The 56120-nt window shown below is 43.6% G+C and carries 76 protein-coding genes and 2 other annotated features (1 of these 78 running past the window's edge); of the genes, 3 read left to right on the forward strand and 73 right to left on the reverse strand.

Annotated features, from left to right (window positions below; genetic code table 11):
- Positions 1-213: 213 nt before the first annotated feature.
- The 12 genes from E4U82_RS09780 to E4U82_RS09835 all read right to left on the reverse strand — a co-directional run bounded on the left by E4U82_RS09780 (position 214) and on the right by E4U82_RS09835 (position 5133).
- Positions 214-483 (reverse strand): hypothetical protein, encoded by a 270-nt coding sequence (locus E4U82_RS09780; RefSeq protein WP_411712019.1) that lies wholly within the window; start codon positions 481-483, stop codon positions 214-216.
- A gap of 422 nt (positions 484-905) precedes the next feature.
- The gene (locus tag E4U82_RS09785; protein WP_135110018.1) at positions 906-1391 is read right to left on the reverse strand and encodes an ArpU family phage packaging/lysis transcriptional regulator; all 486 of its coding nucleotides are present in this window, start codon (positions 1389-1391) and stop codon (positions 906-908) included.
- Entirely contained in the window at positions 1391-1615 is a 225-nt protein-coding gene (locus E4U82_RS09790) for a hypothetical protein (protein ID WP_135110019.1), read from the reverse strand. Before E4U82_RS09790 ends, E4U82_RS09785 begins: the two co-directional genes overlap by 1 nt.
- 2 nt (positions 1616-1617) lie before the next feature.
- Positions 1618-1875, reverse strand: a complete 258-nt coding sequence (locus E4U82_RS09795; RefSeq protein ID WP_135110020.1) for a hypothetical protein — start codon at positions 1873-1875, stop codon at positions 1618-1620.
- Positions 1868-2290: a hypothetical protein gene (locus tag E4U82_RS09800; RefSeq protein WP_135110021.1), complete on the reverse strand. Its 423-nt coding sequence runs from the start codon at positions 2288-2290 to the stop codon at positions 1868-1870. The genes E4U82_RS09795 and E4U82_RS09800 overlap by 8 nt, the downstream gene beginning before the upstream one ends.
- A 52-nt stretch (positions 2291-2342) precedes the next feature.
- A complete protein-coding gene (locus E4U82_RS09805; protein WP_135110022.1) occupies positions 2343-2570 on the reverse strand; it encodes a hypothetical protein in 228 nt (75 codons plus the stop codon).
- A 17-nt stretch (positions 2571-2587) separates the two neighbouring features.
- On the reverse strand, positions 2588-2785 hold the full coding sequence (locus E4U82_RS09810; protein WP_135110023.1) for a hypothetical protein: 198 nt from the start codon (positions 2783-2785) through the stop codon (positions 2588-2590).
- A gap of 89 nt (positions 2786-2874) precedes the next feature.
- The gene (locus E4U82_RS09815; RefSeq protein ID WP_135110024.1) at positions 2875-3057 is read right to left on the reverse strand and encodes a hypothetical protein; all 183 of its coding nucleotides are present in this window, start codon (positions 3055-3057) and stop codon (positions 2875-2877) included.
- A 1-nt stretch (position 3058) separates the two neighbouring features.
- Positions 3059-3838, reverse strand: a complete 780-nt coding sequence (locus E4U82_RS09820) for an ATP-binding protein (RefSeq protein ID WP_135110025.1) — start codon at positions 3836-3838, stop codon at positions 3059-3061.
- 12 nt (positions 3839-3850) lie between these two features.
- The gene (locus E4U82_RS09825; protein WP_245183552.1) at positions 3851-4645 is read right to left on the reverse strand and encodes a phage replisome organizer N-terminal domain-containing protein; all 795 of its coding nucleotides are present in this window, start codon (positions 4643-4645) and stop codon (positions 3851-3853) included.
- A gap of 13 nt (positions 4646-4658) precedes the next feature.
- Positions 4659-4868 carry a hypothetical protein gene (locus E4U82_RS09830; protein WP_010529026.1) on the reverse strand — a complete coding sequence of 70 codons (210 nt, stop codon included), beginning with the start codon at positions 4866-4868 and terminating at the stop codon, positions 4659-4661.
- Between the two features lie 28 nt (positions 4869-4896).
- Positions 4897-5133 carry a helix-turn-helix domain-containing protein gene (locus E4U82_RS09835; protein ID WP_135110027.1) on the reverse strand — a complete coding sequence of 79 codons (237 nt, stop codon included), beginning with the start codon at positions 5131-5133 and terminating at the stop codon, positions 4897-4899.
- A gap of 174 nt (positions 5134-5307) precedes the next feature.
- On the opposite strand from E4U82_RS09835, the gene E4U82_RS09840 reads away from it, so the two are divergent.
- The 3 genes from E4U82_RS09840 (at position 5308) to E4U82_RS09850 (ending at position 7393) form a co-directional block, all read left to right on the forward strand.
- Positions 5308-5778 carry a helix-turn-helix domain-containing protein gene (locus E4U82_RS09840; protein ID WP_135110028.1) on the forward strand — a complete coding sequence of 157 codons (471 nt, stop codon included), beginning with the start codon at positions 5308-5310 and terminating at the stop codon, positions 5776-5778.
- Between the two features lie 8 nt (positions 5779-5786).
- Complete coding sequence (locus E4U82_RS09845; RefSeq protein ID WP_135110029.1) at positions 5787-6236, forward strand: ImmA/IrrE family metallo-endopeptidase; 450 nt, start codon at positions 5787-5789, stop codon at positions 6234-6236.
- Between the two features lie 134 nt (positions 6237-6370).
- Complete coding sequence (locus tag E4U82_RS09850; RefSeq protein ID WP_135110030.1) at positions 6371-7393, forward strand: tyrosine-type recombinase/integrase; 1023 nt, start codon at positions 6371-6373, stop codon at positions 7391-7393.
- A gap of 148 nt (positions 7394-7541) precedes the next feature.
- Here the strand turns inward: E4U82_RS09850 and rpsI are convergent, their stop codons facing one another.
- From rpsI to E4U82_RS10155, 61 genes are all read right to left on the reverse strand, one after another.
- Positions 7542-7934, reverse strand: coding sequence for a 30S ribosomal protein S9 (gene rpsI, locus E4U82_RS09855; RefSeq protein WP_135110031.1), 393 nt, complete (start codon positions 7932-7934; stop codon positions 7542-7544).
- A gap of 20 nt (positions 7935-7954) precedes the next feature.
- Positions 7955-8392, reverse strand: a complete 438-nt coding sequence (gene rplM, locus E4U82_RS09860; protein ID WP_135110032.1) for a 50S ribosomal protein L13 — start codon at positions 8390-8392, stop codon at positions 7955-7957.
- 239 nt (positions 8393-8631) lie between these two features.
- Entirely contained in the window at positions 8632-9393 is a 762-nt protein-coding gene (gene truA / locus E4U82_RS09865) for a tRNA pseudouridine(38-40) synthase TruA (protein ID WP_135110033.1), read from the reverse strand.
- 15 nt (positions 9394-9408) lie between these two features.
- Positions 9409-10209 (reverse strand): energy-coupling factor transporter transmembrane component T family protein, encoded by an 801-nt coding sequence (locus tag E4U82_RS09870; protein ID WP_135110034.1) that lies wholly within the window; start codon positions 10207-10209, stop codon positions 9409-9411.
- Positions 10202-11074 carry an energy-coupling factor ABC transporter ATP-binding protein gene (locus E4U82_RS09875; RefSeq protein WP_135110035.1) on the reverse strand — a complete coding sequence of 291 codons (873 nt, stop codon included), beginning with the start codon at positions 11072-11074 and terminating at the stop codon, positions 10202-10204. Before E4U82_RS09875 ends, E4U82_RS09870 begins: the two co-directional genes overlap by 8 nt.
- Positions 11050-11889 carry an energy-coupling factor ABC transporter ATP-binding protein gene (locus tag E4U82_RS09880; protein ID WP_135110036.1) on the reverse strand — a complete coding sequence of 280 codons (840 nt, stop codon included), beginning with the start codon at positions 11887-11889 and terminating at the stop codon, positions 11050-11052. Before E4U82_RS09880 ends, E4U82_RS09875 begins: the two co-directional genes overlap by 25 nt.
- Positions 11890-12580: 691 nt before the next feature.
- The gene (gene rplQ, locus E4U82_RS09885) at positions 12581-12934 is read right to left on the reverse strand and encodes a 50S ribosomal protein L17 (protein ID WP_135110037.1); all 354 of its coding nucleotides are present in this window, start codon (positions 12932-12934) and stop codon (positions 12581-12583) included.
- Positions 12935-13005: 71 nt separating this feature from the next.
- Positions 13006-13950, reverse strand: a complete 945-nt coding sequence (locus E4U82_RS09890) for a DNA-directed RNA polymerase subunit alpha (protein ID WP_135110038.1) — start codon at positions 13948-13950, stop codon at positions 13006-13008.
- A gap of 222 nt (positions 13951-14172) precedes the next feature.
- Positions 14173-14565: a 30S ribosomal protein S11 gene (gene rpsK, locus E4U82_RS09895; protein WP_135110039.1), complete on the reverse strand. Its 393-nt coding sequence runs from the start codon at positions 14563-14565 to the stop codon at positions 14173-14175.
- 16 nt (positions 14566-14581) lie between these two features.
- Positions 14582-14947, reverse strand: a complete 366-nt coding sequence (rpsM, locus tag E4U82_RS09900) for a 30S ribosomal protein S13 (RefSeq protein WP_135110040.1) — start codon at positions 14945-14947, stop codon at positions 14582-14584.
- Positions 14948-14971: 24 nt separating this feature from the next.
- Positions 14972-15085, reverse strand: a complete 114-nt coding sequence (rpmJ, locus tag E4U82_RS09905) for a 50S ribosomal protein L36 (protein WP_080876116.1) — start codon at positions 15083-15085, stop codon at positions 14972-14974.
- Positions 15086-15121: 36 nt separating this feature from the next.
- Entirely contained in the window at positions 15122-15340 is a 219-nt protein-coding gene (gene infA / locus E4U82_RS09910; RefSeq protein ID WP_010529010.1) for a translation initiation factor IF-1, read from the reverse strand.
- Positions 15333-15653 (reverse strand): KOW domain-containing RNA-binding protein, encoded by a 321-nt coding sequence (locus tag E4U82_RS09915; protein ID WP_135110041.1) that lies wholly within the window; start codon positions 15651-15653, stop codon positions 15333-15335. Before E4U82_RS09915 ends, infA begins: the two co-directional genes overlap by 8 nt.
- A gap of 160 nt (positions 15654-15813) precedes the next feature.
- Positions 15814-16458 carry an adenylate kinase gene (locus E4U82_RS09920; protein ID WP_135110042.1) on the reverse strand — a complete coding sequence of 215 codons (645 nt, stop codon included), beginning with the start codon at positions 16456-16458 and terminating at the stop codon, positions 15814-15816.
- Between the two features lie 33 nt (positions 16459-16491).
- A complete protein-coding gene (secY, locus tag E4U82_RS09925) occupies positions 16492-17784 on the reverse strand; it encodes a preprotein translocase subunit SecY (protein WP_135110043.1) in 1293 nt (430 codons plus the stop codon).
- Positions 17784-18224, reverse strand: a complete 441-nt coding sequence (rplO, locus tag E4U82_RS09930) for a 50S ribosomal protein L15 (protein ID WP_135110044.1) — start codon at positions 18222-18224, stop codon at positions 17784-17786. The genes secY and rplO overlap by 1 nt, the downstream gene beginning before the upstream one ends.
- Positions 18225-18252: 28 nt before the next feature.
- The gene (rpmD, locus tag E4U82_RS09935; protein WP_135110045.1) at positions 18253-18438 is read right to left on the reverse strand and encodes a 50S ribosomal protein L30; all 186 of its coding nucleotides are present in this window, start codon (positions 18436-18438) and stop codon (positions 18253-18255) included.
- 13 nt (positions 18439-18451) lie between these two features.
- A complete protein-coding gene (gene rpsE / locus E4U82_RS09940) occupies positions 18452-18955 on the reverse strand; it encodes a 30S ribosomal protein S5 (RefSeq protein WP_135110046.1) in 504 nt (167 codons plus the stop codon).
- A 24-nt stretch (positions 18956-18979) separates the two neighbouring features.
- Positions 18980-19342 carry a 50S ribosomal protein L18 gene (rplR, locus tag E4U82_RS09945; protein ID WP_135110047.1) on the reverse strand — a complete coding sequence of 121 codons (363 nt, stop codon included), beginning with the start codon at positions 19340-19342 and terminating at the stop codon, positions 18980-18982.
- Between the two features lie 31 nt (positions 19343-19373).
- Positions 19374-19910 (reverse strand): 50S ribosomal protein L6, encoded by a 537-nt coding sequence (rplF, locus tag E4U82_RS09950; RefSeq protein ID WP_135110048.1) that lies wholly within the window; start codon positions 19908-19910, stop codon positions 19374-19376.
- Between the two features lie 30 nt (positions 19911-19940).
- Positions 19941-20339: a 30S ribosomal protein S8 gene (gene rpsH / locus E4U82_RS09955; protein WP_135110049.1), complete on the reverse strand. Its 399-nt coding sequence runs from the start codon at positions 20337-20339 to the stop codon at positions 19941-19943.
- Between the two features lie 30 nt (positions 20340-20369).
- The gene (locus E4U82_RS09960) at positions 20370-20555 is read right to left on the reverse strand and encodes a type Z 30S ribosomal protein S14 (protein WP_077324032.1); all 186 of its coding nucleotides are present in this window, start codon (positions 20553-20555) and stop codon (positions 20370-20372) included.
- Positions 20556-20572: 17 nt separating this feature from the next.
- Positions 20573-21112, reverse strand: a complete 540-nt coding sequence (rplE, locus tag E4U82_RS09965; protein ID WP_135110050.1) for a 50S ribosomal protein L5 — start codon at positions 21110-21112, stop codon at positions 20573-20575.
- 26 nt (positions 21113-21138) lie between these two features.
- Positions 21139-21450, reverse strand: coding sequence for a 50S ribosomal protein L24 (gene rplX / locus E4U82_RS09970; RefSeq protein ID WP_135110051.1), 312 nt, complete (start codon positions 21448-21450; stop codon positions 21139-21141).
- 41 nt (positions 21451-21491) lie between these two features.
- On the reverse strand, positions 21492-21860 hold the full coding sequence (gene rplN, locus E4U82_RS09975; RefSeq protein ID WP_135110052.1) for a 50S ribosomal protein L14: 369 nt from the start codon (positions 21858-21860) through the stop codon (positions 21492-21494).
- Positions 21861-21903: 43 nt separating this feature from the next.
- On the reverse strand, positions 21904-22167 hold the full coding sequence (rpsQ, locus tag E4U82_RS09980) for a 30S ribosomal protein S17 (protein ID WP_135110053.1): 264 nt from the start codon (positions 22165-22167) through the stop codon (positions 21904-21906).
- A 23-nt stretch (positions 22168-22190) separates the two neighbouring features.
- Positions 22191-22391 (reverse strand): 50S ribosomal protein L29, encoded by a 201-nt coding sequence (rpmC, locus tag E4U82_RS09985; protein ID WP_135110054.1) that lies wholly within the window; start codon positions 22389-22391, stop codon positions 22191-22193.
- On the reverse strand, positions 22381-22815 hold the full coding sequence (rplP, locus tag E4U82_RS09990) for a 50S ribosomal protein L16 (RefSeq protein WP_135110055.1): 435 nt from the start codon (positions 22813-22815) through the stop codon (positions 22381-22383). The genes rpmC and rplP overlap by 11 nt, the downstream gene beginning before the upstream one ends.
- 18 nt (positions 22816-22833) lie before the next feature.
- Positions 22834-23475 carry a 30S ribosomal protein S3 gene (rpsC, locus tag E4U82_RS09995; RefSeq protein WP_135110056.1) on the reverse strand — a complete coding sequence of 214 codons (642 nt, stop codon included), beginning with the start codon at positions 23473-23475 and terminating at the stop codon, positions 22834-22836.
- A 3-nt stretch (positions 23476-23478) separates the two neighbouring features.
- Entirely contained in the window at positions 23479-23820 is a 342-nt protein-coding gene (gene rplV / locus E4U82_RS10000) for a 50S ribosomal protein L22 (RefSeq protein WP_135110057.1), read from the reverse strand.
- Positions 23821-23838: 18 nt separating this feature from the next.
- The gene (gene rpsS, locus E4U82_RS10005; RefSeq protein WP_135110058.1) at positions 23839-24117 is read right to left on the reverse strand and encodes a 30S ribosomal protein S19; all 279 of its coding nucleotides are present in this window, start codon (positions 24115-24117) and stop codon (positions 23839-23841) included.
- A 57-nt stretch (positions 24118-24174) separates the two neighbouring features.
- Positions 24175-25005: a 50S ribosomal protein L2 gene (gene rplB, locus E4U82_RS10010; RefSeq protein ID WP_135110059.1), complete on the reverse strand. Its 831-nt coding sequence runs from the start codon at positions 25003-25005 to the stop codon at positions 24175-24177.
- A gap of 28 nt (positions 25006-25033) precedes the next feature.
- Positions 25034-25321: a 50S ribosomal protein L23 gene (rplW, locus tag E4U82_RS10015; RefSeq protein WP_135110060.1), complete on the reverse strand. Its 288-nt coding sequence runs from the start codon at positions 25319-25321 to the stop codon at positions 25034-25036.
- Entirely contained in the window at positions 25318-25944 is a 627-nt protein-coding gene (gene rplD, locus E4U82_RS10020; protein WP_135110061.1) for a 50S ribosomal protein L4, read from the reverse strand. Before rplD ends, rplW begins: the two co-directional genes overlap by 4 nt.
- A gap of 26 nt (positions 25945-25970) precedes the next feature.
- Entirely contained in the window at positions 25971-26600 is a 630-nt protein-coding gene (rplC, locus tag E4U82_RS10025) for a 50S ribosomal protein L3 (protein ID WP_135110062.1), read from the reverse strand.
- 28 nt (positions 26601-26628) lie between these two features.
- Complete coding sequence (gene rpsJ / locus E4U82_RS10030) at positions 26629-26937, reverse strand: 30S ribosomal protein S10 (RefSeq protein WP_135110063.1); 309 nt, start codon at positions 26935-26937, stop codon at positions 26629-26631.
- A gap of 678 nt (positions 26938-27615) precedes the next feature.
- On the reverse strand, positions 27616-28806 hold the full coding sequence (gene tuf, locus E4U82_RS10035) for an elongation factor Tu (protein ID WP_135110064.1): 1191 nt from the start codon (positions 28804-28806) through the stop codon (positions 27616-27618).
- Between the two features lie 121 nt (positions 28807-28927).
- Positions 28928-31006 carry an elongation factor G gene (fusA, locus tag E4U82_RS10040; protein ID WP_135110065.1) on the reverse strand — a complete coding sequence of 693 codons (2079 nt, stop codon included), beginning with the start codon at positions 31004-31006 and terminating at the stop codon, positions 28928-28930.
- Positions 31007-31256: 250 nt separating this feature from the next.
- Entirely contained in the window at positions 31257-31727 is a 471-nt protein-coding gene (gene rpsG / locus E4U82_RS10045) for a 30S ribosomal protein S7 (protein ID WP_135110066.1), read from the reverse strand.
- Positions 31728-32045: 318 nt separating this feature from the next.
- Entirely contained in the window at positions 32046-32465 is a 420-nt protein-coding gene (rpsL, locus tag E4U82_RS10050) for a 30S ribosomal protein S12 (protein ID WP_135110067.1), read from the reverse strand.
- Positions 32466-32602: 137 nt separating this feature from the next.
- Positions 32603-32854, reverse strand: a complete 252-nt coding sequence (locus E4U82_RS10055; protein ID WP_135110068.1) for a 50S ribosomal protein L7ae-like protein — start codon at positions 32852-32854, stop codon at positions 32603-32605.
- A gap of 122 nt (positions 32855-32976) precedes the next feature.
- Positions 32977-36573 (reverse strand): DNA-directed RNA polymerase subunit beta', encoded by a 3597-nt coding sequence (gene rpoC, locus E4U82_RS10060; RefSeq protein WP_425339518.1) that lies wholly within the window; start codon positions 36571-36573, stop codon positions 32977-32979.
- A gap of 90 nt (positions 36574-36663) precedes the next feature.
- Positions 36664-40200, reverse strand: coding sequence for a DNA-directed RNA polymerase subunit beta (gene rpoB, locus E4U82_RS10065; protein ID WP_135110070.1), 3537 nt, complete (start codon positions 40198-40200; stop codon positions 36664-36666).
- Between the two features lie 569 nt (positions 40201-40769).
- The gene (locus E4U82_RS10070) at positions 40770-41369 is read right to left on the reverse strand and encodes a class I SAM-dependent methyltransferase (protein WP_135110071.1); all 600 of its coding nucleotides are present in this window, start codon (positions 41367-41369) and stop codon (positions 40770-40772) included.
- A 131-nt stretch (positions 41370-41500) separates the two neighbouring features.
- Positions 41501-41866, reverse strand: coding sequence for a 50S ribosomal protein L7/L12 (rplL, locus tag E4U82_RS10075; RefSeq protein WP_135110072.1), 366 nt, complete (start codon positions 41864-41866; stop codon positions 41501-41503).
- Between the two features lie 49 nt (positions 41867-41915).
- Positions 41916-42422 (reverse strand): 50S ribosomal protein L10, encoded by a 507-nt coding sequence (rplJ, locus tag E4U82_RS10080; protein ID WP_135110073.1) that lies wholly within the window; start codon positions 42420-42422, stop codon positions 41916-41918.
- 256 nt (positions 42423-42678) lie between these two features.
- Positions 42679-42826: a sequence feature (ribosomal protein L10 leader region), on the reverse strand.
- 82 nt (positions 42827-42908) lie between these two features.
- A complete protein-coding gene (gene rplA / locus E4U82_RS10085) occupies positions 42909-43604 on the reverse strand; it encodes a 50S ribosomal protein L1 (protein ID WP_135110074.1) in 696 nt (231 codons plus the stop codon).
- A gap of 197 nt (positions 43605-43801) precedes the next feature.
- Positions 43802-44227 (reverse strand): 50S ribosomal protein L11, encoded by a 426-nt coding sequence (gene rplK / locus E4U82_RS10090; protein ID WP_167751377.1) that lies wholly within the window; start codon positions 44225-44227, stop codon positions 43802-43804.
- Between the two features lie 179 nt (positions 44228-44406).
- Complete coding sequence (gene nusG, locus E4U82_RS10095) at positions 44407-44940, reverse strand: transcription termination/antitermination protein NusG (RefSeq protein WP_135110090.1); 534 nt, start codon at positions 44938-44940, stop codon at positions 44407-44409.
- Positions 44941-45085: 145 nt separating this feature from the next.
- Entirely contained in the window at positions 45086-45256 is a 171-nt protein-coding gene (gene secE / locus E4U82_RS10100) for a preprotein translocase subunit SecE (protein WP_135110091.1), read from the reverse strand.
- Positions 45257-45299: 43 nt separating this feature from the next.
- Positions 45300-45449, reverse strand: coding sequence for a 50S ribosomal protein L33 (rpmG, locus tag E4U82_RS10105; RefSeq protein WP_135110076.1), 150 nt, complete (start codon positions 45447-45449; stop codon positions 45300-45302).
- 61 nt (positions 45450-45510) lie between these two features.
- On the reverse strand, positions 45511-46245 hold the full coding sequence (gene sigH, locus E4U82_RS10110) for an RNA polymerase sporulation sigma factor SigH (protein ID WP_425339517.1): 735 nt from the start codon (positions 46243-46245) through the stop codon (positions 45511-45513).
- Between the two features lie 128 nt (positions 46246-46373).
- The gene (locus tag E4U82_RS10115) at positions 46374-46883 is read right to left on the reverse strand and encodes an NYN domain-containing protein (protein WP_135110078.1); all 510 of its coding nucleotides are present in this window, start codon (positions 46881-46883) and stop codon (positions 46374-46376) included.
- On the reverse strand, positions 46883-47629 hold the full coding sequence (rlmB, locus tag E4U82_RS10120; protein WP_135110079.1) for a 23S rRNA (guanosine(2251)-2'-O)-methyltransferase RlmB: 747 nt from the start codon (positions 47627-47629) through the stop codon (positions 46883-46885). The genes E4U82_RS10115 and rlmB overlap by 1 nt, the downstream gene beginning before the upstream one ends.
- Before the next feature lies 1 nt (position 47630).
- Complete coding sequence (locus tag E4U82_RS10125; RefSeq protein WP_135110080.1) at positions 47631-48029, reverse strand: Mini-ribonuclease 3; 399 nt, start codon at positions 48027-48029, stop codon at positions 47631-47633.
- Entirely contained in the window at positions 48019-49431 is a 1413-nt protein-coding gene (cysS, locus tag E4U82_RS10130) for a cysteine--tRNA ligase (protein ID WP_135110081.1), read from the reverse strand. The genes E4U82_RS10125 and cysS overlap by 11 nt, the downstream gene beginning before the upstream one ends.
- Positions 49412-50080, reverse strand: a complete 669-nt coding sequence (gene epsC, locus E4U82_RS10135) for a serine O-acetyltransferase EpsC (protein WP_209300558.1) — start codon at positions 50078-50080, stop codon at positions 49412-49414. Before epsC ends, cysS begins: the two co-directional genes overlap by 20 nt.
- Before the next feature lie 569 nt (positions 50081-50649).
- Positions 50650-50868: a binding site (T-box leader), on the reverse strand.
- A 124-nt stretch (positions 50869-50992) separates the two neighbouring features.
- A complete protein-coding gene (gene gltX / locus E4U82_RS10140) occupies positions 50993-52462 on the reverse strand; it encodes a glutamate--tRNA ligase (RefSeq protein WP_135110082.1) in 1470 nt (489 codons plus the stop codon).
- A gap of 270 nt (positions 52463-52732) precedes the next feature.
- Entirely contained in the window at positions 52733-53830 is a 1098-nt protein-coding gene (locus E4U82_RS10145; protein ID WP_135110093.1) for a PIN/TRAM domain-containing protein, read from the reverse strand.
- A gap of 198 nt (positions 53831-54028) precedes the next feature.
- On the reverse strand, positions 54029-55402 hold the full coding sequence (radA, locus tag E4U82_RS10150; protein WP_135110083.1) for a DNA repair protein RadA: 1374 nt from the start codon (positions 55400-55402) through the stop codon (positions 54029-54031).
- A gap of 209 nt (positions 55403-55611) precedes the next feature.
- Positions 55612-56120: the 3' end of an ATP-dependent Clp protease ATP-binding subunit gene (locus E4U82_RS10155; protein WP_135110084.1), read on the reverse strand. 1924 nt of this gene lie beyond the right edge of the window; only the last 509 of its 2433 coding nucleotides appear in the window; its start codon lies off the right edge, out of view; it ends in the stop codon at positions 55612-55614.

Here is a 56120-nt window from a genome sequence, read left to right on the forward strand (position 1 = left end):
CAATTATTGATAACCAAATAAGAAAAATGCCAAAATCAGGATGAATTCTTATTAATGCATACATCATTGCAAATAAAAATGGTACTGGAAATATACTTAACAATAAAGACCAGTAGCTTAACCAAGAATATTGTTTCATTTTAATCACCTCTCAATATTTAACTTTCTGGTAGGCCACTATCCAGCTATCGCGCCCGCTTTTTGAATAATTTCTTATGGTTCGCTAATTCCTACTGCTCCGAGTAAAAGAAAATAAGCAAATACTAACACTGCGCTATTCAACAGAATTCCTATTATAACAAACCACATTTTTTTAGATATTATAGCAAAAATAATTCCAAGCATAGAAAGTATTGTAAACACGATTATTACCGAAATAAAATTTATATCAGGACCTCTTACTATAAAGAAAAAAATGATATTTATTAACACAGTTAATATTGACAACACGCCCAATATATTCTTTGCTTTTTTCTTATGCAAAATTACAACCCCCCCCTTTAGATCAAGAACCTTGTTCAACAAACTGGCCCGTTAATGGAAGAATCATCCATGGTTTTTTTACCAAAAAACACCCCTTTGAGATAATCATATCTCAAAGGGGAAAATCTTCGCAACTTCATTTTAAATTTATTTCTAAAATTGAATTATCATGGAGTAAATTTGTTTATCAGTTGGTTTATGTTAAATCCTTGTGCAAAAAATAAGAAAGAAAATGACAGATGGAATTCCCAGCACCGACAACCAAAATTCAGGTGAGTTGACCATGTTTAAATAAAAGTCAGTGTGCATAAACCACTGAAAGAGAGATAAAAACACAATACCACAGAAAACTGAAAAAGCAATAAACAAAACTATAAGCAGCATAGTGAATAACGTTTGCTTAACTGTATGAACAAAAGCAATCATTTAGAAGTTCCTCTTTCAGAAAAAACGCCATACAGTTTCCGCCCCAATATATCTAATGCTTCTCTTTTCATTTTGTAGTATTTCTTTCTTCCAACATATAATTGGGGATAAATAGCTTCATCACTATATCTTGATCCATCATTTCGTTTTCGCAAGTACTTTAATTCAATTAATTCTTGTTCAATTGGACTTAATGATTGAATGGCTGAGTGCAGTATCTCCAGCCACTCTGAAACTTGTATTGCTTTTAGGGCATACATTTCCGTTTTGCTTTTTTTGAAATTGCTTGAACCATGAGGCATATCCGATATGGAAGAAACAATGCTCGGCACTTGCGTTTCGGTTGCCATTGCTTTAATTTTAAAATACCGGTCTAACCAGTTTTTTTCCGCATGCTCTATATAAAATTGCTGTTCATCTTTTAAAATCTCTCCAATTTCCTCTTGCGTGAACAAATTCTCAACTTCCGAACTAAATTGCATCACCAATCCATCCTTTCCTGCATAATAGATATTGATTCAAACTCTGATTCCTTTCGTTCAGGAGGATGATATTTATCCAATGAACGCAATGCCCATGCTATCCGTTGAAAGTAATGTGAGGCATGATACAAATCATCTTGATCAACAGCTTCTAAAGCTTTAGCCAGATTCATGTCATAGTAATCCCATTCTTGTTTCATGTAAGCTTGAATAGTTTGAGACACGGTTACTTCCCCCTTAAAAAGTTATAATTCAAAGCATTATTGACACAATCATATAGTGCCTCTTTATTGGTATAGCTTTCATGGATGGACTTAGAGGCTATTTCGTACAATCCATGCTGATTCATTTGAACAGTTGCCTTTATTTCCGGGATAAATTGAGATTCTTCACGCTCCATTATACTGATGGCGATATACAATGGGTCATTCTCTTTGCCCAGGTAGTCATATACATGAAATTGTTGAATCATATGATCAGTCACGGTGCTCTTCCTCCCATTTGCGAACCCTCGCATCTGCGAATTCCCGTCCGGTCCAGGACGTTAATTCTTCCAGATAAAATGGTTCTTCACAACGTGGACAAGATGGCAGCATCTTTTTTCCTCGATATTTTTTCTCCAAATGCCGTATGGTCTTTAACCACGGTTTATAATTAATAATTTGCTTCCGTTGTTCAAGCATGTATTCCAACTGTTCATTCATTTGCTCCCAACGTGATGCCATATCGTACATAGCATCATAGGGATCAATAATGGCCCCGCAACTCGAGCACATGACTTTTCTATTTCGTGTATCAAGCATGTATTTTCTTTTTTGGCACTTACATATCTTTTCTATCCCACGATTGATTCGAATTTGATCCATATGAATAATCTTGTTAGGCAGTTGGTCAGTCATTTTACATTCACCCCATTCATTAAATATTACGTTCAAACAGCTTTTCATCTAATCAGCTTTGCCATGCCATAACTTCTTCCTCGCAGACTTCTTCACACGTAACGCCATATTCGTTTGCTAAATTCTTGATATTACCTTTTGAATAACCATTTGCTAAACACAATCGCTCGTAAAATCCGGCTCTCAGATTCGTGATTTTTAGCCAAAACAACCTTCTCCTCACGGCTTTCATATACTTCAAGTTACTTTTAGCGTCGCGAATAGACTGATTGATGTTCATTTTGATACCCCTATCATTCAGTAATTGTTTTCTGGATCCGGATTCATGAGATCATGCAGCAACTCACCTATAACTTTTTCTTCTTCACTATTTTTTCCATTCATTGCTTCCATCCGCAACCTGTATAAAGATAACGCTTCTCGAATAAGGTGTGCTTCCGAATAGCCTGCACGAACCACCAATGTCTTGTCACCACTTTTATTGATCACTTGCATCTAAATCCTCCTGATTAAGTTTAATTTCACATATCAGCTAATCATGGTATAATTGAAGATATCTTCTTGGTTTTCAGAAAGGTTGATATTTAGGCGTATCGTTGCTTTCTGTTTTCCAGTTCATGAAGATATTTTCTTGTTTCAGCTGCCGTTGGTACATATTTGTCACCAACGGAGCTTTTTTGTTCCATCCATTCCCGCCATTTCCTGTCGGTTTCCACTTGATTATCCTTCGGGTCAAACACCATCACGCTCTTCATACCATTCCACATCTCAAAAATTCCTCCTTCTGTAATCTGAACCATTCATAACGATAACGTTTGTATTGTCCATCATTCTTGAGAAGTTCCGTTCATTCACCCGTTCTTTGAGTTCATCACTGCTTAAATTGGTCGTATAAACGGTTGCTTTACCTGAGCGATCATCAAGTATCTCGAAAAGTTTAGACGTAGACCATTCTGTTTGCTGTTCCGCCCCAATATCATCCAGAACTAATAAGTCCACACGTTGAATAACGTTTAGCAACTCATCTTCTGTGACACCTTTTGTGTTATAGGTCCCCTTAACTTTAGTAAGCAGTTTGGGAAGGGATAGAAATAAGCATTCATACCTTCTTTTCATCAACGCTTTGGTCATCGAAAGCGAAAGATGACTTTTGCCTGTTCCATAATCACCCGTCAATAAAAGACTCTGTTTTCGATCAAATGAATGGCTATACGCCAATACCTTTTTTTTAGCCTGCTTTAAGTTCGTGTCATACGCATCAAAGTTATCGAAGGTTGCTTCTTTCAGCGATTCATTTATCAGTGAATAATAATTAAATTTTTCCATCAGCTTACGATGTTTTAGCTGACTGTAATTTTGTTCAGCTGCCTTTGCCAGTTTGATATCTTCACATCTGCATCCGTAATTGGCTATAACGTGCTCCCCTTCACGTGGTCCAGAAGGAATGATTAATTCTGTTTGTGACACGTGCTGATGGCAACCATCACACACAAACGTTTGAAGTACCTTTTGTTCTGGACTTTTTATATGCTGTTTAACACTTTCCATCAGAATGCCTCCCTAAAATCCATAATCATAACCATCATTCGCAGTAGCTTGCTTCTTATATTCTTTTTTGTTGTTTTCGATTTCTTCCAGCGTTAATAACGATTGATTTTCCCAGTTTCGGAGAATCCCCTCAACGTAATTCAACTGTCTTTTGTTATTGGCACATGCTATCTCCATAGCCTTGCGTATGATTTTTTCAGGTTGCTTAAAAGAAGAATCATCCAACCACGACAACAACTGGTTTTTTCCCTGAATATTATTTAACCCGAATCCGTTACCATCCCAAAATTGAATGATTACTGACGTTTGGTGTTGTTCTTTATCTGTATCTTTATTTTTCTCTAATTCTTCCTCTGTATCTGGTGGACATTTGTCCACCCCTTGTCCATCTAAAAAGTTCGCACTACTTTTTTGCTTACTTTTAGTTATTCTTTGTTGCTGTTTCTTAAAAGCTCCAACGCTTTGCATACCAATCATTTCCTCAACCTGCTTTAGATATATCTCTCCATTTTCTAAAATTTCCACTAGACCAATTTTTGTTAATAATTTCATAGCAACAACAACTGTGTCTGAGTTTGTTTTAGTTAGTTCAGCCAACTTTTTATGGTCATAGGGAATTAGCATTTGACCAACATTTCTTATTAAAATCCCATTGGATCTTAATGATTTTAGGCACAGTTTTAAATAAAATAAAGAATATTCCTTACCATTCGGCTGTTCCTCTAACCAATCTATAGCGTCTTCTTCAAAAAAATCCTCTTTTAACTGTAACCAATAAAATCTTTTATTCTTTTCGTAATTAGCCACAGAAGCACTCCTATCACCTATTTTTTTCATCTCCTAAGTACTCTTTTAATAACTTCGGCGAGATGTGATATGTCCATTTACTAGACATTTGGACCGCTATGCCAATCGGTAAAATATCTCTCTGTAAACCAATTCGAACAAATTGCTCGGATTTCCCTAATCTTTTTGCTGCCTCTGATACTTTTATATTCATTTTTTCTTTGTCATCATTGTCTGTGAACATAAAAATCCCTCCAATCGAAATAAATAGGTTATTTTAACAAATTATCACTACAAGAGAACACTTCATCAAAACTTAGATCATTAAAGCCTTGAAGAACACCTGTGACAAATTTACCCCCTGGATTCCTCTTACCATTCATAATTCGATTGACAGTACTTTGCGTAACTCCTACTTCTTCTGCAAATTGGCATTGAGAAATACCTTTGTTCTCCAAATATGTTTGTAGAAAATCTACATCAACTAATATGGCTTTTGTTCCATCCATAAATAAACCTTCCCTCCTTTTGCCTTTTGGTAATTGCCTTATGGTAATAAACTAACATTTACCTTACCTTTTGGCAATACTTTTTAATGTTTTTCTCTGAATAAATTTCCTTTTGGTAACAAATTTTAGTAAAATAAGAGTAAGAAAGGTATCAGTGTATTAGGAGCGAAAACGATGACCAATCAATTTGGAAAATACTTAAAAGAAAAAAGAGATGAAAAAGGCTTTACCATCAACCAACTATCTCTATATTCAGGTATTAGTGCTGCTCAGTTGTCTAGAATTGAAAATGGAAAAAGAGGAGTTCCGAAAGCTGAAAATATCCAGAAACTTGCAGAAGCATTGCTCGTACCTTACGATGAAATAATGCGGGTGGCTGGGTACTACAAACCAAATGACACCAAACAACAAGAGCAGGAGCTTCCTGAGCTGTCAGAGAAGGACGAGCGTGATATAGCTAAGGATTTAGAAAAAATGATAAAAAATTTATCTAATGACGATGCATACTCACAATTCGATGGAAGGGCGATAGATGAAATGGAAAAAGAAGATAGAGAATTATTAATTGCTTCGTTGGAAAATTCGCTGCGCATGGCCAAACGAATGGCGAAACAAAAGTTTACCCCCCATAAATATCGAAAGTAAGATATTCTGTGGCATATTTAATACCTAGAAATACAGCAATTAAGCTTATTAAAAAATATGGAACGAATTGTCCTTTTGAAATTGCAAGACAGAAGGGTATCACAATTTATTTCGAATCTCTGGGGGGTTCCTTCGGGTACTATGCTTGCTACAAAAGGATTCAATCAATTCATATTAATGATAGTATCAATGAAGCTCTGCAAAAATTTGTTTGTGCCCATGAATTAGGCCATTCAATACTACACAAAAATGAAAATACTCCTTTTTTAAAAAGGAATACATTTTTTTCAACAAACAAAATTGAGTTAGAAGCGAATAAATTTGCAGTCGAACTACTCATTCCAGATGAATTTATTTATGAATTTAGGGATACAAGAGTTACAATAAAAGAAGTGGCTCAGAAATTTGGGGTTCCAGAAGAGGTGTGTTACTTGAAAAAAATTGACCATATAGATTAAAACGTACAATGTTGTACTATTTTTTTATACCGAGAAACAGAACATATATTCTGTTTCAGTTATATTAGTAATTGAATTTAATGCCAATTGAAATTACATTAGTTACTACAACCACAATTAAGGATGGTATGATTATGAAAAACCCAAATGGCTACGGTTCAATCTTCAAATTATCTGGGAAACGAAGAAAACCATTTGCTGTAAGAATTACAACCGGTTGGGATAATAACGGAAGACAAAAGTTTGAATACCTCGGTTACTATACGTCAAGACAGGAAGCAATGATTGCATTAGCTGATTATAACAGTAACCCATATGACCTTTCTGCTGGTAAAATCACTTTTGCTGAAATTTTTGAAAGGTTCTCTAAAGAGAAGTTTCCTAAAGTTTCAAAGTCCAATGTGCTTGGATACACTGCATCATTTAAAAAAGCAGAAGCCCTTCATAACATGAAATTTGTTAATATCAAAAAGTCGCATCTACAATCAGTAATTGACAACTGCGAGAGATCACATGGTACGAAAAGGAAAATCAAAGTCTTGTTCAATCAATTATATAAATACGCAATGGAAAATGATTTAATTCAAAAGGATTATTCAAGATTTGTAGAACTACCGAAAAATGATTCCAAAAGCTCACGCAAGCCGTTTTCAATCGATGAAATTGATAAATTATGGAACAATGTCCATCGTTTGGATGATATCGATACCGTTCTCATCATGATCTATACTGGATTACGTCCTGGTGAGCTTGTGGAGGTAAAAAATAAAAACATCTATCTTGAAGAAAGATATTTCCGTGGTGGTTTTAAAACAGAAGCTGGAACAAATAGAGTGGTGCCTATTCATAAGAAAATACATTCGCTTTTTGATGCTCGAATGGATCCGAAAAACGAATACTTAATCGTAAATCATGAGGGAAATAAAATGAGTTACTATACGTATTACCACGAAAGATGGAAAAAAGTTATGGAACAGTTGGAAATGAATCATAAACCCCATGATTGTCGTCACACCTTTGCAACACTCATGGATAATGTTGATGCCAATAAATTGTCCATTAAGCGAATAATGGGACATGCATCTAAAGATATCACAGACAAAGTCTATACACATAAAGACATAGAACAGCTTCTCATAGCTATTGACAAGCTATGAGAAGAACTGTTTTTCTCTTTAAATTTTTGTATATTACTCGTATATTACTTGTATATTATGTGTGAATTTTTACCTATTTTTAAAGCAACGCATATATAGTAAATTCCCCCAACCATAGGTGGTTGGGGGATTTGTAAGTGTTGATTTCTTAACGTTTTGAGAACTGCGGTGAACGGCGGGCACTTTTGAGACCGTATTTTTTACGTTCGGTCATACGAGAATCACGAGTCAGATACCCTTCACGCTTAAGAATTGCGCGGTAGTCAGGATCAGCTTCCAGTAAAGCCCGGGCAACTCCATGACGGATAGCGCCGGCCTGGCCGGTAAATCCGCCACCATCTACATTAACCAGAACATCATAGGTTCCTTGTGTTTCTGTAGCTTTTAATGGCTGATTTAAAATAATACGTTGTGTTTCATATGGAAAATAGTCTTCTGCGTTACGTTTGTTAATGACAACACGGCCTGTACCTGGTACAAGGCGAACACGTGCAGTTGACTTTTTACGGCGTCCGGTGCCGTAATATTGTACTTGTGCCAAATTGAATGACCTCCTTTTAATTAACCGCGAAGTTCGTATGCTTCCGGCTTTTGTGCCTGGTGATTGTGCTCAGAGCCTTTGTATACGTGCAATTTTTTACCCATTTTACGTCCTAATGGTCCTTTAGGAAGCATGCCTTTGATTGTTTTCTCCAGCATTTGTTCAGGGTATTTTGAACGCATTTCATTTGCCGAGCGTGCTTTCAGTCCACCTGGGTGGTTTGAATGACGGTAGTACATTTTGTCAGTCAGTTTGTTACCAGTCAGTTCGATTTTATCAGCGTTAATAATGATCACATGGTCGCCGGTATCAGCGTGTGGTGTGTAAGTTGGTTTATGCTTTCCGCGCAGGATAGCCGCAACTTCACTTGACAGGCGCCCAAGACGCTTGCCTTCAGCATCCACAACAAGCCATTTGCGTTCGATATTATTTTCATTGGCCATGAAAGTTGTGCGCATGGTCATTCCCTCCAATTTCAAGCAATTCATTCAGTCGTACGTTTTTGATTATTATATTTCATCACAATTAGTTTCCGGGGCTAATCGTGGTTCAAATAAAAATGCCAAAACTTATCATATACCAGAATCATATGAATGTCAAGCTTCACGGACACTTTTTAGAACTACTAAGGAAGATTTCGAAGCTGTTTTTGCGCTTGATTTTTCATCATTTCCCGGGAAATGATGAAAAATGTCTGTTACCCGCTCGTGTCCGTTTCCTCATATCGCACATTCCATAAATATAGACCCTGCGGCGGCAAGGTGTCTCCAGCAAGCTGCCGATCTTTTCCATCAAATAATGAACGGACCTCATCCGGCTCTAGTCTCTCCCGTCCTACCTCGAGAAGTGTTCCGACAATGATCCGAACCATATTATACAGGAAGCCGTGCCCCCTCAGCACGAATTCAAGCAGGCTCCCGTGCTGATGACAGGAAACCTCCACTAACGTACGAACCTTACTTCCTTTGGCACTTGCCTTCGCTGAGGAAAAGGTGGTAAAGTCATGCGTCCCTTCAAAATACCTGCCCGCTTCTTGCATTTTCACTAAGTCCAAAGCATATGGGTAATGATAGACATAGCTCTGTTTAAAAACATCCGGCTCTGTTTCATTCAAAATATAATACCGGTATTCTTTCTCCACTACATCAAACCGGGCATGGAACTCGGCCGGTACTTCCTCTGTTTCATTCACATGAATGTCAGGTGGGAGTAATGTATTCAATGCCCGTTTCCAGTCAGACGGCGCGAGATTATAATCAGATTCAAAATGAACAGCCTGGGCTTTCGCATGAACACCCTTGTCTGTTCTGCCTGATGGATAAACTTTTACATGTGCACCCTTATGAATCTTTGCCAATGCCTTTTCCAGTTCCCCTTGCACGGTCCGCTGTTTGGTCTGGATCTGTAAGCCTGAAAAATTTGTACCATCATAACTCATGACACATTTGATTTTAGCCATTCATTCCCGGCCTTTCTAATAATTTCTTGTCACCAACAAAACAGCGACAACTGCAATAAATAACAATAATATCATGACGTCACGTTTCCTAAGTTTCAGTTCCCGCAGTTTTGTTCGGCCTTCACCACCCTGATACCCGCGGGCTTCCATTGCCATTGCCAGTTCCTCTGCCCGCTTAAATGCACTGACAAACAGGGGTACGAGCAATGGAACAACAGCCCTGATCCGCTCTTTCAGGGGGCCTGTCCGGAAATCAACACCGCGTGATGCCTGTGCCTTGGAGATTTTATCTGTTTCCTGCATCAGTGTCGGAATAAACCGCAGCGAAATCGACATCATCAGTGCCAGCTCATGGACGGGAAAACGCAGCTTTTTCAGCGGGTGAAGCATATCCTCAATCGCATCGGTTATTTCAATCGGTGTTGTCGTCAATGTCAGCAAGGAGGTCACCAATATAAGCAGGAAAAAGCGGATCGATATGGCGAAACCCTGAATGAGTGCACCTGAATAAATGCTAAATCCAAATAAATCCATTAATACGGTGCCCTTATTCGTAACAATCAAATGCAATATAAATGTAAATACTATCAAAAACCATACAGGGGTCAGCCCTTTTAAAATAAAGCGGATGGGTATCCTGGTTATGAACATACTTAACAGCGCAAAAATCACTAACACACTGTAGCTGACGACTGAATTTGCCAAAAAGACGATAAAGACAAAGAAAAAAATGACCGTAATCTTGGTCCGTGGATCAAGCCGATGGACAAGCGACTCACCAGGCACGTACTGACCGATAATCAGTGCATTATTCATTCCGCCTGGCCCCCTTTAAAACGTCCCGGATTTCCTTGGCAAGATCAGCTTCAGACTGCCGCTGGAAAGGGATCTGAGTGCCGAATTTATCCGAAAATGCATTCAGAAACTGCACCATTTCCGGTACATCAAGCTGCACATTATGAAGTGCTTCCCGCTGTGTCAAAACATCTTCGGGTTTACCTTCCATATACTTGGTCCCATTATTTAAGATCATCACGTGATCAGCATATTTAACGGCATCTTCCATACTGTGTGTGACCAAAATCGTCGTTAAACCCTGCCGTTTGTGCATATCATAAAACATATCCATCATGTCACGCTGTCCACGCGGGTCAAGTCCTGCCGTCGGTTCGTCCAATACAAGCACGTCCGGTTTTGTTGCCAGGACACCGGCAATGGCCACACGCCGCATTTGTCCGCCGCTTAAATCAAACGGGGACCGCTCCAGCAATTCTTCAGACAGCCCTACTTCCTGCGTTATGTCACGGACACGGTTTTCAATTTCCTTTTCCGGGACCTGAAAATTTTCTGGGCCGAACGCAATATCCTTTTTAACCGTTTCTTCAAATAATTGATGCTCGGGATATTGAAAAACGACCCCAACACGATTGCGCAGCGCCTTCATATGATTCGGCTTTTCATCATGCGTTAACCGGTAATCCCCAATCGTTACTTCACCTTCACTCGGACGCATCAGTCCATTCAAATGCTGGATCAGCGTCGACTTGCCTGACCCTGTATGACCAATAATCGCCGTAAATGTGCCAGTTGGGATATGAAAGGACAGATCATCAATTGCCTTGTGTTCAAAAGGTGTCTTTCTCTGATAAATATAGCTTACATGCTTGAATGTGATGTCCATAGTTCCTCCAGCAGCTCCCTGTGATTCAGTGCTTCATGGTTAATCGGAACACCCGCTTTTTGCAGTTCATCCGATAAGGCGGCCACAAACGGTATGTCAAGTCCGATTTGACGCAGCTCCGCTTTTTTTTCGAATATTTCTCTTGGTGCTGCTTCATCCCATATCGCGCCTTCATTCATGACAATGACTCGTTCAGCCTGTACAACTTCCTGGAGGTCATGAGTGATGGTAATCAATGAGAGGCTGCGTTCTGCCATCACACGTGTGATAGTTTTCATAATATCAGTTCTGCCTCTGGGATCCAGCATTGCAGTCGCTTCATCCAGAATAAGAACATTTGGAAAAATCGCCAGGACACCTGCGATCGCCACCCGCTGCTTCTGTCCGCCTGAAAGCTTGTGTGGCTCTGTCAGCCGGTACTCCTGCATCCCGACAGCCGATAATGTGTCGTCAATACGCTTGACCATTTCACCACGCTCAATGCCCCGGTTCTCCATCCCAAAAGCGACATCATCCTGAACGGTTGTGCCAACAAACTGATTATCCGGATTCTGGAAAACCATCCCGACATCTTTGCGAATCTCCCAAATGGAATCCTGGGTTACCGTGCGGCCATTGATGACAATAGCTCCTTCCTGGGGGAAAAGCAGGCCGTTCATTAATTTCGCAATCGTCGACTTGCCGGATCCATTATGACCAATGATCGCAATAGCCTCGTTTTCATAGATTTCAAACGAGCAGTTTTTCAACACCCACGGCTCGTCTTCACCATATCTGAACGATACGTTTTTAAACTCAACCAATTTATCCCGCAACTCCACTCCCCCTCTATAACGATTCCGCAGGTCTCTTCGTAAATCTTGATACCCTTCAACCCTCGCAGCCGAGACAAACTACGATGTAAGTGCTATGTTGATTTCGGCATCGTGTAGCTTTCTTCCTCGCAGTCCGTATACACTTCGCTTTCCGAGGGCGGCTGGTGAGCCTCCTCGAGCTGGCGCTCTGCGGGGTCTCACCGATGCCTTAGCTCCCCCAGGAGTCTTCGTGTACACGGACTGCTAGTGAGGAATTATACGCTTTAATATTTATTCAAAAGCCAATAAATAACTGTACCGAGATTATAAACGCACAATACCGAGGTGTTTTCCACCGTTGATTTCCGTTTATAAACCATCAGCTAGCTTAGTAATCGTTATAAAAAAGCATAACCACTTCAATAGTCCGGGTGAGCGGAGGGCGGTGACTCCTGCGGGAACAGCACGTGTCCGAAGACCCCGCAGCGGTGGTTTTCCGCGAGGAGGCTGAGGCCGTGCCCTAAGGTGCGCATCCGCCCGTAGCGATCCCGGACGGTAGACTGAAAAGATACTTATAGAAACATTCCAGCACCCACATCGCAGTTTATGGTTTTTTTATACCAACAGTTTTTTGTAAGCAGTTCATGCAAAAAAAGGGCCTGGATTCACCTCGTGGAAGAGATTCTGTCCTGCCCTTATCATATCGTCTGCATTAAACGAGTTCGATGATTGCCATTTTCGCTCCATCACCCTGACGAGGTCCCAGTTTAAGGACACGTGTATAACCGCCCTGTCTGTCCTCATAGCGTTCAGCAACGTCATCGAACAATTTTTGAATCACGTCATCACCTTCGTTGGCTTCCTGATTATACAGGAAGGCAGCTGCCTGACGACGCGCATGAAGATCTCCGCGTTTGCCAAGTGTAATCATTTTTTCGACTGTTGATTTTAGGTCTTTTGCCTTCGCTTCTGTCGTTTGAATGCGTTCATGGATAATCAAATCAGTTGCAAGGTTGCGCATCAACGCCATACGCTGATCTGTCTTACGCCCTAATTTTCTGGCCATGGAAATCCCTCCCTTTTATTGAATATCTAAGGTGTTACGTCTAGCTTCAGGTCGCTTCCGCTTTTGTTTTATTAATCATCGTCGCGCAGGCCTAAACCTAAATCATCAAGTTTCTCTTTGACTTCTTCAAGTGACTTGCGGCCAAGGTTGCGGACTTTCATCATATCTTCTTCAGATTTATTTGCAAGTTCCTGAACGGTATTGATCCCGGCACGTTTCAAGCAATTGTAGGACCTGACAGATAAATCGAGTTCTTCGATGGTCATCTCCATGACTTTTTCTTTTTGATCTTCTTCTTTTTCAACCATGATTTCTGCTTTTTGTGCTTCGTCTGTTAAGCCGATGAAAATATTAAGATGCTCGTTGAACACTTTTGCCGCCAAAGAAACAGCTTCTTCGGGACGGATGCTGCCATCGGTCGATACATCCATTGTCAACTTATCATAGTTTGCAACTTGCCCGACACGTGTGTTTTCCACTTGATACGTGACACGTGACACCGGTGTGAAAATCGAGTCAATCGGAATAACTCCAATTGGCTGTTCATCATGTTTGTTTGCTTCAGCCGGACGATAACCGCGACCGCGCTCTGCCGTTATCTTCATATGCAGCGTTCCATTACCGTTGATGGTTGCAATTGGCAGATCTGGGTTCAACACCTCTACATCACTGTCATATGTCAAATCTGCAGCCGTAACGTTCCCTTCACCCTGCACATCGATCTCCAATGTCTTGACATCATCAGAGTAGATCTTCAATGCAAGCTTTTTCAAGTTCAAAATAACGGTTGTCACATCTTCAACAACCCCTTCGATTGTTGAGAATTCATGCTGAACCCCGTCAATTTGAACTGATGTAACAGCAGCACCTGGAAGTGAGGATAGCAGGATACGACGCAAGGAGTTTCCTAAAGTAGTACCATACCCACGTTCAAGCGGTTCAACGACGAACTTCCCGAATGTCGCATCATCGGTGATTTCTACCGTTTCGATTCCCGGTTTTTCAATTTCGATCATTCTATAAACCCTCCTTTAAAACGTCGAAACCCCGGTCAGACAATCCGCAATGCCTAACCGAAATTCCCCAAATGGGCAGTTGGCGTTTTCTGCACTAAAGCACTATTTCGTACATAATTGTCCTGGTCTTGCTGTCAAGGTTCGCTTAAATGAAACATCCATATGTTACTTCAAGCTATCATAACCCATTATAGACAAGGTGACAAATTCTATACGCGAGTCTTATACACGACGACGTTTTGGCGGGCGGCAGCCATTATGAGGTACTGGTGTGACGTCACGAATTGCTGTCACTTCAAGTCCTGCTGCCTGTAATGAGCGAATGGCTGCTTCACGGCCGGCACCAGGGCCTTTAACCGTTACTTCCAAAGATTTCATACCGTTATCAACCGCACTTTTTGCAGCTGTTTCTGCCGCCATTTGTGCGGCAAATGGTGTTGATTTACGGGAACCTTTAAAGCCAAGTGCACCTGCTGAGCTCCAACCGACTGAATTCCCTTTGACATCTGTAATCGTTACAATTGTGTTGTTAAATGTGGAACGGATATGTGCGATACCCGTATCAATATTCTTTTTTACACGACGCTTACGTGTTGGTTGTTGTTTGCGTGCCATCGGTGGTTACCCTCCTTTACTTTTTCTTGTTAGCCATTGTACGGCGCGGACCTTTGCGTGTACGTGAGTTGTTTTTCGTTTTCTGACCACGCAATGGCAAACCGCGGCGGTGTCTGATACCTCTGTAAGACCCGATTTCAATCAGGCGCTTAATGTTAAGGGATGTTTCACGGCGAAGATCTCCTTCAACAGAATAGTCCCCGATTGCTTTCCGAATGCTCCCCAATTCATCCTCTGTCAGGTCGCGTACTCGTGTGTCTTCGGAAACGCCTGCTTCTTTAAGGATGTTCTGGGCGGTACTCTTGCCGACTCCATGAATATAGGTTAGTGAAATAACTACACGCTTATCACGTGGAATATCTATACCTGCAATACGTGCCATATCTTCTTAGCACCTCCTTTTTAATTAGCCTTGTTTTTGCTTGTGTTTCGGATTATCGCAAATGACCATTACTTTACCTTTCCGCTTGATCACTTTGCATTTTTCACAAATTGGTTTTACAGATGCTCTGACTTTCATCATCTATACCTCCTTTTATATCGGAGCCACGCGCGCCTATTTATAACGGTACGTAATTCGTCCTTTGGTTAAATCATATGGCGAAAGTTCTACCGTCACTTTATCACCGGGTAAAATGCGAATGAAATGCATACGGATTTTGCCGGAAACGTGAGCTAATACGGTATGACCGTTTTCCAGCTCCACATTAAACATCGCATTCGGCAACGTTTCCGTTACGGTGCCTTCCACTTCAATAACATCGTCTTTAGCCATCGTGTTGATCTCCCTTCTTCAAATCAGTCACAACTTCATTGATAAATTTCGTTATGGCAAATCGTAATTTACCATTTGTGACACGACCAGTTTCTAGAAGGCTGTTTTGGACTTCCGGAGATATATGATCCATAACTTCAATATGCTGCAGGTTCTTTTTCTTTGGCCGATCATATTTACGTTTTTCCCCATCTGCCAGCAAGACATACCGGTCATCAATCAGTTTTAATACTACCGCGTATTGACCTGCTTCGCGTCCTTGCAGAATACGAACAACTTGACCTATTCGCGGAATCGAATCAGATTCGTTCAACAACGATCACCTTCACTTAGGCTTTAATTTACAACAAACGTCATCCGGTTTTATCAGTCAATCACTGTTCAATCAGATTTACACAACGTCAGTAAATACCCGCGGCATCCATTATACCGATTTGCGTGCCGGATTGCATCCATATGACATGACCGGCAGATTAATTCTCGATGGTTGATTGAATATCTTTAAAAACGTGATCAATTTCCTGGTCTCCGTCGATTGTAACAAGATATCCTCTGTCGTGATAGTAATCCAACAGCGGCTTCATCTGTTCTACGTTTACTTCCAGGCGGTTTTTCACCGTTTCAGCCTGATCGTCTTCGCGCTGTATCAATTGAGAACCGTCATTATCGCATATCCCCTCTTGTTGAGGCGGATTATATAAAATATGGTACGTTGTGCCGCATGTCGGACAAATTCTGCGCCCCGCCAGACGCTCCACCAGATGTTCTTCCGGTACTTCCACACGCAGGACATAATCAATTGATTCATTCATGTCACTTAACAGCGATTGTAAGGCCTCAGCCTGGGCAACGGTTCTCGGAAATCCATCCAGCAGGAAGCCGTCTTTGCAGTCATCCTTCGCCAAGCGCTCTTTAACAATGCCGATTGTAACATCATCTGGAACAAGAGCTCCTTGATCCATATATTCCTTAGCCTTTTGGCCCAGTTCAGTTCCTTCTTTTATCGCTAAACGGAACATATCTCCTGTTGAAATATGAGGGATGTGATATGTTTCATTTATTTTCTCCGCCTGCGTTCCTTTTCCAGCACCAGGCAGACCCATCAAAATTAAATTCAACCATTTTCCCCTCGCTCTCATTGGCAGCATGCGTTACTTAATAAAGCCTTTATAGTGCCGTTTCACCAGTTGGCTTTCCAGTTGTTTCATCGTCTGCAGGGCAACACCTACAACGATCAGCAAGCTTGTGCCGCCGATTTGTACTGCTTGAGGCAGATTTGCAAGACCACCTAGTATGATAGGCAGAACAGAAACCGCAGCTAAAAAGATTGCCCCCACAAATGTTAACCGGTACATAACACGTGTCAGGTAGGTCTCTGTATTTCGGCCAGGACGTATACCTGGAATATATCCACCCTGTTTTTGCAGGTTTTCCGCCATTTGCTCAGGATTGACTTGAACAAAGGTATAGAAATACGTGAACGCAATAATCAAACCAACATAAATGACCATCCCAACTGGCTGGGTATAATCAAAAATGGTTTCGACTGTTGCTGCAATTTCATTTCCTTCAAAAAGTCCTGCAACCGTCCGTGGCGCAATAATAAATGCAATTGCAAAGATGACCGGGATAACACCTGCAGCATTTACTTTTAACGGTAAATGTGTTGAATGTCCGCCAACCGGAGACCGATTGACAAGTTTCTTAGCATATTGGATTGGTATTTTGCGCAGTGCCTGTTGGATAAAGATAACCCCAACTGTAACAGCCACCACTACCAATGCTATTAATGCAACAATCACAATATTAATGAACAATTCATCACCAGCATCAACGAAGTACTGGCTATATAGCTGATTCACGCCGTTTGGAACAGCGGCAACAATACCAGCGAAAATAAGAATGGAAATACCATTGCCGACACCGTTTGCTGTGATCTGTTCACCCAGCCACATCAGAAATGCTGTACCACTCGTTAGGACGGTAGCAATGATCAGAAACTTCCATACGCCTGGGTCGCTTATCAGCATTCCCCCGGCCATTGCATTAAAACCAATCGACATGGCGATCGCCTGAACAAATGCAAGGGCGATGGTTCCATAACGCGTAATCTGTGCTATCTTTTTCCGACCCATTTCGCCTTGTTTTTTCCACTCAGTGAACTTTGGCACAACATCCATCTGCAAAAGCTGCATGATGATGGATGCTGTAATGTAAGGCATAATCCCCATCGCAAAAATGGAGAAGTTCTGCAGTGCTCCGCCACCAAATGTGTTCAAAAAGCCAAAAACATTTTGCTGGTTCATAAAATCAATAGCCTCTTTATTGGTATAAGGCACTGGAATAAATGTACCAAGACGGAAAACGATCAGCATGAGCAATGTGAATATTATCTTCCGTCTGATATCACCTACCCGCATTAAATTGGAGATTGTACGGAACATTAAACCACCTCTGTTTTACCGCCCGCTGCCTCTATTGCTTCTTTGGCTGAAGCGGAGAACTTATGAGCTTTTACAGTGAATTTCTTTTCAACATTGCCTTTACCGAGCACTTTAATGCCGGATTTCGGTTTGCTGACGACACCTTCTTCAAGTAATAGCTCAGGTGTAATTTCTGTGTCCTCCTCAAAACGATTTAAAGCATCCAAGTTTACAATAGCAAACTCTTTACGGTGAACATTGGTAAAACCACGTTTCGGCAGACGTTGGAATAAAGGCATTTGGCCGCCTTCAAACCCTGGCCGTGTACTGCTGCCTGAACGTGCTTTTTGTCCTTTATGCCCTCTGCCGGAAGTTTTTCCATTACCAGAGGCCATTCCGCGGCCAACGCGATTGCGTTTTTTACGGCTTCCTTCTGATGACTTTAATTCATGAAGTTCCATGTGTGCACCTCCTCTTACGCTTTTATGATCATGACACTTCTTTAGCCGTTACAAGATGCGATACTTTATCAATCATACCACGTACGGCCGGTGTATCTTCGCGTACGACGGACTGACGGATTTTTTTCAGACCCAATGATTGAATCGTCTGGCGCTGCCCTTCCGTTCGGCCGATAACACTGCGCGTGAGGGTGATCTCTAATTGTTTAGACATAGTATTTCCCTCCTTATCCTAACAGTTCTTCTACAGATTTGCCGCGTAGTTTAGCTACGTTTTCAGCTGTTTTCAGATTTGTTAAGCCATTTAGTGTTGCACGAATCACATTGATTGGTGTATTGGAACCAAGGGATCTTGTCACGATATCACCAACACCTGCAAGCTCAAGGATAGCACGGGTAGGACCGCCAGAAATAACTCCTGTACCTTCTTTTGCAGGTTTCATCAAAATATTGCCGGAACCGAATTGGCCATGAATTTGATGTGGGATGGTAGTTTCGACCATCGGTACTTCAATCAGATTTTTCTTTGCATCATCAACAGCCTTTTTAATCGCTTCTGGTACTTCTTTAGCCTTACCGGTTCCAAAGCCGACATGGCCATTTTTATCGCCGACTACAACCAATGCGGCAAAACGAAAATTCCGTCCACCCTTGACAACTTTCGCAACACGGTTTATCGCAACAACGCGTTCTTCTAAATCTAAATTGTTTGGATCAATACTCGTTACCATTCATGTCCCTCCTTTTTTTAGCGATTAAAATTCCAGACCAGCCTCACGGGCGGCATCTGCTAATGCTTTTATGCGTCCATGATAAAGGTAACCTCCACGGTCAAATACAACGGATTGATGGCCTTTATCCTTCGCACGTTTGGCAACCAATGCTCCTACTTGTTCAGCTGCTTCTACATTACCGGTAGCTTCCAGGCTTAATTCATTATCAGTAGTGGAAGCACTTGCTAACGTAACGCCGTTAATGTCATCAATTAATTGTGCATAAATGTGTTTATTTGAACGATACACATTCAGACGTGGACGATCTTCCGTCCCAAATATATTTTTCCGGACACGTGAATGTCTTTTTTTGCGCAGATCGTTTTTGTCAGGCTTTGTAATCATTCAGGTCACTCCTTTCTGCTCCCGGCTGAACTTACTTAGCTGTTTTACCTTCTTTGCGGCGTACTAGTTCGCCTTCATAGCGAATCCCTTTTCCTTTATACGGTTCAGGCGGTCTGATTGCCCGAATATTTGCAGCAACGCCACCAACCAATTCTTTATCGATACCCTTTACGGTCAATTTCGTATTTTGCGGAACGTCAATTTCAATACCATCGATTGATTCAATTTCAACCGGGTGGGAATAGCCAGCATTGACAACGACTTTGTCTCCTTGTTTTTGGGCACGATACCCAACCCCAGTGATCTCAAGTGATTTTTCGAATCCTTTATGAACTCCTTCAATCATATTGGCGATCATGCTGCGGGTTGTGCCGTGCAGTGCCCGGTGCTCCTTGTGATCACTTGGGCGTTCAACAGTCAGCACGTTATCGTTTATAACGATTTTCATATCCGGGTGAACATTCCTTTTCAGTTCACCTTTTGGACCTTTTACGGTTACACAATTGCCATCAAGGTTGACTTCTACACCTTCTGAAATCTCAACTGGTTTCAGTCCGATACGGGACATACCATACACCTCCTGTCTTAAAAGTATAAATTACCATACGTATGCCAGTACTTCGCCGCCAACAGCCTGTGAGCGTGCTTCTTTGTCGGAAAGTACACCATTTGATGTTGATACGATTGCGATACCTAAACCATTTAGTACACGAGGCACCTCAGAAGCTTTTACATAAACACGCAACCCAGGCTTACTGATGCGTTTGATACCTGTAATGACACGTTCTTCATTGGAACCGTACTTCATAAATATACGCAGAATGCCCTGTTTGCTGTCTTCAATAAATTCATAATCGCGGACAAATCCTTCGCGTTTTAGAATATCAGCAATTTCTTTTTTTAAATTGGAAGCCGGAAGCTCCAGTCTCTCATGACGTACCATGTTGGCATTACGTATACGAGTCAGCATATCTGCAATTGGGTCTGTCATAACCATTACTACATTACCTCCTTCCCGAATCGGGGTTTACCAGCTTGCTTTTTTAACGCCAGGAATCTGACCTTTATAGGCTAGTTCACGGAAACAAATACGGCATAGTTTAAATTTGCGGATGACGGAATGTGGACGGCCACAACGTTCGCACCGTGTGTATTCGCGCACTTTAAATTTCTGCGGGCGTTTTTGTTTCGCAATCATTGATTTTTTAGCCACATTGTTACCTCCTTCATTTATTTCTGGAAAGGCATTCCAATTTGAGTCAGCAATTCACTTGCTTCTTCATCCGTATTGGAAGTGGTAACGATAACGATATCCATACCACGCACTTTGCTCACCTTATCGTAATTGATTTCCGGAAAAATCAATTGTTCCTTAATACCTAATGTGTAGTTGCCACGGCCATCAAATGCCTTTTTGGAAATACCGCGGAAGTCACGCACACGTGGAAGTGATACGGCAATCAGTTTTTGCAGAAATTCATACATGCGATTGCCTCTGAGTGTCACTTTCGCCCCAATTGGCATTCCTTCGCGCAGACGGAAGCCGGCAATTGATTTTTTGGCGCGGGTTACAACTGGTTTTTGCCCGGAAATAAGTCCGAGTTCCTCAACTGCATTATCCAATGCCTTTGAATTTTGTACAGCATCACCAACACCCATATTAATGACAATTTTTTCGATGTTCGGTGCCTGCATGACAGAGTCATAACTAAATTTATTCATCAAAGATGGTAAAATCTCATCCTGATATTTTTCTTTCAACGTGTTCATTACGAGAGCCTCCTTTCGCCTGCGAACTAATTATCGATTGCTTCTCCGGATTTTTTTGCGATACGGATCTTTTTGCCATCACGATTTTCATAGCCAACACGGGTCGGCTCACCGGATTTGGGGTCTATTAACATGACATTGGAAACATGAATGGGAGCTTCCTGGTTCAGAATGCCGCCCTGTGGATTGTCCTGTGAAGGTTTGGCATGTTTTTTAGTCATGTTAACACCTTCGACCAATACACGTTCCTTCTTTGGATATGCTTCTAAAATGGTTCCTTCATTTCCACGGCTTTTACCGCTCAATACTTTTACTTTGTCACCTTTTTTGACATGCATCTCTTGCGCACCTCCTTGACAAGGCTTTTCATTAATCTTACTTATAAAACTTCCGGAGCCAGAGATACGATTTTCATGAATTTAGCATCACGTAATTCACGTGCAACCGGCCCAAAAATACGCGTTCCCCGAGGACCTTTATCATCACGGACAATTACGGCAGCATTTTCATCAAAACGAATATAGGATCCGTCATTACGACGTACGCCGGACTTCGAACGAACGATAACGGCTTTAACAATTTCACCTTTTTTGACAACGCCCCCTGGTGTTGCGTGTTTCACCGTACAAACAATAACATCGCCAATATTAGCCGTTTTGCGGCCGGATCCGCCCAAAACTTTAATGGTTTTCACTTCACGGGCACCAGAGTTATCTGCAACTTTTAAACTCGTTTCTTGTTGAATCATATCGCTTTGACCTCCCTTCGGATACCAACTGACAAAACTTTAATTATATGATAACCGCTTCTTCAACGACTTTTACCAGACGGAAACGCTTTGTAGCCGATAGCGGACGGGTTTCCATGATTTGAACCACGTCACCAGTTTTTGCTTCGTTATTCTCATCATGTGTCTTGAATTTTTTTGAATACTTAACACGCTTGCCGTACAATTGATGAAATTTATACGTTTCAACCAAAACAGTGATGGTTTTATCCATTTTGTCTGATACGACACGGCCTGTGTATGCTTTACGATTATTACGCTCACTCATATTGAGGCGAACCTCCTCTCAGGTTAATTATTAACGCTTAGTTCACGTTGACGTGCGACGGTTTTCAAGCGGGCAATGGATTTTTTCACTTCACCAATTCGTGCTGTGTTTTCCAATTGACCGGTTGCTAATTGAAAGCGTAAATTAAAGAGTTCTTCTTTTAACGATTTGACATTTTGTTCAATTTCGGCAGTGGTTAATTCTCTGATTTCATTAGCTTTCATTTGATTCACCACCAATTTCTTCGCGCTTTACGAATTTTGTTTTAATCGGCAGTTTATGGGAAGCAAGTCTCAACGCTTCACGTGCCACTTCTTCCGGTACACCTGCAATTTCAAACATGATTTTCCCTGGCTTAACAACTGCTACCCAGCCTTCTGGAGCACCTTTACCGGAACCCATACGGACTTCGAGGGGTTTTGCAGTATATGGTTTGTCAGGGAATATTTTAATCCAAACTTTACCGCCACGTTTCATGTAGCGCGTCATGGCGATACGGGCTGCTTCGATTTGGCGGCTCGTGATCCAGGTCGCCTCAACTGCCTGTAAGCCATATTCACCGAAAGCTACTGTTTTTCCACCTTTTGCCTGGCCTTTCATGCGGCCGCGGTGTTCTTTACGATATTTAACACGTTTAGGCATTAACATAATGCATGTCCCCCTTCCTTATTGGTCAGTTTTAGCTGGAAGGATTTCTCCACGATAGATCCACACTTTGACACCCAATTTACCATACGTTGTGTCTGCTTCTGCTGTACCGTAGTCAATGTCAGCACGAAGCGTGTGCAATGGAACAGTTCCTTCGCTGTAAGATTCCGCACGGGCAATATCAGCTCCAGCCAAACGTCCGGAAACTTGAGTTCTAATACCTTTTGCTCCTCCGCGCATTGCACGTTGAATCGTTTGCTTTTGTGCACGGCGAAAAGAAATACGATTTTCAAGCTGACGGGCAATGTTTTCAGCAACCAATGTTGCATTCAAGTCTACTTTCTTGATTTCAACAATGTTGATGTGAACCCGTTTGCCTGTCAAGCTGTTTAATGATTTCCTCAGTGCTTCGACTTCAGAACCGCCTTTTCCGATGACCATTCCCGGTTTTCCGGTATGGATCGTAATGTTCACACGGTTTGCCGCACGTTCAATGTCAATATGCGAAACAGCAGCTGTCCGAAGGCGATTTTCAAGGTATTCCCTGATTTTAATATCTTCATGCAATAAGTCTGCATAGTCTTTGCCGGCATACCATTTGGACTCCCAATCATGGATGACACCGACACGAAAACCTTTAGGATTTACTTTTTGGCCCACTGATTATCCCTCCTCTTTTTCTGATACCACAACTGTTACATGGCTTGTGCGTTTATTGATCTGGCTCGCGCGTCCTTGTGCACGTGGGCGAAAACGTTTCAAAGTGACACCTTCGTCAACAAATACCTCAGATATGACCAGATTGTCCGGTTCCATTTCGTAATTGTGTTCTGCATTCGCAACAGCAGAATTCAAAACCTTTTCGACAACTGGCGAAGCACCACGCTGTGTATGACGCAGAATAGCGATCGCTTCACCAACCTCTTTTCCTCGAATCAAATCGACAACTAACCGTGCTTTACGAGGAGCAATACGAACTGATTTCGCAACGGCTTTTGCTTGCATGTAGAGTACCTCCTCTCATTAGCGTTTTGTTTTCCTGTCATCACCGGAGTGTCCTTTAAACGTACGGCTTGGAGCAAATTCACCTAATTTATGACCGACCATATCTTCTGTTACATAGACTGGCACGTGCTTGCGGCCATCATAAACAGCAATGGTATGCCCGACAAAGTTAGGAAAAATCGTTGAACGGCGTGACCAGGTTTTAATCACTTTCTTTTTATCGGATTCATTTAAACTCTCAACCTTTTTCATAAGATGATCATCTGCAAAAGGTCCTTTTTTCAAACTGCGGCCCATGGATAAACCTCCTTTCGCAATTAAACGATGGATTACGTCCTCCGTTAAAATGTCCGGTTATTTTTTACGTTTACGTACAATATATTTATCTGTAGGCTTATTGCGTTTACGAGTCTTGTAACCGACCGTCGGCATACCCCAAGGTGATACTGGTGATTTAAGGCCAATTGGTGCACGGCCTTCACCACCGCCATGCGGGTGATCATTAGGGTTCATAACAGAACCGCGGACGGTCGGGCGCTTGCCTAACCAGCGGGAGCGGCCTGCCTTGCCCACACGAACCAATTCATGTTCAACATTACCGACTTGACCGATTGTAGCACGGCAGTCAGATAAGATTAAGCGGACCTCATCGGACGCCAGACGAACAAGTGTATATTTACCTTCACGTCCAAGAACCTGTGCATCAGCACCGGCTGAACGTACCAGCTGAGCGCCGCGTCCTGGCTTAAGTTCGACGTTATGAATCGTTGTACCAACAGGGATATCTTTTAGTTTCAATGCATTCCCAAGTTTAATATCGGCATTTTCGCCTGATTCAATTTTTTGTCCTGTTTTGACGCCTTTCGGGGCCAAAATATAACGTTTTTCGCCATCGGCATAATGGATTAAAGCGATATTGGCTGAACGGTTCGGATCATATTCGATCGTAGCAACGCGTCCTGGTATGCCATCTTTATCGCGTTTAAAGTCAATCAGACGGTATTGACGCTTATGGCCACCACCCTGATGACGAACTGTCAATTTTCCTTGGTTATTACGTCCGCCACGTTTGTAGAGTGGCCTTAACAACGTCTTCTCCGGTGTAGTCGTTGTGATTTCTGCATAGTCAGACGCAGACATATTACGATGACCATTTGACGTTGGTTTGAATTTTTTAATCGCCATTGTTTTCCCTCCTTCTCATACTTATTACTTAGCCTTCAAAGAAATCAAGTGCTTTAGAATCCTCGGAAAGCTGCACAATCGCTTTTTTACGATCGGGACGAAAACCGCCATAACGGCCCATCCGCTTGAATTTACCTTTAAGATTCATGGTATTGACGCGTTCTACTTTCACATCAAAGACAAGTTGCACTGCATCTTTGATTTCCGTTTTGTTCGCTTTAGGACTTACTTCGAACGTATACTTGTTCTCCGCCATCAGATCAGCGGAATGTTCTGTAATGACGGGGCGCTTTATAATATCACGCGGGTCTTTCATTGTGCAAGCACCTCCCCTGCTTTCTCAGCTGCATCTTTGGTGATGATCAGCTTGTCATGCGTCAGCAAGTCTAACACATTCACTTCTCCCACCGTCAGCACGTGTGCATTTGGAAGATTGTTTGCCGAGCGGATAACATTTTCATCTTTATCAGCTGTTACAATCAGTGCTTTTGTATCAACGTTCAAGGCGTCGAGCATTTTGACGACTTCTTTTGTTTTTGGCGCATCAATCGCAATATCATCCAAAACAACCAGATTATCTTCTGCTGTTTTAGAAGAATAAGCAGATTTCAACGCTAAACGACGTACCTTTTTAGGCAGCTTATAGCTATAGCTGCGTGGTGTCGGTCCAAAAACAGTTCCACCGCCAACCCATTGCGGTGCACGGATTGAACCTTGACGAGCGCGGCCTGTGCCTTTTTGGCGCCATGGTTTGCGACCTCCGCCTCTCACTTCCGAACGGTTTTTCACGTCGTGTGTACCCTGACGTGTTGAGGCACGCTGCATCAAAACGGCTTCATGCAGTACATGTGTATTGGGCTCAATACCAAAAACTGAATCATTCAATTCAACGTCTCCAGCTTGAGATCCGTCTTGTTTTAATAGTGCTACTTTAGGCATGACATATCCTCCCTTCGTGTATGTGATTAGTTAGCCTTTATGGCACTCGTTATTTTGACAAATGATTTTTTTGCACCTGGAATATTGCCTTTGATTAACAACAGGTTGCGTTCTGTATCAACTTTAACAACTTCAAGGTTTTGAATGGTGACCTGTTTGCCACCCATTTGACCGGGTAGTTTTTTACCTTTGAACACATGCATTGAGTTGATGTCACCCAACGTACCAGGTCCTCTGTGATAGTGAGACCCGTGTGTCTCCGGTCCGCGCTGTTGTCCGTGGCGCTTAATGGCCCCCTGGAAACCTTTACCCTTCGTCGTGCCCGTGACATCGATTTTGTCACCAGACTCAAAAGCATCTACAGCAATCTCCTGACCAACATCATATTCATCAGGGCTTGCGTTACGGATTTCACGAACGTAGCGCTTAGGGGTTGTGTTTGCTTTTTCAGCATGACCCTTTTCCGCTTTGTTTGAACGTGCTTCCTTTTTATCTGCAAAGCCAAGTTGCAGTGCTTCATAGCCGTCGTTTTCCAATGTTCTTTTTTGCAGAACGATGTTAGGCTCAGCTTGAATGACAGTTACCGGTGTCAGTTCACCCTCTTCAGAAAAGAGTTGTGTCATGCCGATTTTGCGGCCTAAGATTCCTTTCGTCATCCGTTACACCTCCTATAATTTCATTCATTTATAATTTGATTTCAATATCAACACCAGACGGCAAGTCAAGCCGCATCAATGAGTCGACTGTTTGTGGCGTTGGATTAACAATGTCGATCAAGCGTTTATGCGTACGCATTTCAAATTGCTCACGGGCGTCTTTGTACTTGTGTACTGCACGCAATACCGTATAAACCGACTTTTCTGTAGGCAGCGGTATTGGCCCGGAAACATTAGCACCAGAGCGTTTTGCTGTATCTACAATTTTCTCGGAAGACTGATCTAGAATGCGATGATCATACGCTTTTAACCGAATCCGAATCTTCTCTTTTGCCATTATTTTCCCTCCTTTTCGCCTATTTTATAATAGAGCTGCTCCATGAAAATTTCTTGATAACCGGCCATGGCAAAGGGGCCGGGTGTATCAACAACCTTCCACTTCATCGCCTTTTGACCAACATTAATATTATACAAAAAATGTGTGGTCAATGCAATCCCTTTTTGTAACGTCAGATAGTTACTTGATGACCTTATAAGAAAAATCGCTCATTCACTAAACACGCGCGAATACGAGGTTTATCAGGATAACTATGAGATTGCACATCTGTGAATTATACTAGCTTATAACCCTGATTGCAAGGGCTGAAGGCGATTTTTTGCAATGAATTTTCATTTAGCCTTCTTTGTTTAGACTTTGATGGTCAAAAAACGCCGCAATTGAGATAAACTGCGACGTAGCGAAAATTTTCATAGAAAGCTGTGCTGCTCTGATTACCGCTTAGAGCTTGGAAACGCTCCGGCAAAACCCGCTTCCATGGGCACGGCCTCAGCCTCCTCGGAAAGCATCCGCCCGAAGCGACCCCGGACGGTGGGGCGAAAAGTGGACGTACTTATAGAAACCATTCCAGCACTTACGTCGCAGTTTATGGATTTTGTGTATAAATTAATAAAGCTTTACGTTTTAATATAAAAAAACAGGCAACGTCGTCACGCTGCCTGTTTTTAGGGAATCTACTTACTTTTCAATTTGTGTAACAACGCCGGATCCAACCGTACGGCCGCCTTCACGGATAGAGAAGCGTGTACCGTCTTCAATGGCGATTGGTGAAATCAATTCAACTGTCATTTCGATGTTGTCACCAGGCATAACCATTTCGACGCCTTCTGGAAGTGTGATGACACCCGTAACGTCCGTTGTACGGAAATAGAACTGCGGACGATAGTTGGCAAAGAATGGCGTATGGCGTCCACCTTCGTCTTTGGACAACACGTAAACTTCCGCTTTAAAGTTTGTGTGTGGTGTGATCGAACCTGGCTTGGACAGTACCTGGCCCCGGTTGATGTCTTCACGGTTAACACCACGAAGAAGCGCACCGATGTTGTCACCAGCTTCAGCATAATCAAGCAGCTTACGGAACATTTCCACACCAGTTACTGTTGTTTTTCTTGAGTCTTCAGCAAGACCGACGATTTCAACTTCGTCACCGACTTTAACGGTTCCGCGTTCAACACGGCCGGTTGCAACAGTACCACGACCAGTGATGGAGAATACGTCCTCAACAGGCATCATGAACGCCTTGTCATGGTCACGCTCAGGTGTTGGGATGTATTCGTCAATAGCTGCCATAAGTTCATAGATTTTTTCTTCGTATTCTGATTCGCCTTCAAGTGCTTTCAAAGCTGAACCTTTAACGACTGGAATATCGTCTCCAGGGAAGTCATATTCTGTTAGAAGATCGCGAACTTCCATTTCAACCAATTCGAGCAGTTCTTCGTCGTCTACCATGTCAACTTTGTTAAGGAATACAACGATTGCCGGAACACCAACGTTACGTGAAAGCAGAATGTGCTCACGAGTCTGTGGCATTGGACCATCAGCTGCGGATACAACCAGAATCGCACCGTCCATTTGAGCTGCACCAGTGATCATGTTTTTAACATAGTCAGCGTGTCCAGGGCAGTCAACGTGTGCATAGTGACGATTTTCTGTTTCATACTCCACGTGGGAAGTCGCGATGGTAATACCGCGTTCTTTTTCCTCTGGAGCATGGTCGATTTCATCAAAGTTCATTGCAGTACCTTCACCGGATTGCTTATGCAATGTAGTTGTGATAGCTGCAGTCAGCGTTGTTTTACCATGGTCAACGTGTCCGATTGTTCCAATATTCACGTGACTTTTCGAACGGTCAAATTTTTCTTTAGACATGTATAGTTCCTCCTTTAAGAAAATAAAAGTGTTTTTTAAGATTTATTGAAAGGCCGAATAAACTGTTGAGCTTATCCATAGCCTTCAATAAAGTTATACGTCAGATCAAGGGAAAAATCAATTATTCTCCTGCATTTTTCTTGATAATTTCTTCAGAAATGCTCTTTGGCACTTCTTCATAATGATCAAAGTGCATTGTGAACGTTCCGCGTCCCTGGGTGTTAGACCTTAACGATGTGGCATAGCCGAACATCTCAGATAGCGGTACAAATGACTTAACAAGCTGTGACGGTCCGCGCGGTTCCATACCATCTACACGGCCGCGGCGTGATGTCACATCTCCCATGATGTCACCCATGTACTCTTCAGGAATGACAATTTCAACTTTCATCATTGGTTCCAGCAGTACCGGGCTACATTTAGCCTTAGCCTCTCTGAGAGCCATCGATCCGGCAATTTTAAAAGCCATTTCGTTTGAGTCAACATCATGATAGCTTCCATCATATAATGTTGCCTTCACATCAATGAGTGGATAACCCGCTAACACACCATTTTCCATTGCTTCATTAATACCTGAATCAACAGATGCAATATATTCACGCGGTATAACGCCACCAACGATTTTGTTTTGGAATTCATAGCCGGCACCTTCATCATTTGGTTCAAATTTAACCCAAACATGTCCGTACTGTCCGCGTCCACCGGATTGACGTATGAATTTCCCTTCAACCTCAGCAGATCCACGGAACGTTTCACGGTAGGCCACCTGAGGGTTACCAACTTGTGCTTCAACCTTGAATTCGGCTTTCAGGCGGTTAACGATAACATCGAGATGCAATTCGCCCATACCGGAGATGATAGTCTGGCCTGTTTCAGCATCGGTTTCCGTCTTAAATGTCGGGTCTTCTTCTGCCAGCTTGGCCAATGCAATTCCCATCTTATCCTGATCAGCTTTTGTTTTGGGCTCAATGGCGACCTTAATAACCGGGTCCGGAAATTCCATGGATTCAAGTATAACAGGATCTTTTTCAGCGCATAGCGTTTCCCCGGTCGATGTGTCTTTCAGTCCTATACCCGCGGCAATTTCACCGGCATGCACGGTTTTGATTTCCTCACGGGAATTGGCGTGCATTTGCAGAATGCGCCCGACGCGTTCCCGCTTATCTTTAACAGAGTTTTTAACATATGAGCCGGAATCCAATGTACCGGAATATACCCGGAAAAATGTCAGCTTACCGACATATGGATCCGTCATCACCTTGAATGCAAGTGCTGAAAAAGGTGCGCTATCATCAGAAGGACGTGTTGTCTCTTCTTCTGTATCAGGCTCAAATCCTTCAATTGGTGGGACGTCTGTTGGAGATGGAAGGTAGTCAATGACACCATCCAATACCAATTGAACACCTTTATTTTTAAATGCCGAACCACAATAAACCGGATAAAAGTCAACATTCAATGTCGCTGTGCGGATTGCCTTTTTCAGCTCGTCGTTAGAGATCTCTTCTCCTTCAAGATATTGCATCATAAGATCTTCATCAACATCTGCTACAGATTCAATCAGCTCTGCACGAAGTTCTTCTGCCTTTTGCTTGTATTCATCAGGGATTTCGCGAGCGTCTGCACGCGTTCCAAGCTCATCTTCATAGTAAAAGGCTTGCATGGTAATGAGGTCGATAATACCTTCAAAATTGTCTTCGGCACCGATTGGCAGCTGAACGGCATGAGCATTTGCGCCCAAGCGTTCCTTCAATGTGTTGGTCGAATAAAGAAAATCTGCGCCAACTTTATCCATTTTGTTGACAAACACAATTCTTGGTACACCGTATGTTGTTGCTTGGCGCCATACGGTCTCTGTCTGCGGTTCCACGCCTGACTGTGCATCCAGAACGGTCACCGCTCCATCAAGCACACGCAACGAACGTTCAACTTCAACTGTGAAATCCACGTGGCCCGGTGTATCAATAATGTTTATACGGTGATTTTTCCATTGGGCAGTGGTTGCAGCAGAAGTAATCGTAATACCACGTTCTTGTTCCTGCTCCATCCAGTCCATCTGTGATGCACCTTCATGGGTTTCACCAATTTTGTGAATGCGTCCTGTGTAGAAAAGAATACGTTCAGTCGTAGTGGTCTTACCTGCATCAATGTGTGCCATAATCCCAATATTACGCGTCTTTTCCAAGGAGAACTCTCTGGCCATGTATTCTTCTCCTTTCTCTTGAAAGCTTTTATTTGTCAAATTTGCCAGCTCCAGCGCCCAGCGACTAGTGGACTTTCCTCACCTCGGGCCTGCAGGATGCAGGTCAGTTCGACGTTGGCGATTGACGTGGTGTACTTAGTCGAACATCCGCTGTAAGTCAACATCGCCTTCCTTTGGTCGCCGTGTTTCCTTTATCTCCTATGGCTCAGTCCAGCCCATACGTCGCTAAACGGGCGCTTCCGCTTTAAAATTACCAGCGATAGTGGGCAAATGCTTTGTTTGCCTCTGCCATCTTGTGTAATTCTTCGCGTCGTTTAACGGAAGCCCCGGTATTATTTGAAGCATCCATAATTTCATTGGCAAGACGCTCTTCCATTGTTTTTTCTCCACGGAGACGTGAATAATTTACAATATAGCGCAGTCCCAATGCCTGACGACGTTCTGGGCGCACTTCCATTGGCACCTGGTAGTTCGAACCACCAACACGGCGTGCACGCACTTCCAGAACAGGCATGACATTTTTCATAGCTTGTTCAAAAACCTCCATTGCATTCTGTCCGCTTCTTTCCGAGACTAGCGAAAATGCATTATAGAGAATCTTTTGTGCTTTACCCCGTTTACCATGTATCATAATCTGATTGATCAAACGTGTTACCAGTTTTGAATTGTATAGCGGGTCGGGTAAAACATCACGTTTAGGTACTGGTCCTTTACGTGGCATATGTCCCCCTCCTTTCACTGAATTTATAAAGGGCGTTCAAAAAGTCCGGTGAAAATGACATCGGAATGAGATCTTCTGCTAAAAGCGCCCACGTCCTGTGGGCAACGCAGAAGTCACCACATCCTGTGGAAGCTCGTTAGCTTACTTTTTCGTTCCTGGAAAAAGATAACCGCTTTTCCTGCGTGCAATGTAGATTCAGCGAAGCATTACTCATGCTCATGTATCCAAATGCATACATCCTATCCGCGAAATTGCGCAGCCTCTAACTTTTCGGTCTTTTTATCATCGTTTTGAACACACACTTATAAAGCAATAGAATTATTTCTTAGCTTTAGGTTTTTTGGTTCCGTATTTGGAACGACCTTGTGCACGGCCTTCTACACCAGCAGTGTCAAGCGCACCGCGTACAATGTGATAACGGACACCTGGCAAGTCTTTGACACGTCCACCGCGAAGCAGTACGACACTGTGTTCCTGCAGGTTGTGGCCAATACCCGGAATGTATGCTGTTACTTCCATGTTGTTTGACAAACGGACACGTGCATATTTACGCAATGCAGAGTTCGGTTTCTTAGGTGTCAATGTTCCAACACGGGTGCACACGCCACGTTTTTGCGGGGCATTTTCATCCGTAAATTGTTTTTTGAAACTATTGTAGCCTTTATTCAGTGCAGGTGAATCATACTTTTTTGGCTTGCTGACACGGCCTTTGCGTACCAGTTGATTAATAGTAGGCATTACATTTTCCTCCTCTCTTATTGTTGAATAAATTGATACACGGATAACCACCCATAACGGTTGTTATAATACCACATATCCAGGTGGTTCATTTTTTCGCAAAAAACAAAGTCTTCGCGATAGAATCGCCAAAACCTTTATTGTTTTACTGCAACAGTTGATGCGCCGACCTCGATACCACAAGCAGCACCCAACTTTTGCATGGAATCCACACGATGGCAGGGAACACTCATCTCGTGAGCCAGACTTTCAACCTTCTGTGTAATCTGCCGGTTCGCATCATCAGCAATAAACACTTCACTTACAGTTCCATGTCTGATTGCTTTAAGTGTCTGTTTCGTTCCGATTATCAATTTTGATCGAAACCGGGTCACTTTTTCATAAGACATCCGTATATCCTCCAAAGTAACAAGTATAATCGGAAGCACCCTGGATATATTACCATTCCTGACAGGGAATGTCAACGTTATTTTCAGTTGTTTTTTGGGTGCTTCCACCTTAAAATACTTGTTTATGAAAGTGTGTTTTCTACCGGTTCTGTTCCTTCCGGCTCGTCGACTGTTTCTTCCGGTTCGTCCACTGATGTTTCAAGCCTCCGATAGCGCTCGATACCAGTACCGGCTGGAACCAGTTTACCGATAATCACATTTTCTTTAAGTCCCATCAATTCGTCACGTTTACCTTTGATAGCGGCATCCGTCAGCACACGTGTTGTTTCCTGGAAGGATGCAGCAGATAAGAAGGAATCAGTTTCCAGCGATGCTTTTGTAATACCCAGCAGGATGGGCTGGCCGATTGCCGGTTGCTTACCTTCCAGCAGAACGGATCGGTTTGCATCCCTGAACTGGTGAATTTCAAGCAGTGATCCGGGAAGCTCATCCGTATCTCCTGATTCAACAACACGGATTTTGCGCATCATTTGCCGCACCATTACCTCAACGTGCTTATCACCAATTTCAACACCCTGCATGCGGTAAACCTTTTGCACTTCACGCAGCAGATATTGCTGGACACCATCGATTCCCTGCACACGCAAGAGGTCTTTAGGGTCAACGGAACCTTCTGTAAGTTCCTGACCGGCAATCACATCATCACCTTCAGACACTTTCATGCGTGCATTGTAAGGGACAGGATAACTGCGCTCTTCAACGTCACCCTGAATGACAATTTCCTGTTTATCTTTCACTTCTTTTATTTCTCTAACAGTACCAAAAATTTCACTGATGACTGCCTGACCTTTTGGATTGCGCGCTTCGAACAACTCTTGAATACGCGGCAAACCTTGGGTGATATCGTCACCTGCAACACCGCCAGTGTGGAAGGTACGCATCGTCAGCTGTGTACCAGGTTCACCGATGGATTGTGCAGCAATAATACCAACTGCTTCACCAACTTCAACCTCATCACCAGTAGCCAGATTACGGCCATAACATTTCTTGCAGACACCATGTTTGGTGTTACATGTAAATGCAGATCGGATAATGACCTCTTCAACGCCTGATTCAACGATTTGTTTAGCCTGGTCTTCCGACATAACGGCATTTTTCTCAACAATCGTTTCACCGGTTTCCGGATGACGAACATTTTCGAATGCTGTCCGGCCGATTAAACGATCCAGCAACGGCTCAATCATTTCCTGACCGTCTGTTAACGCTGATACCGTCAAGCCTCGGTCTGTGCCACAATCGTCCTCACGGATAATAACATCCTGAGCTACATCAACGAGCCGGCGAGTCAGGTAACCTGAGTCAGCTGTTTTCAGTGCTGTATCGGCGAGACCTTTTCGGGCACCGTGTGTGGAAATAAAGTATTCCAAAACCGTCAGTCCTTCACGGAAGCTCGATTTAATCGGCAATTCCATAATCTCACCTGCTGGATTGGCCATCAGACCACGCATACCGGCAAGTTGTGTGAAGTTGGAAGCATTACCTCTTGCACCGGAATCACTCATCATAAAGATTGGGTTCCGATGATCCAGTGATTCCATCAGACGTTCTTGAATATCGTCTTTGGCTTGTGACCAAATAGCGATGACCCGGTCATACCGCTCATCATCCGTAATCAGGCCGCGCCTGAACTGTTTTAAGACTTTATCCACTTTATTCTGCGCCCCATCAAGGATCTCTTCTTTTTCTTTCAGGACAACGATGTCAGAGACACCAACAGTCATACCTGCTTTTGTTGAATAACTGAATCCAAGGTCCTTCATGCGGTCAAGCATTTTTGACGTCTCAGTTATTTTAAACCGTTTAAACACTTCGGCAATGATATCACCCAGTATCCCTTTCTTGAAAGGTGCTATGATATCACGCTGTTTAATTTCCTCAGCAATATCTGTTCCCTGTTCAACAAAATATTTTGCTGGTGTTTCAATTTCGAGATTATAGGTTGTCGGTTCATTGATGTATGGGAACGAATCCGGCAGAATCTCGTTGAAAATCAGTTTCCCGATCGTTGTCAAAAGCATTTGCTCTTGCTGTTCTGCCGTAAAGGACTTCTTGTTAAGACTTGATGCCTTGACAGCAACCCGGGAATGCAGATGAACATAACCGTTTTGATAAGCAAGAAGCGCTTCACTCGTATCTTTGAACCGACTTCCTTCACCAATCGCATGTTCACGTTCCAATGTCAGGTAATAGTTCCCTAAAACCATATCCTGTGATGGTGTAACAACCGGTTTACCATCTTTCGGGTTAAGAATGTTCTGAGCAGCCAGCATCAGAACACGCGCTTCTGCCTGCGCTTCTGCTGAAAGCGGTACGTGTACGGCCATCTGGTCACCATCAAAGTCCGCGTTATACGCCGTGCAGACCAGCGGGTGCAAACGGATGGCACGCCCTTCCACCAGGATGGGTTCGAACGCCTGAATTCCCAAACGGTGCAATGTTGGTGCACGATTTAACAGAACCGGGTGCTCTTTAATCACTTCTTCCAGTACGTCCCATACTTCCGGGTGAACCCGTTCGATTTTACGTTTGGCTGATTTGATATTGTGAGCAAACCCTTTTTCAACAAGCTCTTTCATAATAAACGGTTTGAATAATTCCAATGCCATTTCCTTTGGAAGCCCGCACTGATACATCTTCAGACTAGGACCGACAACGATAACCGAACGTCCGGAATAATCGACTCGTTTACCAAGCAAGTTCTGGCGGAAACGGCCCTGTTTCCCCTTCAGCATGTGTGACAGGGATTTTAACGGACGATTCCCGGGGCCTGTAACAGGGCGCCCACGACGTCCATTATCGATTAGTGCATCGACCGATTCCTGCAGCATACGTTTTTCGTTTTGAACGATGATACTTGGTGCCCCAAGGTCGAGCAGGCGCTTCAGGCGATTATTACGGTTGATGACACGACGATACAAATCGTTCAGATCCGATGTTGCAAACCGTCCGCCGTCAAGCTGGACCATCGGGCGAATCTCCGGTGGAATGACCGGCAGCACATCAAGAACCATCCAGGATGTATCATTACCAGAATTACGGAATGACTCCAATACTTCCAGACGTTTGATCGCACGTGTACGGCGCTGGCCATGTGCTGTTTTTAATTCCTCTTTCAGTGTTTCAACTTCTTTTTCAAGATCAATATCATGCAAAAGCTTGCGGATGGCTTCAGCACCCATTTGGGCTTTGAAGGTGGCACCATATTTCTCGTAATAGGCACGATATTCTTTTTCAGATAGAAGCTGTTTCTTTTCCAGCGGGGTATCGCCTGTCTCCGTCACAATGTAGGCAGCAAAATAAATGACTTCTTCCAAGGCGCGAGGGGACATATCCAGTACAAGACCCATGCGGCTCGGAATCCCTTTAAAATACCAAATGTGTGATACAGGGGCAGCCAATTCAATATGACCCATGCGTTCACGGCGGACTTTTGCTTTGGTCACTTCTACACCGCAACGATCACAGACGACACCTTTGTAACGCACCCGTTTATATTTTCCGCAATGACATTCCCAGTCCTTTTGCGGTCCAAAAATCCGTTCGCAAAACAGACCGTCTTTCTCCGGCTTTAATGTACGGTAGTTAATGGTCTCTGGCTTTTTGACCTCACCATGGGACCATGAGCGAATTTTTTCTGATGAAGCTAACCCGATTTTCATATACTCAAAATTATTTACATCCAGCAAGGGTCTACCTCCCTTATTTGTGTTCCGATTTCACCTGATCCGATTTCTAAAAAGCGCCTCTATTTAATTGCCTTCAGCTTCAAGGTTTAATTTGCCTGCTGCCTGTGTTTCTTCATCTTCCAATTCGCGCATTTCGATTTCCGACTCGTCACTGGATAGCATTTTGACATCCATTCCAAGACTCTGAAGTTCCTTAATCAGCACTTTAAACGATTCAGGTACGCCGGGCTCTGTCACATTATCACCTTTAACGATTGATTCATAGGCTTTGACACGTCCGACAACATCATCCGATTTGACTGTCAGGATTTCTTGAAGTGTATAGGCAGCACCGTATGCTTCCAAGGCCCAGACCTCCATTTCGCCAAAACGCTGACCACCAAATTGTGCTTTACCACCCAATGGCTGCTGCGTTACTAGTGAATACGGTCCGGTTGAACGGGCGTGCAGCTTGTCGTCGACCATGTGTGCCAATTTAATCATATACATGACACCGACAGAGACACGGTTGTCAAACGGCTCACCTGTACGGCCGTCATAAAGGATTGATTTGGCATCCCGCGCCATACCTGCCTCCTGCAATGTTTCGAATACATCTTCTTCGTTGGCACCATCAAATACCGGTGTCGCCACATGCAAGCCGAGCTCTCTTGCTGCCATGCCCAAATGCAATTCGAACACCTGTCCGATATTCATACGCGATGGCACACCCAATGGGTTCAGCATAATGTCAATTGGTGTTCCATCAGGCAAAAACGGCATATCTTCTTCAGGCAAAATCTTGGAAATAACACCTTTGTTGCCGTGTCTCCCCGCCATTTTATCCCCTTCTGAAATTTTCCGTTTCTGAACGATATAAACACGTACCAGCTGGTTCACACCGGGTGGCAATTCATCACCGTCTTCCCGGTTGAATATCTTAACTTCCAACACAATCCCGCCAGCCCCATGTGGCACTTTCAGAGACGTGTCACGGACTTCCCGTGCCTTCTCGCCGAAAATGGCATGAAGCAGCCGCTCTTCAGCAGATAATTCAGTTACCCCTTTAGGCGTTACCTTCCCAACCAGGATATCGCCATCCGACACTTCTGCACCAATGCGAATAATGCCATCTTCATTAAGGTTTTTCAGGGCGTCCTCGCCGACGTTTGGGATATCTCTAGTTATTTCCTCGGGTCCGAGCTTTGTATCACGGGATTCTGATTCATATTCCTCAATATGAATGGACGTAAAGTCATCGTCTTTCACCATACGCTCACTCATTATGACCGCGTCCTCATAGTTATAACCTTCCCAGGTCATGAAACCAACGAGTGCATTACGGCCCAATGCCAATTCGCCATCTTCCATCGATGGCCCGTCAGCCAGGATTTCACCTTTCGTTACGCGATCACCTTTCGCGACAATTGGACGCTGATTATAACACGTCCCCTGGTTTGAGCGGATATATTTCTGCATGCGATAAACATCCAGGTCGCCTTTCACTTCTTTTCCATCCACTTCGGAAATGCGACGGATACGGACTTCCTTGGCTTCTACATGCTCCACAATTCCATCATTCCGGCAAATGATAGCAGCACCCGAATCTTTACCAGACACATACTCCATTCCGGTTCCGACAATTGGTGCTTGAGGCTCCATCAGCGGTACTGCCTGCCGTTGCATGTTCGCACCCATCAGCGCACGGTTGGAGTCATCATTTTCCAGAAATGGGATACATGCTGTTGCAGCGGAAACAACCTGTTTTGGTGATACGTCCATGTAATCTATTTTTTCGCGTGGCACAACCGTGTTGTCACCCCGAAAACGTGCAATGACCTCTTCTTGTTCAAAGGTACCATCCTCGTTTAAGGTGGCGTTCGCCTGTGCGACAATATAGTTATCCTCTTCATCCGCTGTCAGATAATCCGTTGCTCCGGTTACTTTACCGGTTTCCGGATCAACGCGTCGATAAGGTGTTTCAATAAACCCGAATTCATTGACTTTCGCATAACTGGATAATGAGTTAATCAAGCCAATGTTCGGTCCTTCAGGTGTCTCGATCGGACACATACGGCCATAGTGTGAATAGTGAACGTCACGCACTTCAAATCCGGCGCGTTCACGTGTCAAACCTCCGGGTCCAAGCGCGGATAGACGTCGTTTATGGGTTAACTCACCTAGCGGGTTCGTCTGATCCATAAACTGTGATAGCTGCGAGCTTCCGAAAAATTCCTTGATTGATGCAATAACAGGACGGATATTAATCAGCTGCTGTGGTGTAATACTTGATGTATCCTGAATGGACATCCGTTCGCGCACCACACGTTCCATGCGGGAAAGTCCGATTCGGAACTGGTTTTGCAGCAATTCCCCGACAGAACGCAGACGCCGGTTACCCAGATGATCAATGTCATCCGTCCCCCCGACACGATGTAATAAATTAAAGAAATGACTGACGGCTGATAGAATGTCTGCAGGCGTTATATGTTTAATAGCTCTGTCAACACCAGCATTACCGATAACGTTCAGTTCACGCTCGCCATCAGGGTCGGTAGGGTCAATGATTTTGATGGATTGCAGACGAATCGGTTCATCCAAAACTCCGTCGCTTAGTTCAACGTGTTTTTCGCCAAGCATATCCTCCTGATTTTCCAGATAAGGAATGATCTTATTAAGCAGTTTACGTTCCAATTTGTCGCCTTTTTGAGCCAGAACCTCTCCGGTCTCAGGGTCGACAATCGGCTCAGCCAATGTTTGGTTGAACAAACGGTTTTTAATGTTCAATTTTTTATTTATTTTATACCGCCCAACATGTGCCAAGTCATATCTTCTTGGGTCAAAAAAGCGTGACACCATTAAGCTTCTGGCGTTTTCAACGGTTGGTGGTTCACCTGGGCGCAGACGTTCATAGATTTCCAGTAGCGCTTTGTCAGTTGTTTCTGTGTTATCTTTTTCAAGGGTATTCTTCAGGTATTCATTTTCACCAAGAAGGTCGATGATTTCCTGGTCTGTGCTAAATCCAAGCGCACGTAAAAGTACCGTGATCGGTAATTTACGTGTACGGTCAATTCTGACGTAGGCAACATCTTTGGCATCCGTTTCAAACTCGAGCCATGCACCACGGTTCGGAATAACGGTTGCTGTCACACCGCGCTTGCCATTCTTATCATACTTTTCGTTGTAATAGACACTTGGTGAGCGTACAAGCTGGGAAACAATGACACGTTCGGCACCATTAATAATAAATGTACCCGTGTCCGTCATGAGAGGAAAGTCTCCCATAAACACTTCCTGCTCTTTCACCTCACCTGTCTCATTATTGATCAGGCGAACCTTCACACGGAGCGGGGCATTATAGGTGACATCCCGATCCTTCGATTCATCGACAGGATATTTGGGTTCACCAAGACTATAATCAATGAACTCCAGTGATAGGTTGCCCGCGAAATCCTCAATTGGGGAAATATCCTGAAACATCTCCCTTAAGCCTTCCCTTAAAAACCAATCATAGGAAGCGGTTTGAATTTCGATTAGATTTGGCAGTTCCAACACTTCGCTAATACGTGCATAGCTCCTGCGCTGGCGATGCCGTCCGTACTGAACTAGTTGACCTGTCAACAGCTTCACCCCTTAAATCAAGCATTTTTCAAAAATTAACCACCCTGTTGCTGCTGTGAAAAATGGCTCATATATTTAGAAAAACAAACTGATATAACACTCATGATACCAGCCGTTTTAAATCCATGATAAAAGATACAAAATAACAATAGCACGAGTACTACTGTCTGAGTTGTTGTTCAAAAAGTCCGCTATTAAATGAAGTTGCACTATAGTCCTCCTTTTTGAACACACATTTTAAAATGTCGCATGAATTCCGCAGTCCAGAACCTGCAGAAACATATGTTAACACCGGCAATGAACTTAATATCTTACCATTAAGAAGGGAAAGAACCAATAAAATTTTTCTCATTTTGGTCGATTCTACCAGTGTCCCCGATTACCAGTGAATTATACGTTTATTATTTAATGAAATCTTCTCTTTAAAAAAACACGTATTCACTCGTTCTTTAGTGAATGAGTCGTTTTTCTTACAAGGCCATTCCATAACGTATACTTTCTGACGTTACGACAAAAGAAGTCCCATGTTAGCATTTAAACATACTACCATAAGTAATCTATAAGGTCAATCATTTTTTTGCCATCAATATATAATACCCTTTACTGCGATCCATTACGTTAACACTACCAAATAAATCTTTCAATTTATCCATTGCGGATGGTGCGCCCTGTTTCTTCTGAATGACCACCCACAACTGTCCATCCGCCAGCAAGTTGTTTTTACTGTCCTCAAACATTTGATGAACTGTCTTTTTGCCCGCGCGAATCGGAGGATTGGTCAAGATGGCTGCAAACTGCCGGCCGCTTAGATTACTAAATCGGTCGCTTAATGCAAATTCAACGTTCGTCACACCGTTATGCTGCGCATTCTTTTTGGCCAGAGAGATAGCCCGTTCATTGATGTCTGTCAACATAACGCCGCGCCCCTTATAACTATCAGCAATGGCAAGTCCAATAGGGCCATAACCGCAACCAAGGTCAAGAAGGCCGCCAGGAACAAGGGGGGCTTCAAAACGTTCGATCAGCAGACGCGATCCGTAATCAACTTCATGCTTTGAGAAAACGCCATAGTCGCTTTCGAAGGTAAAATTTTTGCCTCTCAGCTGGTAATACCACTTCCTGGGTGAACTCTTAGATTGAGGGTTTTGTGAATAGTAATGCTCAGACATTAAGACACCTGCTTTGCGTGTAGGAAAAATAGATAGAGAGCCCGCCGCAATACCGACGAGCTCCTTATCCCAAAACGAACATTCAGCAGCAAAAACACCTTGCTGAATGAAGTTTACGAATATGACCAAACTTACTTAAGTTCTACAGTTGCGCCTGCTTCTTCCAGCTGGCCTTTAATTTCTTCGGCTTCTTCTTTTGTTGCGCCTTCTTTAACAGCTTTTGGCGCGTTATCTACTAGGTCTTTTGCATCTTTCAAGCCAAGACCAGTGATTTCGCGGACTGCTTTAACAACTTTAATTTTAGAAGCACCAGCATCCTGCAGCTCTACATCAAATTCAGTTTGCTCTTCGGCAGCTTCTCCACCACCGTCTCCGCCTGCAACTGCAACCGGTGCTGCAGCGGTAACGCCAAATTCTTCTTCAATTGCTTTCACTAAATCATTTAATTCCAAAACAGACATTTCTTTAACCGCATCAATAATTTGCTGATTATCCATTGTGATTCCTCCATTTTTTTATTTAATCATCCGACATACCGGATTGAGTTTACGCGCCCTGTTCTTCCTTCTGATCTGCAACAGCCTGTGCTGCGTACGCCAGATTACGGACAGGTGCCTGCAGTACGCTGAGAAGCATTGATACCATACCTTCGTAATTTGGCAGGTCTGCAAGTTCTTTGATTTGTTCGAGCGTTGCAATTTCGCCTTCAATAACGCCGCCTTTAATTTCCAACGCTTCGTGCTCTTTGGAAAAGTTGTTCAAGATTTTAGCCGGCGCTACGACGTCATCCTTACTGAATGCCACTGCCGTCGGGCCAACCAGTGTATCAGACAGATCATTTAATTCGGCAGCTTCCACCGCCCGGCGTGTCATCGTATTTTTATAAACTTTAAATTCAACGTTAGCTTCACGCAATTGATTACGCAATTCGTTTGCCTCGGCTACATCCAGCCCGCGGTAATCGACCAGCATCGTTGACTGACTATCGCGGAACTTATCAGCAATTTCCTGAACAAGCTGCTTTTTTTGCTCGATAATCGTGTTATTGGCCATCATTCCACCTCCTGTTTTATATTCATCATCATACCGTATCCATTAGAGGTAGTTCAAAAAGTCCGGTAAAAATGACACATCGAAATTCTTTGTTGGCTTGTTTCTCCGCTGCTTGGAAAAGAAAATCGCTTTTCCTGCGTGCGATGCAGATTCAGTGAAGCATTACTTATGCTCATGTATCTAAATGCATACATTCCGCTGCTCGAAACTAAGCCACCTCGAACTTCCCGGCCCTTTTTATCCTCCTTTTTGAACACGCATTATTAAGAAAGCCTCCATTGAGACATGGAGGCTTGTATGACAAATGGGAATCCATTCGAATAATCCATTTGCAATCAAACACCTCGGCAGGACATTAAGCGATTAATCGCACCTGCTGTCTACGGCATAACGTATTCATGTTTTAACGAAACTTATTCTACACGGATACTCATAAAAAGTCAACCGGGAAGCCTGAATAAGATCCTCAAATTCTATGGCAGCATGTTAGCCGCGATAACCGGAAATGTCTACTCTGATTCCAGGCCCCATTGTAGATGTAATCGAAGCATTACGCATGTAAACACCTTTGGACGCCTGTGGCTTTGCTTTTACAAGAGTATCGGCAATCGCTGCAAAGTTCTCTACCAGTTTTTCATTATCAAATGAGATTTTTCCAAGCGGTACATGAATATTAGCGGATTTGTCAACGCGATATTCCACCTTACCAGCTTTAATCTCATTAACGGCTTTTTCGACTTCGAATGTGACGGTGCCGGTTTTCGGATTCGGCATTAAGCCTTTAGGTCCAAGCACCCGTCCAAGTTTACCAACTTCAGCCATCATGTCTGGTGTTGCCACGACCACATCGAAATCAAACCAGCCCTGGTTGATTTGGTTAATAAGGTCCTGTTCTCCGACATAATCCGCACCGGCGTTTTCAGCTTCCGTTGCCTTATCACCTTTTGCAAAAACCAGTACGCGCTGTGTCTTGCCTGTTCCGTGCGGCAGCACCATCGCGCCGCGGATCTGCTGATCAGCTTTTTTAGGGTCAACCCCCAGACGGAATGCAGCTTCAACTGTTTCATCAAAATTTGCTTTGGCCGTTTCTTTCAACAAAGCAACCGCTTCGTCGGATTCATATGCTTTTGAACGATCAATAAGCTTGGAAGCTTCCTGATATCGTTTGCTTCTTTTTGCCATTTTACTTCCTCCTCAGATTGTGGTTTTTAGCGGTAAGACCTCCCACTCGAAAAATGCCTCCCGGCGCTATCCCATAACCTGGCAGCAATACGTGCTTTCTGTGGACCTAAGCGCCAGTGAGTGCACTTTTCATGAAAAAAGTTGCGTATATGGCAGACCATCTATCGCAACCTGTGTCTATTCATGTTTGATGCACATTAATCTTCAATTGAAATGCCCATACTGCGTGCAGTTCCTTCAACCATACGTACTGCCGCATCCAGATTAGCAGCGTTCAAGTCAGGCATTTTTGTTTCTGCAATTTCCTGTACCTGATCGCGTTTGACCGAAGCAACTTTCGTACGGTTCGGTTCACCTGATGCCGTATCAATACCAGCTGCTTGTTTCAACAGAACAGCGGCAGGTGGGGTTTTCGTAATAAATGTAAATGAACGATCTTCAAAAACCGTAATCTCAACCGGAATAACTGTACCGGCCTGGTCTTGCGTACGCGCATTAAATTCCTTACAGAATCCCATGATATTTACACCAGCTTGGCCCAATGCCGGTCCTACCGGCGGTGCTGGATTTGCTTTACCGGCCTCGATTTGCAATTTTACTAATTTAATTACTTTTTTAGCCACGAGACACACCTCCTTAAAGTCCGTGATGTGGTAATAGGGTGATGCCCTCCCACTCAAACGTTACAGATCTCCCATCAATTCCGGAGACGTCAATAACAAAAGAATTTTAGCATGTATTTTCAAATTATGCAAGGTTTTGTTTGCGATTTTTATCAAGACTGTTGTTCAACAGCTCTCCTCTACAGTTTTTCAACCTGTGCAAATTCCAATTCAACTGGGGTTTCACGTCCGAACATATTCACGTGAACTTTTATTTTCTGTTTATCGGCGTCAATTTGTTCAATTGTACCTGTGAATTCACTGAACGGCCCATCTATCACCCGTACGTTTTCTTTCAATTCAAAGTCAACTTGTGTGACAGAGTCATTCACACCCATCCGTTTGAGGACAAATTCCATTTCATCGGGCAGAAGTGGTGTCGGTTTCGTCCCGTGGCCGCTTGACCCGACAAACCCGGTAACACCAGGCGTATTGCGTACCACGTACCATGAATCATCCGTCATCACCATTTCCGCCAGAACGTAACCAGGGAAAAATTTCTTTTTGACGACCTTTTTTTTGCCATTTTTGATTTCCGTTTCTTCATCTTCCGGAACGAGCACACGGAAGATTTTATCCTCCATACCCATTGAGTCAACACGTTTTTCAAGGTTTGTTTTGACCTTGTTTTCATAACCGGAATACGTATGGATTGCGTACCAGTTTTTTTCCATCTGAACAGGACAAATTGACTTGCCCTTCCCTCCCTTATCCACTTTTTCAAGCATATTAAAAAACCCGACATCTCCGGGTTTTTTATTCGAAATTATATTATAATCCATTATAGCATAAATCTGGGCTTGTTATTCAAGTAATGCGTTAAAAAAACAAATTTAAGAGTTGGGAAATGCTAAGATCAATAACAGCAAAAAACACGGCAACAAATGCGACTGTTGTCAGTACCGTTACAGTGTAGCTTGTCAGCTCACGGCCTTTTGGCCAGCTGACCTTTTTCATTTCTCTTGAAACATCCTTGAAGAATTTAGTGATTTTCACAGCTTGTCCCCCTCCAGACCCCGCCTGAAGAATGTTTTTATTTTGTTTCGCGGTGTAGTGTATGCTGATGACATGTTTTGCAGTATTTTTGCATTTTCAATCGTTCAGGCTGTTTGGATGCATGTTTGCTTGTCGTATAGTTTCTGCTTCCACATATGGAGCAGGCTAATATGACTTTTCGTTTCACCGTACCGCCCCGCTACAGGGTTTTTTCACTCATACTAATGTAGCACGCTTAACGCCATGTGTCAACGGCCCATCCATGTTCGGGCCCCATTCGTCTCCAGAAGTAGTTCCAATTTCCGTTTAATCCGCTGCAACGCATTATCGATTGACTTAACATGCCGTTTCAGTTTGACGGAAATCTCCTGATACGTACAGCCGTCCATGTACAAACGCAGCACCTCTTTTTCCAACTCGCTTAATAATTCCGATAACTTCCCCTCCATATCCGAAAACTTTTCCCTGTTTTCAAGCAATTCCTGAGGATCGAACGCTTTTGAACCGCCAATCACATCCAATAGGGTGCGGTCAGATTCCTCATCATATATTGGCTTATCCAGAGAGACATATGAATTGAGCGGGGTGTGTTTTTGCCTTGTAGCCGTCTTGATAGCGGTAATAATCTGCCGGGTAACACATAGTTCGGCAAACGCCTTAAATGATGAGAGCTTGTCCCCATCATAATCGCGAATCGCTTTATAAAGACCAATCATGCCTTCCTGAATGATGTCTTCCTTATCAGCGCCGATAATAAAGTATGTACGTGCTTTTGCCCGCACATAATGAATATACTTGTGTATCAAGAAATCCAGTGCATTGCTGTCTCCCTGATGAATCAAGCGAATAATAGCATCATCATGAAGCGACGACAGAACCCGATTATCTCTCTCTGCCAGCTTGACATTCACCAAAAAACCCCCCGGCTGTGCTGGAATCAATTTAAAGGTATTATACAGTAAGCGCTTCCTGATAGTCAACATAGAATCGTGAATTGGCGCGCCCGAAAGGTCATTGACTCGTGGTGATTATTAAAAAAAGCAGCTGTTTGCGCCGTCTGACGGACGACATCCGGACCCCTTCAAGCCGGTGTCTGCCGTGCTTCAGGAAGCTATGTATCTCCCCGCCGCCACTTTTCAAACTTCTCCAGGACATCCTGATTCAATGGAATTTTAATCTGCGGCTTTACTTTTTGATGGTTTTCAATTTGCTGTTCGATTTCCCTATCAATGTCTGCCAGTTCGATAGAGAGCTCCCGCGCCGATATCCGTAAAGCACCCCGTCCAAAAATCGTCCGCTGCTCCGCATAATCAGATGTTGCCACATAAACCTGGTTGATCACGTTTTTCAACCCTTTAACGATCCGTTCAATACATTCGTCGGCGGTTTCGTTCTCTTTGGTATAAATGATTTCAATCTGATAGGCCTTCAACTTGCTTTCGATACCTTTGACATAGTACGCGTCAAATACCACAATGACCCGCATACCGGAATATGCCTGGTATTCAGCCAGCATTTCAACCAGACGGTCACGTGCTTGTCCGATGCTTGTCTCTTTAATTCGCCTTAATTCCTCCCAGGCGCCGATGATATTATAACCGTCCACCACAAGCACATTCATCACTCAACACCCTCCGGATAGCGTTTGCGGAAGACCTCGTACAACAAAAGGCTGCAGGCAACAGAAGCATTCAGGGAGGAAACCTTGCCTTTCATTGGCAGGCTCACTGTCCAATCACATTTATCACGTACCAGCCTGCTCATGCCTTTACCTTCGTTTCCAATCACAAACGCAATCGGCAATGTTCCCTCAAGTGCACGGTAGTCCTCAGTTGCGTCTGCTTCGGTGCCGACGACCCACACCCCGCGTTCTTTCAGCTCATCCATCGTATTGGCCATGTTGGTAACCCGGGCGACCGGAACGTGCTCCAGTGCTCCGGCAGCCGTTTTGGAAACCGCTCCTGTCAGACCGACAGAACGCCGCTTTGGGATAATCACCCCGTGCGCACCTGTTGCATCCGCTGTTCGCAGTATGGAACCCAGATTGTGCGGATCCTCAAGCTGATCTAACATGATAAAAAAAGGGTCTTCATTCCGATTTTCTGCTTTCGAAAACAAATCGTCCAGCGATGCGTAAGCGTAAGAAGCCACGTAAGCAACAACACCCTGATGATTGCCGGCAGTTATTTGATCAAGTTTCTTTTTAGGTACCTTTTGTAAAATGGTTCCGGCATCTTTGCTCAACTGCTGCAGCTTCCCGGACAAAGATTTATTCAAGTGCTCGGATACAAAGACTTTATTGACCGGCCTTCCTGATGTCAATGCCTCCATAACCGGGTTCTTGCCTGTGATGATTTCCTGGTCCATTTCAGTCCTTCCTCCCTTCGACGAATGCCACAGCCGCCTTCAGCAGTTCGGTTAATCGTTCTTTGTCTTCCAGCAGATAATAATAACCAATCAACGCCTCAAACGCTGTACTATAACGGTACGTCTGTACACTTGTATTTTTGGGAACCGTTCCGGATTTAGCATTCCTGCCCCGGTTCACGACACGTTGTTCTTCACCGGAAAGATAATCGGCCTTCAGCCAATGCAGGATAATTGCTGCTTGAGCTTTGGCAGAAACGAATGTGACAGCTTCTTTGTGCAGCTTATTCGGCTTTACTTTCCCGGTTTTTAAGAGGTGTTCTCTGACATGGACTTCATATACAGCATCGCCCATATAAGCAAGCGCGAGACTTTTCATTTGCCTGGCATCAGGATTCATGGTCGCCTCGTTTCCACCGGGTGCCCTGTGGTGTATCCTCTAAGATAATATTTTTCTCCTTCAAGCTGTCACGAATGGCATCCGCCCGGTTGAAATCGCGGTTTTTTCTAGCCTGAACCCGCTCCTGGAGCAAGGCCTCGATGTCTTCGTCCAGTAGCTCTGTTTCTTTTTCCAGTCGGATTCCAAGAACGTCCAGGATTGATTCCATAGCTTCCTGGAATGCTTTGATAACGTTTGTGGATGTCTGTTTTTCTTCGAGGTAACGGTTCGCCTCTTTTGTCAGGTCAAATAAAACAGAAATGGCGTTGGCTGTATTAAAGTCGTCATCCATCGCCTCTTCAAACTGATGGTTCAGCCGGCTGATTGTTTCCAGCCACGCATCCGTCGTATCGGTCAGGTTCATGCTTGTGCGGCTGCGGTGCTCCAAATTTGTATGCGCATTTTTAATGCGGTCAAGACTGTTTTTCGCCCCTTGAAGCAGTTCTTCTGTGAAATTAATCGGGTTCCGGTAATGGACACTCAGCATGAAAAAGCGGATAACTTGTGGGTCATGATTGGCAACAATATCTTTGGTTAACACAAAGTTACCGAGTGATTTGGACATTTTTTCATTATCAATATTAATATACCCATTATGCATCCAATAATTAGCAAACGGCTCTTCATTCATGGCCTCGGATTGGGCAATTTCATTTTCATGGTGGGGAAATGTTAAATCCTGCCCCCCTGCATGGATATCAATGGTCTCCCCGAGATACTTTTTAGCCATAGCGGAGCATTCGATATGCCAGCCCGGGCGCCCCTGCCCCCATGGTGAATCCCATGCAATTTCGTCGGCTTTTGCCTTTTTCCATAAAGCAAAATCGAGCGGATCTTCTTTTTTCTCACCAACTTGTATACGGGCACCGCTTCGCAATTCGTCAATCGATTGATGTGACAGCTTGCCATAATCGTCAAACGAGCGGGGTTTGAAATAAACATCCCCGTCGATTTCATAGGCATATCCTTTATCAATCAAACTGGAAATAAATGTGATAATGTCATCCATCGTTTCTGTCACACGCGGGTTATGGGTTGCTTTTTTAACGCCAAGTGTCTCTACATCGGTTAAATAGGCATTAATAAACCGGTTCGCAACATCTGGCACCTTCTCTCCCAGTTCGTTGGCTGCTTTGATGATCTTGTCATCCACATCCGTAAAATTCAACACATAGTCCACTTGATACCTTTTATATTCGAGATAGCGTCTAACCGTATCAAAGACGATTGCCGGTCGGGCATTGCCGATATGAATATAGTTATAGACGGTCGGCCCGCAGACATACATCCGTACTTTGTCATGCTCAAGTGGTTTAAATGCTTCTTTTTCCTGTGTCAATGTGTTATAAATCGTGATTGCCATTCTGCTTCACTTCCTTTAATTTTGCAATCTCTTCTTTTAAGGCGTCAATTTCCTCCTGCAGGTGTTCGCAGCGATCAGCAACAGGATCAGGGAGTTTTTGGTGGTCCAGATTCTTTTTTACTTTCTCCCCGTTCCGGACCACAATACGACCAGGCACACCGACAACGGTCGAATAATCAGGGACATCTTTCAATACAATTGACCCGGCGCCAACTTTCGAACTGTAGCCAATCGTTATATTTCCAAGCACTCTGGCGCCGGTTGTAACCATGGCGTTATCTTTGACCGTGGGGTGCCGCTTCCCTTTTTCCTTCCCTGTTCCGCCTAGTGTCACACCCTGAAACAAGGTCACATTATCACCGATTTCACTTGTCTCGCCAACGACAACTCCCATACCATGATCAATAAAAAGCCTGCGGCCGATGGTTGCACCGGGATGAATTTCAATACCGGTAAAGAAACGGCTGAGTTGTGAAATAGCACGTGCTATAAAAAACAAGCGGCGTTTAAAGAAAAAGTGAGCGATCCGGTGTGACCAAATGGCATGCAACCCGGAATACGTCAGGAACACTTCGATATACGAACGCGCCGCCGGATCCTGTTCAAAAACGACATCCATATCTTCCTTCATCCGCCTAAAAATAGCCATTGCAATGTTCCCCCCTCCGTTTGATATATAGGTAAATCTGATAGCACTCCGCCACTTTTATACAGTACCCTTTTTAGAAAGAGCTGTTTTTGACGAAAAATCCATAACCTGCGACGTAAGTTTAGGTTAAAGTTTTGTGCACCTCCCACCGCTGCAGAAATACACTTGGTGCTCGTCACTTTCCGTGGGCGGCTGATGAGCTCGGGCCAACACGATGTTGGTCAGAAAGGCGTTGGCGATTGTCGTGGCGGTCTTAGCCTTTCTTCCCTAAGTACTCTGCGGGGTCTCATCCAGCCCTCTGCTCGAGGCTGCTGAAAAACATATTTTGGAATTTTACTTTCCCACTTTACTTACTAAGCGGTTTTCCGCGAGGAGGCTGAGGCCGTGCCCTAAGGTGCGCACCCGCCCGGAGTGATCCCGGACGGTGGGCTAAAAGGTAATACTTATAGAAAACATACCAGCACTTACATCGCAGTTTATCTCGACTACGTAAAAAGCAACGAAATTTGCGAAAAGAGCTTTAGAAAACAATCTTTCAAAGAAAAATAAGCGTCCCGGTGTAATTGATACACAGAGACGCTTATGCGCGGTTCCACTCTGCTTAGAGATGTTATGTCACCTCTCAGCTTGAACTCTGTTAACGGTAGAGAACCGCCGTTATATACTAGTTTTCCATAACGGGCTCCAGGGTGCATTTCAAAAACGGTGCTTCGAATCACTTTCAGCCGGTGATGATTCTCTCTGGATAAGCAGGCGCGTTTTTTACTTCTCCCTGTCAATGCTCACTATTGACAGCTCAAAAGCTCCGGTAAAAGAGACACATCAAACTATGTCTTCTCACCTTCGCTTTGAACATACGATTAACGTTTCGTTGTGTTATACTATATTACATCTATCCGCAAATGTGAATCATTAAGCTCCAAGCTGTTTCAGTAATTTGTCCAGACGGGCCAGAACAGTATCCCTGCCCAACAATTCAATGGCCAATGGAAGCTCTGGTCCGTGCGTCTGCCCAGTCGTTGCAACACGGATAGGCATGAACAGTTTTTTTCCGCGATGACCTGTGTCTTTCTGGGTAGCCTTGATTTGTTGCTTGATCACATCTTTCTCAAAGTCATCCGCATGAATCAGTTTATCCGCAAAAACCTGTAACACCTCGGGAACCTGTTCTTGCTGCAGCACGTCCATAGCTCCCTCATCATAATGGATCGATTCATTGAAAAACAACTCTGTCAGTTCAACAATCTCAGCCCCATAGCGCAATTGCTCCTGGTACAGCGCAATAATTTTTTCGGCCCATTCCCTTGTTGCCGCATCCATATTTTCCGGCAGTTTACCTGCTTCAATCAAATGCGGTATTGCCAGCTTTATGATCCTGTCCGTATCGGCAGCTTTAATGTACTCATTATTCATCCACTTCAGTTTGTTCCGGTCAAAAATCGCTGCTGACGTTGACAGACGTTCAGGGTCAAACATCTCAATTAACTGATCCTTCGTAAAAATCTCTTCCTCGCCGACCGGTGACCAGCCGAGCAATGTAATAAAGTTAAACAATGCTTCAGGTAAATAACCCAGATTACGGTACTGCTCAATGAATTGCAGAATATGCTCGTCCCGCTTGCTTAACTTTTTACGCTCTTCGTTGAGAATCAGGGTCATGTGACCGAATTTTGGCGGCTCCCAGCCAAACGCTTCATAGACCATCATTTGCTTTGGTGTATTTGAAATATGTTCCTCACCGCGCAAGACATCCGTAATATCCATCAGATGATCATCAATTGCCACAGCGAAGTTATAGGTCGGTGCACCGTTTTTCTTAACAATCACCCAATCACCAAAGTCACTGGATTCAAATGTAATATTGCCCCGTACAATATCATCGAACGTGTAAGACGTGTTCTCAGGAACGCGCAAACGGATGCTCGGCTTGCGTCCTTCTTGTTCGAACGCTTCAATTTGCTCTTTTGTCAGACCCCGATGAGCGCCGGAATATTTAGGAACCTGTCCCTTTGCACGCTGTTCTTCGCGTTCCTGTTCCAATTCTTCCTCCGTCATATAGCACTTATAGGCCAATCCTTTTGACAGCAGTTCATCAACATACTTCTGATAGATGCCCAGCCGCTCCATCTGCCGGTATGGGCCGTAGTTGCCTCCGACATCAGCACCTTCATCCCATTCAATGCCGAGCCATTTCAAATACATCATCTGGCTTTCTTCTCCGCCAGCCACATTTCGCTTGTCATCAGTATCTTCAATCCGGATAATCATTTTCCCATCAAAATGTTTTGCATATAAATAATTAAATAGAGCTGTACGTGCGTTTCCAATATGCAACTGCCCAGTCGGACTCGGCGCATAACGTACACGAACTTGATTTGTCATGATGGTGCTCCTTTCTTTCATACGTATAAAAAGTGATAACTTATGACGTTATCACTTTTTGTATCCTTCCTAAGACATTGTTCAAAAAGTGCGGTAAAAATGACACGTCGAACTCTTTGTTGGCTTGTTTTTCGCTGCTCAAACTGTACCGTCTCAAACTTCCGACGCGATTGACGTGTTGATACAGACCTTGGTGAGGGTCACCCACGAACTTAGCCTGCCAGCCCTTAGGCCCTCCTTTTTGAACACACACTCTAAGTTATACCGTTTTTATTGTGCTTTTTCAAGTAATTTTGGTTTTGCAAAAATCATCCTGCCTGCTGACGTCTGCAGGACACTCGTGATTAGAACCTCAATCTTCCTGCCGATGTAATCGTGGCCTTCTTCCACAACGATCATCGTGCCGTCATCCAAATAAGCGATCCCCTGATTGTGTTCCTTGCCGTCTTTAATGACATGTACCGACAATTCCTCACCAGGCAGGACAACCGGTTTAACAGCGTTTGCCAGATCGTTAATGTTCAAAACAGGCACACCTTGAAGGTCACAAACTTTGTTCAAGTTAAAGTCATTTGTGACAACAATGCCATCAATGACTTTTGCCAGCTTAATTAATTTGCTGTCGACCTCTGGAATATCCTCAAAGTCGCCTTCGTAAATTTCAACTTCCACCGGTAACTCCTTTTGGATACGATTCAGAACATCAAGCCCGCGGCGCCCGCGATTACGTTTTAGCACGTCAGATGAATCCGCAATATGCTGCAGTTCCCCCAGTACAAATTGAGGAATAACAATGGTTCCCTCCAGGAAATTCGTCTGGCAAATATCAGCGATACGACCATCAATGATCACACTTGTATCCAATATCTTGGATTTCGGACGAATTTTCCTTGGAGTTTCCCCCTCCACAGCGCGCTTTTTATCCCGCTCTTTGCGATTAAAATTCAGCAGGCTCATCAATTCATCCCGGCGTCTGAAACCTGTCTGAAAGCCAAAATACCCCAATAAGATGGTAATAAATAGCGGCAGAACCTGTGAGACGATATAAATATTAATATCTGTTAAGGGGATGTTCACCAAATAGGCGATTACTAAACCGCCAATCAAACCAAAACTTCCAAACAGCAAATCACTTACCGGGACCTTGATTAGTGCCTCTTCAATCCATCTCAAAAACCCGACGATATGATCCGCGACAAAATAAGAAAAGACAAATAATATAATTGCACCTATGGCCATGCCTAAATAAGGGGATGCAGCCCATGTCGCGTCAGTAAAGTCCAGCAATCTGACAATATCCGGGATGTATAAAAACCCAATGGTACCTCCACTAATGATAAAAAATAAATGGACAATCTTTTTTAGCACCACTCTTCACCTCCTACGCTTATTATTACCTATTTTTTATAGAATAACCGTCATTTCCCCGGATTTCATGTACTGTATCAACTAAAGCCTACCACAACTGTAAATGTTAGTCAATTTCGAAAACAATATATTTTATCACAAATTATGTGATTAGTCAATTTAATTATTTCAAATCTGTATATGGTAAACTTTGGCATATTAACGTGCCAATCCTTCATCCAGCGCTTCCTGTACAGTATCAACCCCCGTGACTTGAATCGATTCAGGAGGGGACCAGCCTTCCAGGTTTTTCTTTGGGCAGATGACTCGTTTAAAGCCTAGCTTGGCCGCTTCCTGCACACGTTGTTCAATCCGGGCAACCCTTCTGATCTCCCCGGTCAGCCCAACTTCACCAACCACGATATCTTCCGGCCTTGTCGGCTGGTTCCGAAAACTTGAAGCAATACTAACAGCCACAGCCAAATCAATGGCCGGCTCATCAAGTTTAACCCCACCAGCCACTTTAATGTAGGCATCCTGATTTTGCAGCATAAGCCCGACGCGTTTTTCCAGAACGGCCATCAGAAGCGGCACGCGATTGGTATCAATACCGGTCGCCATGCGTCTGGGGTTCCCAAAACTGGTCGGTGATATAAGTGCCTGTATCTCGACCAGGACAGGACGGGTCCCTTCCATTGAGGCGACCACCGTGGAACCGGCCGCCCCCTGTGATCGTTCTTCCAAAAAGATTTCGGACGGGTTCAAGACTTCTCTTAAACCTTCCTCTTTCATTTCAAAAATACCCATTTCGTGCGTGCTTCCAAAACGATTCTTAACGCCGCGCAGAATCCGGTAAGTATGATGACGCTCCCCTTCAAAATAAAGCACAGCATCCACCATATGCTCCAGCATTCGCGGTCCAGCGATGGCCCCTTCTTTTGTCACATGCCCGACAATAAAGATCGGGATACCGTGCGATTTGGCAACACGCATCAGCTCGCTGGTGCTTTCTCTTACCTGAGACACGCTACCTGGGGCACTTGTCACTTCTTCACGGTAAATCGTCTGGATCGAGTCAATCACAACAAGTGCAGGTTTTATATTTTCGATTTGATTAACGATATCCAACAGATTTGTCTCCGCCAGCACATACAATAAATCCGAGCTGACACCAAGCCGGTCCGCTCTTAATTTGGTCTGGCGGGTTGATTCTTCACCAGAAATATACAAAACAGGCAACTGCTTATCGGCCAACTGAGATGATATTTGTAACAGCAGCGTCGACTTCCCAATGCCGGGATCGCCTCCGATCAATGCCAGTGATCCAGGAACGATACCGCCACCGAGCACCCGGTTAAATTCCTTCATTCCGGTCGTAATCCGGGGCTCTTTTTTGGTCTCAATCGATGTTATGCTCTCGGGCTGATCGGCATATCTGCCTTCCCTGCTCATTGTATGCCTGCCGCCAGCAGGAGATGCTTCGATTTCTTCAACCAGTGTATTCCAATTGTTGCATCCTGGACATTTCCCCATCCATTTAGCAGATTCATAGCCGCATTCCTGACAAACATACTTCGTTTTCCGCTTAGCCAATACAACCCGTCCCCTTTGCTATAGTCTCTATTATATACGATTGACATCACATGAACGTTACAGCTTTCTATCATTTCCATAAAAATCATGCCATATTTATTCCACATAACGATTATAACATCTCTTCCACAGCTCCGCCGCAATACAAAAAGCTGAAAGGATGCTCCCTTCCAGCTTTTGGACTTCATTTCGGTGCTAAAATACCCGTTTTAAGGTAAAATCATAAATTCTCCTTTATTATTTAAACCGACTTTCACCTTTTCACCTTTTTGGAAACTTTCCTTCAGTAGTTCCTCGGAAAGCAAGTCCTCAATGTTTTTCTGGATTGACCGGCGCAATGGACGTGCACCATATTCCGGATCAAACCCTTCATTGGCAATCTTTTCAACGGCTTTATCGGTCAGAGAAAATGCAACATCCTGTTCCTTGAGACGGCTTTGAAGCTGTTGGATCATGAGATTGACGATATATTTCATATGTTTCCGTTCTAACGAATGGAATACAATGGTTTCATCAATCCGGTTTAAAAATTCAGGGCGGAATGCTTTTTTCAATTCATCTGTCACTTTCGACTTCATGTTCTGATAATCCTGTTCCTGATCATCATCAAGTGTGAACCCTACGTATTTATTTCGCCTCAGCTCATCTGCACCGACGTTTGAGGTCATAATCAGGACGGTGTTGCGGAAATCAACGACGCGCCCTTTGGCATCAGTTA

The organism is Lentibacillus salicampi (assembly GCF_004565465.1).
In the GTDB taxonomy this organism is placed as follows: Bacteria; Bacillota; Bacilli; order Bacillales; family Amphibacillaceae; genus Lentibacillus; species Lentibacillus salicampi.

Bases quoted from the DNA above. Each gene is read 5' to 3' on its own strand.
- E4U82_RS09785 (WP_135110018.1), bottom strand. From the start codon at position 1,391: ATGCAATTTAGTTCGGAAGTTGAGAATTTGTTCACGCAAGAGGAAATT.
- E4U82_RS09800 (WP_135110021.1), bottom strand. From the start codon at position 2,290: ATGACTGACCAACTGCCTAACAAGATTATTCATATGGATCAAATTCGA.
- E4U82_RS09805 (WP_135110022.1), bottom strand. From the start codon at position 2,570: ATGAACATCAATCAGTCTATTCGCGACGCTAAAAGTAACTTGAAGTAT.
- E4U82_RS09810 (WP_135110023.1), bottom strand. From the start codon at position 2,785: ATGCAAGTGATCAATAAAAGTGGTGACAAGACATTGGTGGTTCGTGCA.
- E4U82_RS09815 (WP_135110024.1), bottom strand. From the start codon at position 3,057: ATGTGGAATGGTATGAAGAGCGTGATGGTGTTTGACCCGAAGGATAAT.
- E4U82_RS09820 (WP_135110025.1), bottom strand. From the start codon at position 3,838: ATGGAAAGTGTTAAACAGCATATAAAAAGTCCAGAACAAAAGGTACTT.
- E4U82_RS09830 (WP_010529026.1), bottom strand. From the start codon at position 4,868: ATGTTCACAGACAATGATGACAAAGAAAAAATGAATATAAAAGTATCA.
- E4U82_RS09835 (WP_135110027.1), bottom strand. From the start codon at position 5,133: ATGGATGGAACAAAAGCCATATTAGTTGATGTAGATTTTCTACAAACA.
- E4U82_RS09840 (WP_135110028.1), top strand. From the start codon at position 5,308: ATGACCAATCAATTTGGAAAATACTTAAAAGAAAAAAGAGATGAAAAA.
- E4U82_RS09850 (WP_135110030.1), top strand. From the start codon at position 6,371: ATGAAAAACCCAAATGGCTACGGTTCAATCTTCAAATTATCTGGGAAA.
- rplM (WP_135110032.1), bottom strand. From the start codon at position 8,392: ATGCGCACAACTTTCATGGCCAATGAAAATAATATCGAACGCAAATGG.
- truA (WP_135110033.1), bottom strand. From the start codon at position 9,393: ATGGCTAAAATCAAATGTGTCATGAGTTATGATGGTACAAATTTTTCA.
- E4U82_RS09870 (WP_135110034.1), bottom strand. From the start codon at position 10,209: ATGAATAATGCACTGATTATCGGTCAGTACGTGCCTGGTGAGTCGCTT.
- E4U82_RS09875 (WP_135110035.1), bottom strand. From the start codon at position 11,074: ATGGACATCACATTCAAGCATGTAAGCTATATTTATCAGAGAAAGACA.
- rplQ (WP_135110037.1), bottom strand. From the start codon at position 12,934: ATGGCCAGAAAATTAGGGCGTAAGACAGATCAGCGTATGGCGTTGATG.
- E4U82_RS09890 (WP_135110038.1), bottom strand. From the start codon at position 13,950: ATGATCGAAATTGAAAAACCGGGAATCGAAACGGTAGAAATCACCGAT.
- rpsK (WP_135110039.1), bottom strand. From the start codon at position 14,565: ATGGCACGCAAACAACAACCAACACGTAAGCGTCGTGTAAAAAAGAAT.
- rpsM (WP_135110040.1), bottom strand. From the start codon at position 14,947: ATGGCACGTATTGCAGGTATAGATATTCCACGTGATAAGCGTGTAGTT.
- rpmJ (WP_080876116.1), bottom strand. From the start codon at position 15,085: ATGAAAGTCAGAGCATCTGTAAAACCAATTTGTGAAAAATGCAAAGTG.
- infA (WP_010529010.1), bottom strand. From the start codon at position 15,340: ATGGCTAAAGACGATGTTATTGAAGTGGAAGGCACCGTAACGGAAACG.
- secY (WP_135110043.1), bottom strand. From the start codon at position 17,784: ATGTTCCGTACAATCTCCAATTTAATGCGGGTAGGTGATATCAGACGG.
- rplO (WP_135110044.1), bottom strand. From the start codon at position 18,224: ATGGAACTTCATGAATTAAAGTCATCAGAAGGAAGCCGTAAAAAACGC.
- rpmD (WP_135110045.1), bottom strand. From the start codon at position 18,438: ATGTCTAAACAATTAGAGATCACCCTCACGCGCAGTGTTATCGGCCGA.
- rpsE (WP_135110046.1), bottom strand. From the start codon at position 18,955: ATGGTAACGAGTATTGATCCAAACAATTTAGATTTAGAAGAACGCGTT.
- rplR (WP_135110047.1), bottom strand. From the start codon at position 19,342: ATGATTACAAAGCCTGACAAAAACGATCTGCGCAAAAAAAGACATTCA.
- rplF (WP_135110048.1), bottom strand. From the start codon at position 19,910: ATGTCCCGTATCGGACTGAAACCAGTTGAGATTTCAGAAGGTGTAGAA.
- rpsH (WP_135110049.1), bottom strand. From the start codon at position 20,339: ATGGTTATGACAGACCCAATTGCAGATATGCTGACTCGTATACGTAAT.
- rplE (WP_135110050.1), bottom strand. From the start codon at position 21,112: ATGAACACGTTGAAAGAAAAATATCAGGATGAGATTTTACCATCTTTG.
- rplX (WP_135110051.1), bottom strand. From the start codon at position 21,450: ATGCATGTCAAAAAAGGTGACAAAGTAAAAGTATTGAGCGGTAAAAGC.
- rplN (WP_135110052.1), bottom strand. From the start codon at position 21,860: ATGATTCAACAAGAAACGAGTTTAAAAGTTGCAGATAACTCTGGTGCC.
- rpsQ (WP_135110053.1), bottom strand. From the start codon at position 22,167: ATGAGTGAGCGTAATAATCGTAAAGCATACACAGGCCGTGTCGTATCA.
- rpmC (WP_135110054.1), bottom strand. From the start codon at position 22,391: ATGAAAGCTAATGAAATCAGAGAATTAACCACTGCCGAAATTGAACAA.
- rplP (WP_135110055.1), bottom strand. From the start codon at position 22,815: ATGTTAATGCCTAAACGTGTTAAATATCGTAAAGAACACCGCGGCCGC.
- rplV (WP_135110057.1), bottom strand. From the start codon at position 23,820: ATGCAAGCAAAAGCCGTTGCGAAATCAGTTCGTATTGCTCCTCGTAAA.
- rpsS (WP_135110058.1), bottom strand. From the start codon at position 24,117: ATGGGCCGCAGTTTGAAAAAAGGACCTTTTGCAGATGATCATCTTATG.
- rplB (WP_135110059.1), bottom strand. From the start codon at position 25,005: ATGGCGATTAAAAAATTCAAACCAACGTCAAATGGTCATCGTAATATG.
- rplW (WP_135110060.1), bottom strand. From the start codon at position 25,321: ATGAAAGACCCGCGTGATATTATAAAGCGCCCCGTCATTACAGAACAT.
- rplD (WP_135110061.1), bottom strand. From the start codon at position 25,944: ATGCCTAAAGTAGCACTATTAAAACAAGACGGATCTCAAGCTGGAGAC.
- rplC (WP_135110062.1), bottom strand. From the start codon at position 26,600: ATGACGAAAGGAATCTTAGGCCGCAAAATCGGCATGACACAACTCTTT.
- rpsJ (WP_135110063.1), bottom strand. From the start codon at position 26,937: ATGGCAAAAGAGAAGATTCGGATTCGGTTAAAAGCGTATGATCATCGC.
- tuf (WP_135110064.1), bottom strand. From the start codon at position 28,806: ATGTCTAAAGAAAAATTTGACCGTTCGAAAAGTCACGTGAATATTGGA.
- fusA (WP_135110065.1), bottom strand. From the start codon at position 31,006: ATGGCCAGAGAGTTCTCCTTGGAAAAGACGCGTAATATTGGGATTATG.
- rpsG (WP_135110066.1), bottom strand. From the start codon at position 31,727: ATGCCACGTAAAGGACCAGTACCTAAACGTGATGTTTTACCCGACCCG.
- rpsL (WP_135110067.1), bottom strand. From the start codon at position 32,465: ATGCCTACTATTAATCAACTGGTACGCAAAGGCCGTGTCAGCAAGCCA.
- E4U82_RS10055 (WP_135110068.1), bottom strand. From the start codon at position 32,854: ATGTCTTATGAAAAAGTGACCCGGTTTCGATCAAAATTGATAATCGGA.
- rpoC (WP_425339518.1), bottom strand. From the start codon at position 36,573: ATGAAAATCGGGTTAGCTTCATCAGAAAAAATTCGCTCATGGTCCCAT.
- E4U82_RS10070 (WP_135110071.1), bottom strand. From the start codon at position 41,369: ATGTCTGAGCATTACTATTCACAAAACCCTCAATCTAAGAGTTCACCC.
- rplL (WP_135110072.1), bottom strand. From the start codon at position 41,866: ATGGATAATCAGCAAATTATTGATGCGGTTAAAGAAATGTCTGTTTTG.
- rplJ (WP_135110073.1), bottom strand. From the start codon at position 42,422: ATGGCCAATAACACGATTATCGAGCAAAAAAAGCAGCTTGTTCAGGAA.
- rplA (WP_135110074.1), bottom strand. From the start codon at position 43,604: ATGGCAAAAAGAAGCAAACGATATCAGGAAGCTTCCAAGCTTATTGAT.
- nusG (WP_135110090.1), bottom strand. From the start codon at position 44,940: ATGGAAAAAAACTGGTACGCAATCCATACGTATTCCGGTTATGAAAAC.
- sigH (WP_425339517.1), bottom strand. From the start codon at position 46,245: ATGTTGACTATCAGGAAGCGCTTACTGTATAATACCTTTAAATTGATT.
- E4U82_RS10115 (WP_135110078.1), bottom strand. From the start codon at position 46,883: ATGAATGTGCTTGTGGTGGACGGTTATAATATCATCGGCGCCTGGGAG.
- rlmB (WP_135110079.1), bottom strand. From the start codon at position 47,629: ATGGACCAGGAAATCATCACAGGCAAGAACCCGGTTATGGAGGCATTG.
- E4U82_RS10125 (WP_135110080.1), bottom strand. From the start codon at position 48,029: ATGAATCCTGATGCCAGGCAAATGAAAAGTCTCGCGCTTGCTTATATG.
- cysS (WP_135110081.1), bottom strand. From the start codon at position 49,431: ATGGCAATCACGATTTATAACACATTGACACAGGAAAAAGAAGCATTT.
- epsC (WP_209300558.1), bottom strand. From the start codon at position 50,080: ATGGCTATTTTTAGGCGGATGAAGGAAGATATGGATGTCGTTTTTGAA.
- gltX (WP_135110082.1), bottom strand. From the start codon at position 52,462: ATGACAAATCAAGTTCGTGTACGTTATGCGCCGAGTCCGACTGGGCAG.